Below are 56,663 nucleotides of genomic sequence, written 5' to 3'. Positions count from 1 at the left end.
CTATCTCGAGGCGTGGGGCTTGGCCGCGACTGGAAAATCCCTCGCCTGGCCGGCGCCCGAAGCGCTGTTGCTCAAATTTGTGGCGCATCACCTGTGGGATCCGCAGCGCCGCGAGTCCGATCCCGATCACGGGATGCCGGCCGATCGGGGCGCGAATGCAGGCCCGCTCGCCAAGCGGTCGGGCGCGGCGTCTTGGTGCTTCGGGCGACCAGGAAAAACCCTATAGGTTGCTCGTCAATTTCGTAGCCGGCTGGATCCGGACGATCAAATCACAAGCATCACATAAGGAATAACCATTGCCGCCAAGTCGAAGGTACCGAGCCCAGCCGGACAGGCAAACAGGACGACGTCGCCGAGTGACATGCGCAAGGCGACAGCAGTTTAGCTTTTCGCGCAAAACCAAGGCATGAGGGAGTGCTAATCCTGGCTAATGTCCGGCTGTCATCGGCAATGCCCAATTTGGCCGCGACGATCAAACTTGCCTGCAGCGACTTAATCTCCGGATCCTTCGCCTCCGCCTCTGCGACGAGCGCCAGAAATCGCTCTGCCTCGGACTTCTCCCCGCTCACGCCGCTTCGCGCTTGCGGAAAGACACCATGATCGACTTCGAGGTTGCAAAACTTAGCCGCATTGGCGGGCCACGACGACCTTCGAAGCACGCTTTGTTGCTCTGTTGTATCGCTTCGTGGTCCCATAGGCTCACGTTTTGGTTTCCTAAGGAGGTTTGGCTCTCACCAAATACCCGGGAGAAGCCGCCACCTGACCCGCGCGGCGTAATCCGAATAGCCCGTAAGCTCCGCGCGAACAATTCGGTCCTCCGCGATGGTGCGGTAGAGCAGAAACGGCAGGCTAAAGAGCACTGCGAGCGCAGCCGCAAGCCACGATCCGAGCGCGGGTCCGCTTGCCGCTAAGATCAGAAATCCAAGCGATCGTGGCTACAAAGTGAAGCGGGGATGATCTGTGGAGGACCCGGCGCTGAGGTGCCGCGCCTGCCCTCTCATCCGCGAAAAACCGGCAAAAGCGACCGAAGTTGCGGTGTCCGCAGGAACAGTCCACCCCAAACGAAAAGGCCGAGATAGACGCCGAAGAACTGATGCGAGAAAAGCGGCCGGGCGAACCCGTCGGATCATGTTTGTGCATGCAGGCGCTGCATGGGTAGCGCAGGTCATCAACCAATTGGCGGTCGACGTCAGTCATGAGGCGACCGTTGCGACAATGCTCTACGGGCCTTATGCCTGCCTTTGTTTGTTTAATGTCGCCAATTTACAGCCAACGCCTCTCCCCCGATCATTACGGACCGTCAGGCTATAGAGTGCTCGGCGTCATCATTCCTGATCTCGATGGCGTCCTAAAGATGGAAACCAGCAAACTTCCGACCCCAGAGAGTCCGACCTTGCCACTGCACTTGCGGCCGGCTCTTTTAGCTGGTGTGGCCATCGTCCAGGGCGCCGGGCCGGAGATGCTATACATGCTGGGCGGCCATAGGATGGGCGAGAACAAAGCTCGCTTCGGCAGCGCTATAGACGAGATCGTGGACTGCGCACGTCAGTCGCGTATGTCGTCGCAGTTGCACTTAATTTGAGATTCTTGGCGCATGGAATCTCACATTAACTGCCAACCAAAAAAGACACGCCCGCATTCTCACGTTTAAGTGCCAAACGACAACGCCGGAACCGTATCAGAAACCGGGCAATTCACGGTGGAGGCGCTGCGACCAACCTGTGCCGCTTGGCTGAACGGCGAACGGCAAATGCCACAGGCGCGTCGTCCGCAAGGTGTACCCCAAGAGCGACCACCTGTCAGTCATTTGAAGAAACATGTTATACAGATTTGACAAATATGCGATGATCTGTCTAAGTATGTGCCATACAGGGTGGCGCGGGAAGCCCACCATTTTCGCATACCGGAGGAACAATGATCATCACCGACGTCAAGGTGCGGGTCTTCCGCACGACCACGCGCCGCCATTCTGATAGCGCTGGTCACGCGCATCCAGGCCCGCCGCATCAGGTAGAGCAGGCAATGCTCACCGTGCGCACGGAAGATGGCCATGAGGGCCACTCCTTCACTGCGCCCGAAATTGCTCGCCCGCACTTGATCGACAAGTTCGTGAAGAAGGTTCTCGTCGGTGAGGACCACCGTGATCGCGAGCGTCTGTGGCAGGATCTCGCCCACTGGCAGCGCGGCTCGGCCGCCCAACTCACCGACCGTACGCTTGCGGTTGTCGACTGCGCGCTGTGGGATCTGGCAGGAAGAACACTCGATCAACCTGTATACAAGTTGATCGGGGGCTACCGCGACAAGGTGTTGGCCTATGGCTCCATCATGTGTGGTGATGAGTTGGAAGGCGGGCTGGCAACGCCGGAGGACTACGGCCGTTTCGCTGAGACGCTGGTCAAGCGCGGCTACAAGGGTATCAAGCTGCACACCTGGATGCCGCCGGTCAGTTGGGCGCCCGACGTGAAGATGGATATCAAGGCCTGTGCCGCCGTGCGCGAGGCCGTGGGTCCGGATATCCGCCTGATGATCGACGCCTTCCACTGGTATTCCCGCACCGATGCGCTCGAACTCGGGCGTGGCCTTGAAAAGCTCGGCTTCGACTGGATCGAGGAGCCGATGGACGAGCAATCGCTCTCGTCCTACAAGTGGCTTGCGGACAATCTCGACATTCCCGTGGTCGGTCCGGAAAGCGCTGCCGGCAAGCATTGGCATCGCGCCGAGTGGATCAAGGCCGGCGCCTGCGACATACTGCGCACCGGCGTCAACGACGTCGGTGGTATTACGCCCGCGCTGAAGACCATGCACCTTGCTGAGGCCTTCGGCATGGAATGCGAGGTGCACGGCAACACCGCGATGAACCTGCATGTGGTGGCCGCCACCAAGAACTGCCGCTGGTACGAGCGCGGCCTGTTGCATCCGTTTCTCGAATATGACGACGGCCACGACTATCTGAAGTCGCTTTCCGATCCGATGGATCGGGACGGGTATGTCCACGTGCCGGATCGGCCAGGGCTCGGCGAGGACATCGATTTCGACTTCATCGAGAACAACCGCGTACGGTGACGAGCGAGGTAATTGGGCAATGAAGACCGTTCTCGCCTTCGGCGACAGTCTGACCTGGGGTGCGGATCCGGCGACGGGTCTGCGTCATCCGCCCGAGAGCCGCTGGCCGGACGTTCTCGGCCGGGAACTTGGCGGCTCGGCAAAGATCATATCGGAAGGGCTCGGCGGGCGCACCACCTGCTATGACGACCATGCCGGACCTGCCTGCCGGAATGGCGCCAAGGCGTTGGAGGTGGCGCTTGCCAGCCATATGCCGCTCGATCTCGTGATCGTCATGCTCGGGACCAACGACATCAAGCCGGTGCATGGCGGGCGGGCGGAAGGGGCCGTTTCAGGCATGCGCCGCCTGGCGCAGATCGTAGACACCTTTCCTTACAAACCGAGCGGGGCGAAGCCGAAGTTTTTGATCGTCGCACCGCCACCGTGTTCCCCCGGCCCAGGCGGGCACCCGGCAGCCGGCCGAAGCGTGGCGGAATCCGAACGACTTTCCCCGCTTTATCGTAGGCTCGCCAGCGAGCTCGGCCACGCGTTCTTCAATGCCGGGGCAGTCGCGCGCGGTTCTGAGATCGATGGCGTGCATTTGGAGGCGGCCGCGACAGCGGCCATCGGCCGGGCACTCGCGGCCCCCGTAGGCGCAATTCTAGCCTGATCCGTTTCAACGCTTGCGGAGGAGCAGGCGGGCGGATCGTGAAACTGGTAGGCCGAAATCCGCAGGGATGGCCGCAAAAGGAGGAAACATGAGACACTTTTTTGTAAGAGCCGCGCTTGGCGTGCTTCTCTCCACGGCCGCGCCGATCGGCGTGCTCGCCGAGACACCGGCCGACCAACTGGTCGTCGCCACGACCATGAGCAACATTCTGACGCTCGATCCCGCTGCTATCACCGGCCGCGAGACCGTGCAGGTGCTCAACAATATCTACGATACGCTGGTCGTCCTTTCGCCGCAGGACCGTAGCGTCCAGCCGCGTCTGGCCGAGCGCTGGGAGATCGCCGAGGATCGCAAGTCGATCCGCTTTCACCTGCGTGGCGATGCGAAATTTGCTTCCGGCAATCCCGTCACGGCCGGCGACGTCGCCTGGAGCCTGAAGCGTCTGCTCGCCCGCAATCTGGCGCAGTCGTCCTTCCTCAAGACGCGTGGCTTCAAGCTCGAGGAGGCCGACAAGGCATTTGTCGCCGAAGACGACCACACCTTCGTGATTAACCTGCCGAAGCCCGATGACCCGAACCTGCTGCTGATGATTCTGGCACAGAATGGTCCCGGCTCCATTCTGGACAGCAAGACGGCGCTCGAGAACGAGAAGGACGGCGACCTCGGTGCAGCATGGCTGACGCTGAATTCGGCCGGCTCCGGTCCCTTCACGCTGAAGCAGTGGAAATCGAACGAATACATCATCCTTACCCGCAACGACGACTATTGGGGTGAAAAGGCCGCGATGAAGCGCGTTCTGATGCGCCATCTGCCAGAATCCCAGTCGCAGCGGCTGCTGCTGGAAAAAGGCGACATAGACGTTGCCTATTCCCTCCAGGCGCCGGATCTCAAGTCGCTTGAGGCCGACAAGGCGATTACCATCGCGTCGACGCCTGGCTCGGGCTTCTACTATCTCAGCGTCTCGATGAAAGACGAGCGCTTCGCCAACAAGAAGGTACGCGAGGCGCTGCGCTACCTCATCGACTACGAAGGCCTCGACAAGGCCGTCATGCCCTATTACGGCAAGCTGCATCAGCGGCCGCTGTCGACCGGCGTTATCGGCGCGCTGCCGGATCAGGGCTACAAGCTGGACGTGGAAAAGGCAAAGGCGCTGCTCGCCGAAGCCGGCTATCCCAATGGTTTCAAGACCACGCTCAGGGTCCTTTCCGAAGACCCGTTCATGAAAGCGGCGACTGCCATCCAGAACACGCTCGGCCAAGCCGGTATCCAGGCTGAACTCATCAGCGGTTCGGGTGATCAGATCTACGGCGCAATGCGCGAACGAAACTTCGAATTGCTGCTTGGTCGCGGGGGCGGCGGTCAGCAACCGCATCCGGACAACAACCTGCGCTCCATCGCCTACAATCCGGACAATTCAGACGATGCGAAGCTCACCAACTACCAGAGCTGGCGCACCAGCTTCTACGACGAAAAATTGAACAAGCTGATCGAGGAAGCACTGATCGAACGCGATCCCGCCAAGCAGGCCAAGCTCTATGAAGGCGTGCAGGCCTATATGGACGAGATCGTCATGTCGATCCAGCCGTTCTCGGAAGTGGTCGATACGGCCGCATTTCGAAGCGATGTGAAGGGCATGATCGTCAGCCCCTGGCTTTCCCGCTTCGAGGGTGTCGCCAAGGAGCGCTGATCCTTCCTGGCTTTCTCAGCGAGTTCGGGCAAGGCGCGTGGTAACACGCGCCTTTTTCACGTTCGCGAGGGGATAGCAGCGTCGCCGACCCGAGGGCTGCGTGATCCAGCAGTGCGTCGCCAACCCCTGCCTTGCAGATGGCACAAAGTTGCCGCACACGCGAGCACTTCTGGTCACTTCACGCATCAGCGACAGGTCCGTTGGATCGCCCCCACGTCAGAAGGCGCCCTCGAGCTTCAAGGGCGCCTTGTTGGGATTGCCGGACCTCGAACTGCGTGAGGCCGATCAATGCGCCCTTTCGTATTCAAGCGAGGCGCCGATGAGTTCTCGAGCGTAAGGATGCGTGGCCCCGTTTTTGGGGATCGCTTCGCGTGGCAGCACTTCGGTGATCTCTCCGTGCAGCATGACGGCAAAGCGGTCGCACATGTGGTCGACCACGGCCAGATCGTGCGTGACCATGATATAGGTGAAGCCTCGCTCTTCGCGCAGGCGCTGGAGCAGGTTCAGGATCTCAGCCTGCACCGAGACATCGAGCGCAGACGTGGGCTCGTCCAGGAGCAGCAGCGAGGGCTCGAGGATCAACGCCCGGGCGATAGCGACCCGCTGCCGCTGGCCACCGGAAAGCTGGTGTGGAAAGCGATCGAGGAATGAAACGGGCAGGCCGACATCGGTGATCGCTTTGCGCATGCGCTCCTCGCGGTCGCAGAGCTTATGGATCACCAGGGGTTCGCTGAGCACGGTGCGCACCGACTGGCGCGGATGCAGCGAGCCGTACGGATCCTGGAACACCATCTGCAGCGTGCGGCAGCGCTCGATAAGCGGCATGTCGCGTACCGACTTACCCTCGACGAGAATGTCACCCGTCCAGATGTCGGTCAGCATCGAGATGCAGCGCAGTACGGTGGATTTGCCCGAACCGCTTTCGCCGACAAGCCCGAAGCATTCGCCGGGGCTGACCGAGAAGCTGACACTCGGCAGGACCTTGACCGCGGCAGGGCCGCCGCCGAAGGTGATGGATACGTCGCGCGTTTCGACGGATACGGACATCAGGGATTCTCCTCCAGCCATTCGGGTTGACGGTCGAGCACGGCGAGGGGCGCATGCGCGCCGCCGATCCGCGGTTGGGCCGCCAACAGGCCGCGCGTATAGGGGTGTTCCGCCCTGTCGAGGTCGCGGGCGGCGAGTGTTTCGACCACGCGACCGGCATACATGATGAGAACGCGGTCGCAGAAATTGCGCACGAGGTTCAGGTCGTGACTGATCATGATGAGGCCAATGCCGCGGTCGCGCACGAGGCCGTCGAGGATATTCAGAACTTGAAGCCGGACGGTAACGTCGAGCGCCGAGGTGGGTTCGTCGGCGATGACGAGGTCTGGGTCGGCCAGCAGCATCATGGCGATCATCACCCGCTGGCCCATGCCGCCGGATATCTCATGCGGGTATTGGTTATAGACCCGCTTCGGGTCGCGAATCTTGACCGCCTCCAGCATAGTGAGCGCCTTGTCACGGGCCTCTGCCTTCGAACACCTGAAGTGGCGCAGATAGGTCTCGGCCACCTGCTCGCCGACGCGCCGGATCGGGTTGAGCGAGAACTTGGGGTCCTGGAGGATCATCGACATGCGACGGCCGCGGACTTTCAGCATCTCTTTTTCAGTGAGCGTCAGGAGATCGAGTTCTCCAAAGCGCAGCGTGTCGGCCGTGATCGTCGCGCCGGGCAGAAGACGCAGCAGGGCGCGCCCCACGGTGGACTTGCCGGAACCGGATTCACCGACGATGCCCAGCCGTTCGCGGCCGAGGGTGAAGGAGACCCCGCGGACGGCTTCGGCCGAAGCGCCACCATAGCGGATCCGGAGATTGCCGACCTCGAGAATGGGCTTTTCCATCGGCTTACCTCCGGTTCATCTGCTTGGGATCGAGCGCATCGCGCAATCCATCGCCGAGCAAGTTGAACGCGAGGCTGACGGAGAGGATTGAGATGCCTGGGAAGGTGACGAGCCACCAACTGTCGAGCATGTAGCGGCGGCCGGTCGCGATCATCGCGCCCCATTCGGGCAGCGGCGGCTGGGCGCCGAGGCCGAGGAAGCCAAGGCCGGCGGCCGTGAGGATGACGGTCGCCATGTTGAGGGTCAGACGGATGAGGACCGAAGGCAGGCACATGGGCATGATCGATTTGACGATGATGCGCGCCGGCGAGGCCCCTTGCAGCCTGGCAGCGCATATATAGTCCGCCTTGCGGAAGGTCATGGCCTCGGCGCGGGCCAGTCGCGCGATCGGTGGCCAGGAGGTGAGCGCAATGGCGACAATGGCGTTGTTGAGGCTTGGGCCAAGGGCTGCGACGAAGGCGAGCGAGAGAATGAGGCTCGGAAACGACAGGAAAATGTCGGTGATGCGCATCATAACGGTGTCGACCTTGCCGCCGAGATAGCCGGCGGTCGTGCCGATGATGAGACCGATTGGACCGACGACAATCGACACGAGGAAGATGATCGTCAGCGTGATGCGAGCGCCCCAGACAAGGCGGCTGAAAATGTCGCGGCCAAGCTCATCGGTGCCGAAGAGATGTCCGTTGCCGGGCGGCTGCAGCGTCAGGGCGAGATCCTGTGCATAGGGGTCGTGGGTGGCGATCAGCGGCGCGAAGGCGGCGACCAGGATGAGCAGCGACAGCACGGCAAGACCGAAGGCTGACGTCGGGCCCTTCAAGAGGAACAGCACGATGTTCTTCAGGGCAAGGACCGGAGCCGGGAGACGAGAGGTGGTTTCGGTGCGGGTAGACATCAGCGTGTCCTCGGGTCGAAGAAGCGGTAGAGAACATCGGACAGGAGATTGAGCCCGATGAAGATGACGCCGACGATCAGCACGCAGGTCATGACGGCATTCATGTCGCCGGTGATGAGGTTGTTGGTGAGGTACTGGCCGAAGCCCGGCCAGGCAAAGACGGTCTCGATCAGGACGGCGCCTTCGAGCAGCGAACCGTAGGCAAGCGCGATGATGGTGACGAGCTGGACGCGGATATTGACGAATGCGTGCTGCCAGATCGTCTGGTTGCGCGAAAGCCCCTTCACTCTGGCAGTCGTTACGTACTCCTGGCCGAGTTGATCCAGCATGAAGCTGCGGGTCATGCGGGTGATGTAGGCGGAGGAGGAATAGCCAAGCAGGGCTGCCGGCAGGATGATATGGTTCACCGCCGACCAGAACACATCCATTTCGCCGGCGACCAGGCTGTCGATCAGCAGGAAGCCGGTGTGCTCCTCGACGAGACCGATGTAGAACTGGTCCATCCGCCCGCTCCCGCCGACTAGCCCGAGATGAGCATAGAAGACGATGAGAGCGATCATACCCGTCCAAAAAATCGGCATCGAATGGCCAAAAAGGCTGAAGACACGCACGACATGATCCGGCCAGCGGTCCTTGTTGACGGCGGCGAAGACGCCGAGCGGCACGCCGAGCCCCGCTCCGATGAGAATGGCGAAGGTCGCGAGCTCGATGGTCGCGGGCATAACATGCAGGATATCCCGGATGACCGGCTGGCCGGTCCGGATGGACGTTCCGAAATTGCCTGTAAAGACATCGCCGAGGTAATAGATGAACTGTTCCCAGAGCGGGCGGTCTAGGCCGAGCGAACGGTACACCTGCTCATAGGTCTCACGGGTCGCATCTTCGCCGACGATAGCGCGGACGGGATCGGCGGGCATAAGTCGGCCGATGAAAAAAGTCAGGAGCAGCAGGCCGAGCAGGGTGACCGCGATAGTCCCGACCTGCCCGGCCGCGCCGTAGAAGCGTATGCGACGGTGTGACATGATTCCTCCGTTTGTCATTCGCCGGATGGTGAGGCGGTACAGGCTCCCATCCTGTATGACAACTTAATCAAATCTGTCACAGGTTACTCTTGCTGTCAAGCCAATCCGCTTACAGGAAGTCATCTCTGCGAGGGGTAAAGCAGTCGATAAGCTCGCCGGACTCCAGGCATTGGCAGCCGTGCTCGGTGTCTCCTGGGATGACCAGACTGTCGCCCGCTTTCAGATCATGGGCTTTGCCACCGCGGTAAAAGCGGAACCGGCCATGTGCGACATAGGTGGATTGAACGTGTGGGTGGCGATGCAGCCTACCTTCGGCACCGCTTTCGAAGCGAAAGGATACGACCATCATCTCCGGCGATTCGGAAAGAACCTGCCGGGTAACACCGGTGTCGATCGAGAGTACAGGGAATGTAGGAAGGGTCATGGATGCCTCGTTGACGATGTATGACGCCATTAACATACATGCATTCATATCTGTATGACAAGCTATGACAGATTGATGTCTTCCGGGGGCAGTGTGCGGGAACGCAGCAGAACCTTGTAGCGATCGAGGCTGCCACGAAGATGGGCGCGCATCCGCTCTCGTGCCGCCTCAGCATTGCCTTCGATGATGGCATCGACGATCAGCGCGTGTTCTTCCTGAAGGTGGAGGTTGTAGTCTTTCGGGCGCGAGCCGGGTGCTGAACCCTGCAGCTCGCCGCGCGGGATGATGCCGGATCGGATCAGTTGGAGAAACTCGGGAAAGCGACGGTTCTGCGTTGCCTCTGCGATGGCCAGATGCAGCTCGAAATCGGCGTCGCGGGTGGAGCTCCCTGCCGCCAGGCATTCGCCGACATGGTGATGAGCCTCGAGGATCGCCTCGATCTGCGCGGCCGAACGGCGCGATGCCGCAAGTCCTGCCGACTCCACCTCAAAGACAGTTCTGAGTTCCAAGAGCTCGATGACCGAGGAAATCCGTTCAGTGGTCAGATCCTTGAACGGTTGTTTCTTGTCCTGTGACGTCTGGAGCGCGAAGATGCCGGCGCCCTTGCGCGCTTCGACCAAGCCGTCGGCACGAAGGATGGCGATCGCCTCACGCACCACGGTGCGGCTTACGGAATATTCCCTGGTCAGCGCGCTTTCGCTCGGAAGCCGATCTCCGGGCTGGAAAACGCCCCCGGTCAGGTCGCGGCGCAGGTTGGCGCTGATTTTGGCCGCCAGCGACGTGCCTCTGACGTGATTGTATTCGGCTTCCATGTTTGCTTCACCTGCATTGAACCTGTCTGGCATGTTATCGGTTATCTGTCCGAATGCAAGTGCAGGCTGTTTTCGGCAATGCTCAGCGAGGCGTTCGCAGCATGGAGCGGTAGCGCATCTGGCTGTTTTTCAGGTGAGCGCGCATGGCGGCGCGAGCCGCCGTGTCATCGCCATTCTGAATGGCAACGAGGATCGCTTCGTGTTCCTCCACGAGCCGCTCGATGTCCGTCGGGGGCAGAGCCGTCTCTTCACCGCTCTCGGTAACAGCCCGCCGAGGAATAAGTGTCGGGCCGAGCATCTGCAGGAATTCGCCGAAGCGGGGATTGTTGGTCGCCTGGGCAATTGCGAGATGGAAGGCGAAGTCGGCCTCGGCGCTCGGTCGGCCCTCGGCCGAACTCGTGCGGAAGGCATCGAGGGCTTCGACGATCTTTTCTTCCTGCCCCGGGGAGCGCCGCAGCGCGGCAAGGCCCGCGGCATCGCCTTCCACGGCCGTGCGAAGTTCGAGCATCTCGATCAGCGACGACACGCGCGCGAGGTCGACATTCTGAAACGGACGGCGTTCGGCCAGGGTAGGATCGAGAACAAAGACGCCCGCGCCTTGGCGCGGTTCCACCAACCCATCAGAACGAAGGGCCGCGATCGCCTCGCGCACGACCGTGCGGCTCACTCCGAATTCCTGCGTCAGTTGGGCTTCGGAGGGCAGCCGGTCGCCCGGCCTGTGATGCCCCTTGGAGATGCGCCCCCGAAGCGCATCTGCAACCTTGACCACCAGCGTCGTGGCTTGCAGGGGAGCAGTATCTTGGGCTGTAGCTTTCGTCATACACTTAGCCATTCGGTGCAAGAGGCGGTAATCCGCAGTTGGTTGTGGATACGCCATTGTCGGGCAATGGCGCAATCCGTTGCTAACTCGATTTGAGGTCCTCGCATTGCAGCACCTCCGGAATGTTCTGGTAGGCGACCGGCCTCAGGAACCTTCGGATCGAGAGGGTCTCGACAGATGTGGCGCCGAAGTTGGTGGATGCGGGGTACGGGCCGCCGTGCACCATGGCGTCGCAAACATTCGACCCCGGTCGGGTAGCCATTGGCCAGCACGCGACCTGCCTTGCGGTCAAGGATCGGTAGCAGCCTGCGCGCCAGTGGCGTGTCGGCTTCATCGAGATGCAGCGTGGCAGTGAGTTGACCGACAAAGCTCTTTGCGACGGCAAGCATCTCCTCGATCGTCTCGACCGTAACGATAAGACCGAGCGGGCCGAACACCTCTTTAACAAGCACGTGGTTGGAGAGCCAGTCCTTGGCGCAAACACGGAAAAGGTAGGGCGTGGCGTTGCGAAGATCACAGGCGGTGGCGAGCACCTCGCGCACGCCGGCACCCGCGGCGATGCGCACGCTTCATCGCGATAGGCTTTGGCCATACCGTTTGTCAGCATGACCTGCGGACCGACTTCGCCAAGTGGGGCGCGCCTCGCCTCGGCGAATGCGTCGGCGTGATCGGAAAGGATCACGGCGATGCCGGGATTGGTGCATAACTGGCCGACACCTATCGTCAGCGAGCCCGCCCATCCCCAGGCGATCTGAGCACCACGGGCCTTCGCTGCTTCCGGCAGGACGAAGATCGGGTTCACCGAACCCAGTTCGCCGAAGAAGGGAATGGGCTCGGGACGGGAGACGCAGAGATCGAAGAGCGCACAGCCGCCGGCCGAGAACCGGTAAAGCCGACCGCCTTGATGAGCTGGTGCGTGACCAGCCCAGTGCCGACATCTCGGCGGGCCCCCTGGATCAGCGAGAATACGCCCGGGTGCAGCCCGTGTTTCCTGATGGTGGCATCGGCGGCTTGCGCAGGAACGACGCTGCTGCGCGCTTCGACCTGGCCGCAGCGAAGAGCGGCTGACCCTGGTGAAGCGCCGGCCTCCCAACCTTTGCTCCGCGCCCAAAGGTCCCATGGTCGCTTTACGCCAACCACGGACATTTTCGCATCGCTCCAGCGGACATCTTGACCCCGACGAGCATATCATACAATAACGTTAACATATATGATATGTGGTCTACAATGTGATGGAGAAAATAATGCTGACCGTCGAAACAAGGCAGGCTGTCAATCCGGAATACGCCAAAACGCTCGATACGTCGGAGCTTCGTAAGCATTTCTTGGCGCAGGAGATGTTTAAGACCGGAGAGATCCGGCTGATCTACACCCACTATGACCGTTTCGTCATCGGCGGGGCGGTGCCCGGCGAGAAACCGCTGACACTGAACAAGGTGGAGGAAACAAAGTCCCCGTCATTCCTCGATCGCCGCGAAATGGGCATCGTCAACATCGGCGAGGCCGGATCGGTGACGGCCGGTGGGCAAGTCTACACGTTGAACCGCGGCGATGTGCTCTATCTCGGTGCTGGAACGGGTGAAGTGACCTTTGCGGGTGGCGGCCGCTTCTACATCACGTCCTGCCCCGCCCACCGTAGCCTGCCGGCGCGCCTTCTCACTGCTTCCGAAAGCAAGGAAGTGAAAATGGGCGCGTCGGAAACCTCCAACAAACGCACCATCAATCAGTTCATCCACCCGCTCGTGATGGAGAGTTGCCAGCTGGTTCTTGGCTACACAACGCTCGAGGATGGCTCCGTCTGGAACACCATCCCCTCGCATATCCATGACCGCCGCATGGAGGCCTATCTCTATTTCGGAATGGACGAAAAGTCACGGGTACTGCATCTGATGGGCGAGCCCCAGGAGACCCGTCACCTGTTCATCTCGAACGAGGAGGGTGCGCTTTCTCCGCCCTGGTCCATCCATTCCGGCGCCGGTATCGGCTCCTACACCTTCATCTGGGCCATGGCCGGAGACAACGTAGACTACACCGACATGGACTTCATTCAGCCGGAGGATCTCAAATGATAAATTATTTTTCGCTTCAAGGGCTTAATGCTCTGGTTACCGGCTCCAACACCGGCCTTGGTCAAGCGATTGCGGTTGGGCTCGCGGCTGCAGGAGCGGAGGTTCTCTGCGCTGCCCGTCGTCCGCCCGACGAGACGCTGGATCTGATCGCTAAGGCCGGCGGCAAGGCGAGTGGCCTTTCCCTCGACTTTACCGATCCCATGGCCGCGCGAGACATATTCCAGGATCAGGGCATCGACATCCTGGTCAACAACGCCGGCATCATTCGGCGCGCTGATGCGGTCGATTTTACCGAAGATGACTGGGATGCGGTGATCGATGTAAACCTGAAGGCGCTCTTCTTCACGACGCAGGCCTTCGCAAAGGCATTGCTGACCAAAGGGCGCCGGGGAAAGGTGGTCAACATCGCTTCGCTGCTTTCGCTCCAAGGCGGGATCCGCGTGGCTTCCTATACGGCGTCAAAACACGGCGTTGCTGGGCTCACCAAGCTGCTTGCGAACGAATGGGCGGCCAAGGGCATCAATGTCAACGCCGTTGCGCCAGGCTACATCAAAACCGAAAATACTGAGGCGCTTCGCGCCGACGCCGATCGCAACAGGGCGATCCTCGAGCGCATTCCGGCCAGTCGTTGGGGCCGGCCGGAAGACATCGCCGGTGCAGCAGTCTTCCTGTCTTCGGCGGCGGCCAACTACGTTCACGGCGCCATTCTCAACGTCGATGGCGGCTGGCTGGCGCGCTGAATCGCCAACCGCAATAGCTATCATAACTTGTATGGTGACTTGTTGACATATGTATGACATCTAGATAAGCGTGCGTCTAAAGCACATACAGAGGAATACTGAAATGAACCCTGAACAAATCAAAGCCGCTCTCGGCTCCGGTCTTCTCTCCTTCCCAGTCACGCATTTCGACGCGCAAGGGCGCTTTGCGCCGGAGAGCTACAAGGCCCATGTCGAATGGCTTGCCGGCTACAAGGCTCCGGTGCTTTTCGCAGCCGGCGGGACCGGGGAATTCTTCTCGCTGAAGCCGGATGAAATACCGGGCGTGGTCGCCGCGGCCAAGGAAGCGGCAGGCGAAACCGCCATCGTGTCGGGTTGCGGATACGGAACCGATATCGCCGTGGATATCGCCCGTTCGGTCGAGAAGGTCGGCGCCGACGGCATCCTGCTATTGCCGCACTACCTGATCGATGCGCCTCAGGACGGTCTCTATGCTCATATCAAGAAAGTCTGCCAGTCGGTGGGTATCGGTGTCATGGTCTACAACCGTGACAATTCCGTGCTGCAGGCCGATACGCTTGCCCGGCTTTGCGACGAATGCCCGAACCTGATCGGCTTCAAGGACGGCACGGGCGACATCGGCCTGCTGCGCCAGGTCACCGCAAAGATGGGCGATCGCCTGATGTATCTGGGCGGCATGCCCACGGCCGAGATCTTCGCCGAGGCCTATCTCGGTGCCGGCGTCACCACCTATTCCTCCGCGGTCTTCAACTTCGTGCCGGGTCTTGCCAACGAGTTCTACGTGGCACTTCGCGCCGGCAACCGCACCACCTGCGAGCGCATCCTGATAGATTTCTTCTATCCGTTTATGGCCATCCGCAATCGGGTCAAGGGCTACGCCGTCTCGGCAATCAAGGCGGGTGTGCGGCTGCAGGGCTTCGACGCCGGCCCGGTGCGCGCACCGCTCGTGGATCTGACGGATGAGGAGCTCGTGATGCTCGACAACCTCATCGGTTCGCAGAAACGCAGGGTCTGACACGACGAATTCCGGAGAAACGCATGAAGATAAGGTCCGTTCGCACGCATCTCCTGGAACACCGGCTCGGCACGCCGTTCGAAAGCGCCTCGATGCGCTTTGACCGGCGTTCCCATGTCCTGGTGGAGATCGAATGCGAGGACGGAACGACCGGCTGGGGCGATTGTCTCGGCCCCGCCAAGCCCAATGCGGCGGTGGTCGCAGCCTATTCCAACTGGCTGATTGGTCAGGACCCTCGCCAGACCGAGAAGATCTGGGCGGTGCTCTACAACGCATTGCGCGATCAGGGACAGCGCGGTGATGTCAGGTTAAGTCTGAGAAGCCAAAGCCTGGTGGATGCCGGACTTCAGGCGATAACAGCGGTGACGGACTTCCAGTGAGCAAACGCGCTTATCCAGGTTCAGGTGCAGTGCAAGCGCGCTGCGTTTTGTCCGAGGCGGCACGAAGAGATTGCGGACCGCGGAGAAAGCTGAGAGGAACCGTTGAAGGCTTCCAGTAGATCGAAATGTTTGCATCACCCGCTCCCGTTTTCGCAGCGGCAGATGCGAGTTTTCCGCTCGATTGTTCAACCCTTTGTGAGAACGGTGCTCGAGGGTTGGCATGATCTGGCGCTTTGCGGCGGCGTAAGATGGCAGCTTGTCGGTAATCATCCGCATTGGCGCAACGCCCTGTTTTTTCAGCAGACGAACAAGCAAGCGTTTGGCAGCCTTTGGTATTGCGGCGGTTCTGAACGATTTCGTCGAGCACATAGCCATCCTGATCGACGGCACGCCAGAGCCAGTGTTTCCTGCCGGCGATGGCGATGACGACTTCGTCCAGGTGCCAAATGTCGCTTGAGCTTGGCTGTTTCCTGCGCAGACGACGAGCATAGTCCGGACCAAACTTCTTGGCCCAACACCGGATCGTCTCGTAAGAAACAATGATCCCGCGCTCCAGCAGCATTTCCTCGACCAGACGCAGGCTGAGGGGAAACCGGAAATAGAGCCAAACCGCATGGGCAACGAGGGCCGGTGGAAAGCGGTGACGTCTATAACTGACGGGCGATCGGGTCATGCTCCCCGGATATCAGGCCGATAGCCGCGAACCGATTAGCCGCCGACGTCAATTCGATGCAACGTCCTCCAGCTCTCTGGTGCTCTCGGGAAGCAATGGCTCCATGCTCGCCAAAACGACCATATTTTGCCGCTTTTCATGCCGTGCGATTTCTTTTTTAGAACATAAAGATAGCCGTCTCGCGACGCAATCTTTTTGCCGGTGTTTTCGCCGGTCAGCGATGAGCCTGATTGCAATGAACGATTTACGGAGGGTCTCGGCGGTCCCGACCGTCGAACTTGCTTCCGTGCCGACTGCCTTCGGCATGTTACTCCCCCTGCGCCGAACACACATGCGCCCTGTACGCGCCCTCACCGTGGAAAAGATGATGCTAATCGTTGCAGCCTGATGTCACGGTCCTGTATCGGCGCGGCAATCGCACGTCGCAGCATTGCCAGAGCTGGCCGCCGTCCAATGCTTGCTCCACGATGCTGCGTCGGAATCACAAACCGATGGGCACAAGTGTGCAGCCTCCTCATCGGAAGCTATCATGCCAGCCGGTGCGCGAAAACTATCCGGAATTTCCACCAATACGACTGCCGAAAGTCGCTTCCGAGCCCTCGTCCAGATGCCAGATGTCACCGAGCCTGCGGGCTGATCGCTCCCGAATATCGTGGGCGAAATGCCTGCCGAACTTCTCCGCCCAGAGCCGCACGGTCTGGTGAGAGACGTTGACGCCACGCGCTGCCAGCATATCTTCGACCATGCGCGGATTCAGCCGAAACCGGACATAGAGCCAAACGGCGTGAGTAGTCGCGTCGGCTGGAAATCACTGGTGACGATAAAGAGGAGCGCGGGTAAGTCTGCTCATACCGCCAGATCCGCAGTTGCCATTCCAGATAGCCCTCAGCTTAAAGGTCGTTTAGCCCTGAGAAGATCTCGGCGATATCCCTCTCTTTGACGCTATCTCCGACATACCAGCTCAACGTGTCATAGAAGCCGAGGAAGGAGCCCTTCGTCTTTGCAAGAAGTGCGGCCGCTTCTGCGCCGGAGATCGAAAGCGTGGTGACGAAGAAATCGACGAGAGCGGCCTCCGCTTTCGGGTGGGCAAAGACGAGCGCCGTTGGAGAATTGGGCGAAACTGTCGGCGGCACGCGAGCTCCCGGGCTGCAGGGCAGAGTGACTGACCTGCGGATATCGCGAGAGGATGCCGCAGCTTCGATTACGAATGCTTCAGCATCGAGAACCCATGCCGAACGCAACGTGTCAAAGTACTGGAAGTCGCGCTCCACCAAGGTAAGAGTCACCGTCTTCGCTTCGCCCGGCTCCAGATGCAGCTTGGCGAAGCATTTGAGTTCGCGGATCGGCCGTTTGAGGCCCGGCTTTACTGGACGTACATATAGCTGCACGACTTCCTTGCCAGCGACTGTGCCCGTGTTACGGATGACGACGTTTGCGGTGCACCCGGCACCGGGCGCGATCTCTCGCGTACTGAGCTCGATATCCTCATAGGAGAATGTCGTGTAGCTGAGGCCGTACCCGAACGGAAAGGCCGGGGCGACGGACTTGAGATCGTAGAAGCGATAGCCGACAAAGGCACCCTCGCTATAGAGATGGCGCCCGTGCTCGCCCGGATAGGTGTGCCAGCCAGGAATGTCCTCCATCCGCACAGGCATAGTGGCGGAGAGCTTGCCGCAGGGGTTCTGCTCGCCGAACAGAATGCGGGCGATTGCTTCGCCGCCGCCCTGCCCGGCATAGAAGCTGGCAAGCACGGCATCGACATCCTCGAGCCACGGCATCTCAACTGTATCCGGCATCGAGAGCACAACGATGACCTTGCGACCGGATGCAGCCAGCGCATGAATGAGGGCATCGTGGCTGGCGGCCAGCTTCAGTGTGTCGCGGTCGTTGCCCTCACCGTGCCGGCTCTTCTCGTTTTCGGCAAATACCAGCGTGGCATCGGCCTTTGATGCCGCTTCGACAATCGCCTCGATGGACGCCTGCATATCGGCCTCTGCGGCAGAGGAGAATGGCAGATGCTGCACCTTGAAATCGGCGCCCGCCCGCGCGGCAATGTGAACGAAGGGGCAGTCGACGCGATAAGGATTGGTCGTGGCCGAACCTGAACCCTGGATCACGGGGATGACAGCGCCATCACCAACAACGAGGAGCCGGCCAAGGCTGCCTGGATCGAGCGGCAGCGTCCGGCCTTCGTTGCGGAGCAACACAATCGATTCCGCTGCGATCTCCCGCGACAGGGCGTGGTGCTCGTCGAGATCCGCCGCCATGTCGCGTCGCTCATGCATCTTGCATTTGCGCACCAGCGCCAGAACCTTCGCGCAGGCGGCATCGACCACCTCGGGTGCCACATCACCGGCCTCGACCGCAGCCCGCAGGCGCGCCTTGCGCGGCTGGCTTTCCGGCATGTCGAGATCGGTCCCGGCAGTGAGCGCCGCACTACGGTCCTTGATCGCGTGCCAGTCAGACACGACAAGCCCGTCATAGCCCCATTCTTGGCGCAACACGCTGCTGAGCAACCAGTGATTTTCGGCAGCCTGAATGCCGTTCAGTGGGTTGTAGGCACTCATGACGGTCCAGGGCGCGCTCTTTTCGATCGCTCGCTCAAATCCCGCCAAATAGATCTCGCGCAAAGTTCGCTCATCGACATCGGAACTGGTCGTTGTGCGCTCGATCTCGGAGTTGTTGCAGGCAAAATGCTTCAACGAAGCGCCGACGCCATTATCTTGCAAGCCCGAGATGACAGCCGCGGCAATATCCCCGCTGATGACGGGGTCCTCGGAGTAATATTCGTAGGCGCGGCCGGCCAACGGGGTGCGACGGATATTGATGCCCGGTCCGAGCAGGACATGGACGCCGAAATTCTGGCATTCCGCCGCCAGCGCTGCCCCCATCCGATAGGCCAGATCGACGTCCCAGGAACAGCCAAGTAGGTTTCCATTCGGAAAGCAGGTTGCAGGGCGGGTCGTTCCAAACATACCCCCTGACGCATCGGCCTGTTGATCGACAAGCTCAAGAAACGCCTGCAGGCTGTCTTCATCGCTGTCGCCAGCGTCGATCTGGGTCGTCGAGTAGCGGACACCATAGGCGCCATCCGTCATGACAACAGATGGAATACCCAGCCTTTCGATCGGTGCCGTCTTCCACAACCCTCGACCGCTGAGGAGATCGACTTTTTCGCCAACCGTCATCTGGCCGACAAGCGACTGGATTTCGTCTTCGCTGGGCTGAAACATTGATAAACTCTCAATTCTTGGCAGCAGGCGTGTTTTGTTCAGCAGATCTTCTGCAGGAGCTCCATCAACATCATCCGCTCGGCAAGGGTCAACGTGCTCAGCGTTTCCTGCGAGATCTCGAGCGCGATCGACAGATTGCGCGCGACCGTCGCCTCACCCTCGGCGGTCAGCGTCAGAACAAGACGCCGCGCATCGGCTGCATCCGGCGCAGTGTGAACCAGCCCGCGCTTGACGAGCCGGTCAACGACGCCCTTGATGGTCGCCATGTCCATGGCCGTCTCCCGTCCAAGATTGCCCTGAGAACAGGGCTGCAGATCCTTGAGCCTTACGAGCGCTGCCCACTGGGTGGTGGTCAGCTTCTCGGCCATCAGGCTTCCAAAGATCGCCACGTGGCGCTGGTTGGCCTGGCGCAGATAAAACCCGATCTGTTCGCCAAGCGTATACTCGGCCTGCTGGCCGTATGCGTCGGTCGCAGGTGAAGACGTTGCCTTTTGCAAACCGGCTTTCTCTTTGAACGGAACGTCCATGGGATCTCTCAAATCTATCTGTCCGTCTTCAAAACCGGCAACAGTGTTGCCGGATTCATGCTTGCCAAAGCTTCAGGATGGCTTCCGTCGACAGAATTTCAATCTGCTCGGAAAGCCTTGGCGCCAAATTCTCGACAACGGCTGCATGCGCCTTCATGTCGCCGCTTGCCAGCGCGTCTTCTGCCAGAATGACACGGTAACCGGCATCGACGGCGTCGAGAACACTGGCGTAGACGCAGACATCGGTTTCGACGCCCGAGACGATCAGCGTATCGATGCCTGTTGCCTGCAACCGTTCCGCAAAGCCAGGCGAGCCGAAGACCGAGTAGGTCTCTTTGTCGACGACGGAGCCCGGTCCGGCAATCGCGGCAAGTGGAGCAACAAGATCGAGCATGGCCGCGTCGAGTTCATCCAGTGTCACCGATGACCAGCGGCGGTAGTAATTCTTCCAGCGGCCCTCCGCGCTTTCGGCGCTCTGTGGAACGACGAACCGGGCAAAGACGGTTTCGGACGGCCGCGCCCGGCAGAGTGCCAAGACGTTTGGAAGGATTTGGGCAATCGCCGGCGTATGCCACGCCGTCTCTTCGGCGAACAGACGTTGCATGTCGATGACGACATGCAACGTGTTTTTTGACAACGGCGCGGCTGTCACGGTCAGTCTGCCACCGGAACGCTGTGTTCCGGGGACCAGCTCAAGGTGATGGTGTCGCCGTCGTTCAGGACCTTGCCGTCGCGGTTCTGCGCGAACAGCTTCAGCGGCAGTCCGTCGGCTGTCTCCAGCAGGTAGGATAGGACAGGGCCGGCATAGATGACCGTTGTGATGCGCGCAGTCAGGCTGTTGCCATCCACCGGGGCCGATACGATCGACATCTTTTCCGGACGAACCGCCAGTGTCACCTTGGAACCATTGGCGGGCAGCGTCCCGGTGGTCTTGATTGCGGTGCCATCACTCAGGCGAACGGCGCCATTGTCGACGGCACCGGTCAGGAAGTTGGAATCGCCTAGGAATTCGGCAGCAAAGCGGGTCAGTGGCCGCTCATAGACTGTCTCGGGCTCACCGATTTGGACGATGCGGCCCTTGTCCAGGATGGCAACCTTGTCGGAAAGCGTCAGCGCTTCTTCCTGGTCATGCGTCACGAAGATCGTCGTCAGACCGCTTTCGCGCTGAATGCGCAGCAGTTCGACCTGCATCTCCTGGCGAAGACGCCGATCAAGCGCCGACAGCGGCTCGTCGAGTAGCAGCACGCTCGGCTTGATGACGATGGCGCGCGCCAACGCGACGCGCTGTTGCTGGCCACCGGAAAGCTGCTTGGGCGTACGATCGCCAAACCCGGGAAGTCGCACCATGTCAAGCGCGCGATCGACTTCCTTGCGAGCGGCAGCACCCTTGATGCCACGGCGTTCCAGGCCAAAGGCAACGTTCTGGGCGATCGTCATGTGCGGAAACAGCGCATAAGACTGGAACATCATGCCGATGTTGCGACCCCAGACCGGGATGTCGGTCACGTCCTTGTTGCCGATGGTGACGGCGCCCTGATCCGGCTTGATGAAGCCTGCGATGATGCGCAGAAGCGTGGTCTTGCCCGAGCCGGAGGGTCCGAGAAGGCTTGTGAAGGAGCCTTCTGGAAATTCGGTGGTGATGTCGGCGAGGACGGGCGTGGTGCCATAGGTCTTGGCGACGGAATTGACTTTAACGTTTGTCACTGGTGTCTCCGGGCTTGGCGAAGCGCGCAAAAATCAGGATGATCGTCATCGAGCCGAGCAGAAGCACGGTCGAGATCGCATTGATTTCAGGGGTGAAGCCCTTGCGGATCGAGGAGTAGATCTGCACCGGCAACGTGGTGTAGCCGGGCGTTGCGAGAAAGTAGGAAATGACGAACTGGTCGAGCGATACGGCGAAGGCGAACAACGCAGCGCCAAGGATACTCGGATAAAGTAGCGGCAGCGTCACCGAGAAGAACGCATGGACCGGTGTGGAACCAAGGCTCATCGCGGCTTCTTCAAGATCGGCGCGAATGGTCCGGAATCCGGTACCGACCACCAGAACCACATAAGGGATGGCCAGGGCCACGTGCCCGATCAGCAGGGCATGCATGCCGCGCCCGATGCCACTCCAGTAGAAGAAGATCAGCATTGCCGTGCCGGTGATCAGCCACGGAATGGCGATCGGCGGCAGAAGCATCAGTTGCAGCAGGCTCTTGCCCCGGAATGTCCGGCGCGACAGCGCCACCGACGCCATGGTGCCCAGTGCCGTCGCCAGCACCGCCGTGATCGTGGCGATGATGATGCTGTTCAGGCCCGCCGTCAGAAGCACGGTGTTGCTCCACAGCGCCTGATACCATTGCAGCGAGAAGCTGAACGGCAGTTCGTAGAGCGGCGATGCGTTGAAGCCCATCGCCATCATGACCAGAATGGGCGTGTAGAGGAAGATCAGGATCGCGATGAGATAGATACGTCCAAGCGGCTTCATGATCTTCTCCTCAAGCTGTCGTGCCACGGCGCAGAACGCCGGAGAAGGTTGCAAAGATGGCGAGCACGACGGCCAGCAGCGTAAAGGACAATGATGCGCCAAGCGGCCAGTTGAAGGCCTGCGTGAACTGGTCCTCGATCACCGTCCCCATGGTGACGCCGACGCGGCCCCCGAGGATGCGCGGCTCCATGAACGAACCGATAACGGGGATGAAGATCAGGACGGAGCCGGAGATCAGGCCAGGAGCCGCAAGCGGCACCAAAATCTTGAACAGAATGGTCCACCAGCGTGCACCGAGACTTGCCGCAGCCTCGATGATCGCATCGTCGATGGCCACCAGCGCGATGTAACAGGTCAGGATCATGTAGGGCAGATAGCCGTGCACAAGACCGACCACGATTGCATAGCGCGTGTAGAGAAAGCCGATCGATCCGGCCTCGGGCGCGATCATGTGCAGGAGATTGTCGAGGAAACCGTTTTCCCGAAGCACCATCGTCCACGAGAAGACGCGCACCAGACCATTGGTCCAGAAAGGCAGAAGGATCAGGATCAGCAGCATTTCGCGCGACTTGCCGAAGGTCGATCGAACAAGCGCGACGGCGGCCAGGAAGCCGAGTACGGCGCAAAAGAGCGTTGTCCACAATCCGATCAGCAGCGACGTTATTCCAATACCGACGAGATAAGGCTGATCGATGAAGGCGCGGTACTGCTTCAGCGTAAAGACGACCGGGGCCTTGCCCATCGGTGTCGCCGACATGAAGCTGAACACGAACATGGTCAAAAGCGGCAGGAAGACTGCAAGCGTCAACCAAGCATAAGTTGGCAGCAGTAAAGCTGTCGTCGAAACCCATGACGGGAGCGCGCGCCGACTGCGCGGACCCGAAGGTCCGCGCTCTGACGCTAATGTCAGTTGATCATTCTGCATAGAAGGCTTTCACTTCCTGCCATACGTTGTTGAAGGCTTCGCGGCGATCGTCCGGCAGAGCCGACATGATGCCCATCGTCTTCAGGTATTCAGGCTTGTGGACCAACCGGCTCAGATCGTCGGCCGGCAGCGCTGACAGTGCGGCCGAGTTCGACGAAGCCGGTGCGCCGACCTTCGTCGCCCACTCGACGTAGAAAGCCGGATCGATCATCCAGTTGGCGAAAGCGAGTGCGCCTTCGGCATTCGGAGCAGACGCCGGGATACCGAGGCCGTCGACCCAGCCAATTCCACCTTCCTTGGGAACGACGAACTGAACCGGGAGCTTCGAGTTGCGCTTGGAGCGTACCGAGCCGCCAGACCAGAAGAGCGACAGATCGAATTCCTTGGCAGCAAACGACTTGTTCCACTGATCTTCCGTGGACCAGAGCAGCTTGACGTTCGGCTTGATCGACTTCAGAGCGGCCGTAACAGCGGCCAGATCCTTCGGGTCGTTGATGTCCTGTCCGCTCATCAACGCGCCGACGCCGACGTTGATGATGGCATCATCGTCCATGGCAACGCGACCCTTGTAGGCAGGATCGGCCAGAACGGCATAGCTGTCTGGAACCGGCATGCCTTCGCGGATGGCGAGCGAGGTCATGCCCCAGACCCACGGAACTGCGAAGCCCTTGCCGTCCTTACTGAAATTAGGGTTGGAGCGCAGGTTCTCGTCGACCGTCGCGGCATTCGGAACCTTGCTGAAATCGATCGGTTGCAGCAGGTCTTCGGCAACAGCCTGGGCGCAACGTGCGGCGTTGAGAACGACGAGATCGTATGCGCCCGGATTGGTGCGCAGCTTGGTCAGCATTTCTGATTCCGAGCTATAGTAGTCGTGAACGACTGCAATGCCGGTCTTCTCGGTGAAAGCCTTGACGGACCAGGCCTCATCCGTGCCGTAGCCCTGCCAGTTCAGAACCGTAATGGTGCCTGCCGAAAAGGCCTTGCGCGGGAGGCTGGAGAAGCTGACGCCTGCAACAAGCGCTGCGGACATCAACTTCATCGTGTTGCGTCTGGTGAGTTCAGTCATTGTGGCACCCTCTTGAACATACACAGTTATGGACGATCGTGACCGCAGTCAGCGACCTCAACGGATCGGCTAGGCCGAAAACAGAAGACGTGCTTGGCGCACATCAAATCGTTTGTATGCAAACTATAATCAGAGGAAAGCGCATAATCGGAGCCCCATTTTTCGAGCACGCGAAAGCATGCGCCGCACAACAGCGGAACACAATAGCGCGACAGGAAACGGCGTCAGCTTCGGTAATAGGCTACCCTAGATCATAAGATCGTCGGCAAGCCTTCAGTTCAAACCCTCTGATTTTAGCATCAGTCTTTTATTTTTTATTTGTACACAAACTATCGATGAGGAATTGACTTGTGTCAAGCGCTACCTTGCCTCAGCAAGGCTTCGCAGGGGAAAAATAGACGTCGAGCGCTCGGTGCTGCGCGCTTTCGGCAATCACAAGGCGTATGCCGTCCGCGCTTGCAACATATCCGACCTCCTGTCCGTCCAGACGGGCGGCGAAGACACTGCCAACACTCACGCCCGGCAACTCTATGTGCCCAGTTTCGGCAACCGGCGCGACAGTACAGGAGAGCCGCCCTTCGGCGATAACGATGTGCGACAGCGTGGTTTGCAAGTCCGTGTTCAGCACAGGACGGCCGTTGAGCGTCATGATAAGAGCTCCAGCCTCCACCGACAGATGCAAGGTCCCCGATGGGGACACCATGGGCCCGAGCGCCACGTCCTGGCCGGTGTTGCGGACCGTCCAACCCGTCCAGGGATCGAACTCGACGATTTCGCCGGCTGCCATCAGAGGCAGCATGGCGGCCCAGATATAGAACGGGTCGGTGTCGCCCTGATCCATCGCCTCTCCGGTGACGGCATTGTAGTTTTCAGAGGCGATGCGATCCTCGCGCCAGTTTTTCATGAACAGAGCATAGCTCTGGCTGGCGAGCTTGCTCGCTTCAGCAACAAAGCCGTAACGACGCAGGCCGAGCCAGACCATGTAGTTGACGTTTGGCCAGATGCGTCCGCGCCAGTAGACGTTGTCGGCAAATGCCGGATCGTCACGCGTCGCATTCGGCAGGACAAACTCACCGCCGAAGGTGCTTTCGTCGCTGAGGTGTTCAAGCAGGCGTGCGGCCTGCACCGGTGTCGCCGCACCGCACAGCAGCGGATAAAAGCTGGTCGGCGACAAGGACCGCACGAAACCGCCACGACGCTGACGATTGGCGAAGATACCACGGCTTTCGTCCCACAGTGTTTGCGAGATCAGCGTGCGGCTGCGCTCGGCGAGCGCTGCGAATTCGCGCGCGTCATCATGCTTGCCGAGCACTGCGGCCATTTTCGACAGCATTTCGGCGTCAAGGGCCGCGGCGCAGTTTAGACCCAGGTCGAAGGTTGAAAGGGTACGGGTTACGGGATCGTAGATCGCCTCGTCATGGGTTGCGGAATTGTCCATGCCGGTCTCGTTGCGCGCACCAAAGGCCGTGCCCTTGTAGAGGCCTTCGCCAACATCCGATGTGCCGCAGGAGAGCAGACCAGAGCCGTCAGGATCGCGATGTTCCTGCCACCAGCGCCGATTGCGTACCAGCGCATCATAGCTCGCCTGGATCATAGATCGTTCGCCGGTTCGCTGGTAGAGCTGCCATACAACGAGCGCGCCGAACGGCAGCTGGGTGCGATCGACCCATGCATCGTTGGATGTAACGATGCAAGCGATGTTGCCCTGCGGCGTAGCGCCCGCCATTGCTGTAGCCATGTTTTCGCGCGCCAGATCCGCGTCGAATACGCCCGCAAGAAGGGCGGCGAAAATCTGGTCGTTGAACCAGACGGCGAATTTCCCGAGATTCCAGATCCGTGTCACCGCCGTATAGGAGCGCGCGTTGGTTTCGTCCCAGATGGTGTTCCAGGCGACCACGTCACGCATCGCATCGAGCGCGCCTTCGAAAACACCGGTCTGCGCGTCAGCCATATCCGCAGGCACTCCAGCGGCAAGGCAGGCCTTGGCCTTGGCAATCGCAAGCTCTGCGCTATCTGCGACGCCTGCGGCATAGGCGCCCTTGCGCATCATCTCGAGATTGAAGCGCAACGCGACAACGGGTGCCTCGTTCATCCGGGTGGCGGTGTAGAAGTAGCCGTTTTCCTCGAAGTCCTTCCGTAGCGCATCGATCGTCGCATGGCCCGTCACATGCACCGGCGCCTCGGCGGTCGCGACCGCCACGAACCGGGTGCCTATCTTCAAAAGCGTGATGTTCTGCCCGACATCGTGGACCGCGACCTCCCCGCCGTCAGAAGAGATTGCCAACGTCAGCCAGAAGCGCAGTCCCCATTCGCTGCACACCTTGCCGTTCCAGCTGCCGCGAATGGCGAAGGGATCCGTCTTCGTCGTCGAGAAAGCGACGGTCGTGCCACTGTGATCGGTTTCCAGTTCGATCAGCGATCCGTCGATCGCATGGCGTCCCAGGCGAACCGTGTCGCGCCGGGGTTCAATGGCGGAGGTCGTCTTGCTGCGGGTCGAGTACAGGATCGGCGTGATCCGCACGCCGAGGGGGAGGAAAACCATTTCGGCCGGCCGGTTGGACCAGCTGTTCCAGGCACGCATCAGGGGTATTGTCGAATGTTGTAGCATGGCTAGGTGCTTCCGGTCAGTGTGTCAGCGGGATGAGTTTCGGTGCTGCGGACAGTCCGCTCTTGTCTGAGGTGTCACCCAGATAGGGCGTGTTGGCGTAATAGCGATTTGCCGCCGTGTTGGCGACGCGCAGTTCCAGCGAATGGATGCCAGGAAGCAACCGCCCCAACGCAAAGCGATAAGGCCGCCAGCCGCGGCGATCGATGTGCCGGCCATCGATCCAGGTGGCGACCACTGTATTGACGTCAGGCAGCTCGAGGACCCACTCGGCCTCGTCGCCGATTTCGAGCGTCAGCCGGTAGATGCCAGTGCCGGAGAAACTTGCAAAGCCCTGCTTTTCCCACCCGACCTCGACCGAGATCGGCAGGAATTGCGCATCAGTCCCCGGCGCAAAACTCCATCCATCGACAAGCGATATGGCGTAAGCTGCGTCCAGCAGCGGCTGATCTTCAAGGCAACCCTCGCTGATGGCCTGCTGCGCCGTCTCGCGCAGTCGAATGCAGCGCACCTCCTGCGCTGCGAGCGTGACCGTCAAGCGGGTGAACGCGGATGCTTCCTGCACCGTGCCTGCCGCAGCGGACCAGACCTCGCAGTCGAAACCGGCGCCGAAAGAAATCTCGCTGGTGATTGATGCTGCGCCATCGTTGAACAGAACAATCCGCCACCAGCCGCCGGCTTCGTATCCGACCCATTGCCAAGCCCGATCCGGCGATTGGCAGGCAATCTGCGGACCGGATGACCGCAGCGACGACAAGAGTGCGGTGATATCTCGGCTCTCGGGCATGCGATCGATATGCATCGAGTCCACCGCGCTCACCACATCTTCGCCATCGCAAACGATGGACAGGCGATCTCCGGACGACCAGACAACCCCGCCAGCGGCCTTGAAGGCGTCGAGTGTGCGCAACGTCCTTGCCGTCTCCAACACGGTGACTGAAGGCAGGAGCACTGCATCGAAGCAGAGCCCGCATATCAGCAGTCGGCTGTTCTCTACCCTTGCGCCGGCGAGATCGGCTTCGCTGACGAACATGAAGTCGCAGCCTTCAGCCAGAAGCCCTTCGCACCACGCGCCGATGTGGGCGGCATGGCTGTGGCGCGGACCTTCCGCAAAGGCGGTATGAAGCGGATAGAGGATCGCAACCGGCGTGCGCGGGGTGGCCGGTTCGATAAAGGCGGTTATGCGCGCACTCTCCTTTGCAAACAGATCGTGGTAGCTCCACCACGGTTCGAAATTGATGCCCGGCCCAAAATCGAATCGCGGATTGGCAAAGGGCGTCGGATCGTCGTCGTGACCGTCGGTCTGGTAGACGCCGTGCCAGAGAAACTGCCGGGCGCCGAGGCAGTAAAGCCGGATCGCCTGCGCCCGCATTGTCTCCAGCGTCAGCTCCCATTGCCCGGCAGCGCGCACCGGCGTCCGCTCCGCACTGGCATAGGTTTCGACGATGCAGCGGCTGCGGCCATTCGAGCGGGCAACGGAATCGCCGAGCTTCGGCGCGAGCTGGGCAACGAAATTGTTGGAATCGACTGCCGTTCCATGCCTGAAAGCGTCGATGCCGAAGAAGTCCACGGCGAGCGCAACTCTGGGATCGATGCTGGTAAAGCCCCCGTTCAAGGACCACGAGCTGATATGCGGCAAGATCTCGTGTCCGGTCAGTGCAATGCCCTTGCCCTCGGCCCATCTGCGCAACGTGCCCGAGAAGGCTTCGTTCATCAACGCCGAATAGCCGGCATAGAATTGGGCGCGCAGCCGCAATGTCCCAGGGCCGACATCGCACAATAATGCCAATAGCGCCTTGGCGAAGGGTTGACCCGTGCTGCCCAAAACGGCGTCCGGCAGGGTCGTCGCAAACAGCAGACTATTGCCGAGGTCGCCCGAGATCTGGTCCCACTTGTAAAAACCTGCCGCCGGCTGGTCATAGAACACGAAACCCACGGGATCAGGCACGAGATCGCCGAGCGCCCGGACAAGCGGATCAAGTCCGACCTCGACGAACCGTTGTGTCGCTTCCGGCAGGAGATAGTTGATCAGCCGGGACGTGGTGGAACGCGCGCTGACAAACACCGTCAACGCCTGGCCATCGTCTGGCTCGCCATCGAATGCGTAGGCGCAGGACACGCCGTTGCTCGTAACGACCGATGTCCGTGCCGTCACATCGACGACCTGATCGAGATCGTCGATGCCGTTGGACGCATGCAAGAGCGCGGCCTCGACTGTCCATTCGCACCACTCGACCGCGCTTTCTTCATACTGCCACTCGACGATGTCGGCGCCCATCGTCTGCGTGAACGGCGGGTGGATGCCGCTGATCCCACCCCGCGCTTGCTGCGACGATGACCAGAACAGGTGGCGTTCGCGTAACGCATCGCAGCCGGCAACCGTGCGTCCTCCGGCGTGACCGCTGATCCAGTTGTAATCGTCGTAGATCCCAAGCTTTAGCCCGAGCTTGAAAGCACGCTCGGCCGCAACGCGATAGGCTTCAAGATAGGCGGGCGACAGATACTCATCCCGGGACATCGCAAGACGGGACTGGATCAGGATCGTGCCAATTCCCTTCAGCTTGAAATCGGCGAGCTGGGCGTGGCAGACCTCTATGGTCGGGATGGAATGCCAGAACCAGTAGGCCGATGGCCGAAACCCGGCTGTCGGGTTTTCGAACAGACCGCGGTGGTCGATATCCTGTCCGGCTGGGATCTGGTCCAACTCGTCTGCTCCCCTCAGTGGCTTGATCGCGTCACACGCTGCATGGCATTTGTCATTTCCGTCCAGGCCGACTTGTCAGGAGCAAAGCGAGCCCTGAGATAGGCCGCCAGATCCTTGATCTGACCGTCGTTCAGCGTCTCGCGAAAGGCCGGCATCGACATCACCTCGGGGGCTTCCCGGCCAGTGGTTTGCGCAAGGATTGCCGGCGCCTCGACACCGTTCAGGATCGCCTGGATGAGATTGTCGGGTGTCTGCGCATGCAGGTTGCTGTTGAGCGCCAGCGACGACAGGATCGTATTTCCGGTATGGCAGGTTGCACAAGCGCCGTTGAACAGACGCTCGCCTCTCGGCGAAACCCGTGCGGCTGAGGCCTTTGCCGCTTCGCTCGCCGCAACGGCTGCTTCACGCTGCGCAGTGCCATCGGACGGTGTATCGTTCAGGCTGGCGAGATAGGCCGCCATGGCGCGAATATCGGTGTCCGGCAGCGGCTGCATCACATCGACAACATGCGCCATCGGGCCTGCAGCGCTGCCATGATCGCGCGAATGCCCGGTGCGCAGATAATCGTAGAACGCATCGGCGGTCCAGCTGACCGGACCCTTGGCGAAGGCATTGAGAGCCGGCGCTTCCCAGCCATCGGCAAAGCCGCCGGAGAGACGGGCGCTACCGGTCCTTTCGGCGCCAAGCACGTTTCGGTCGGTGTGGCAGGCCGAACAGTGACCGAGCGTCTCCACGAGATAGGCGCCTCTGTTCCACTGCGCATCGCGGGTCTGAACGTATTTGAACGGCTCCGCTTTCAGGAAGAGCGCGTTCCAGCCTGCCATCATCGCGCGGATGCTGTAGGGGAACTTGAGTTTCGTCTTCGGCGCCTTTTCGGCAACGGGCATCTGCGTCATCATGTAGGCGTAGAGCGCTTGAAGATCGGCCTCCTCGGCGCCCGCAAAAGAGGTGTAGGGATGGGCGGGATACAGGTGATGGCCGTCGCGGCTCACGCCCTCACGCATGGCGCGTTCGAAAGCCGGGTAGGACCAGGCGCCGATGCCGTTTGCCGCGTCCGGCGTGATGTTGGTGGCATAGACCGCACCGAAAGGCGTGTCGAACCGCCGGCCGCCGGCAAAGGACGTGCCGTCAGCTCCGACATGGCAGACTATGCAGGCGCCGGCAGCCGCTGCCAGGCGCCCACGCTCGATGGTGGCGGCGCTGTAGACATTGGCATCCGGTCGCTGAATTGTGCCGATCGCCGAACGCCATGGCGAGGCCATGGTGACAATGCCGGACGCCGCGGCGACAGCCCCGACCGCGGACAGACCGATGTTCCACCACTTGCGCTTCCTCGCGGGCGGGGGAGAAGGGATTTCGTCCGCCTTGCCGTTCAACGCCGCCAGCACCAGTTCCGGCGTCAATGGCAATTCACGGAAGCGGATGCCGGTTGCGTCGTAGACTGCGTTGGCAATGGCCGAGGCACTTGGCACGGAGGCCGATTCCCCGACGCCGAGCGGCGGCTCGTCCTGCCGCGGCACCATCAGCACGTCGATATCGGGCACCTCGGGGAAGGTGATCAGCGGATAACCGCCCCACTCCTTTGACTGGACAGCGGTAGAGGAGAACTCGACCTTTTCCTTCAGCACCCGGCTGGTGGATTGAATGATATTTCCGTGGATCTGGTGACGCACGCCGTCGGGATTGATCATCATCCCGGAATCCTGCGCACAGGTCACTTTCGTCACCGCGATCTCGCCGGTCTTTTTATTGACCGCGACATCGGCGACCCAGGCGGCCCAGGCGGCAGCCTTGCCCGGAAACGGTCCGTGGACATAGACCGCATAGGCAAATCCGCGTCCGTAGAGCAGGTCGCCCTCACCGCCAAGCGTGCCCCACGTCGTATGTGGCACCCACTTTGCCCGCTCGGCCAGCGCATGCACGAGATCGACGGCCCGCGGATCTTGGAGATAGCGAAGCCGATACTCGATCGGATCGACGCCGGCGGCAGCGGCCAGTTCATCAACGTAGCACTCGTGGGCAAAGGTGTTCGGCATCGCCGAGACGCCACGGAACCACGATGCGCGCGCAATCGGCGGCATGTCATGCACGGTGACGCGCAGATTGCCGTAGGCATAGGGCGGAATCGCGGTGCGATCACCCATCTGCGCGACGTCGGAGACCGGCGGCAGCTTGCCAGTGAGAATCAGGGAGAGCGTCGGGGCGAGATTGGAAGGATACCGTGTTTCGAAATCATAGGCCGACGGACCACCCTCCAGATCGAGACCGCCGCGAACATCCATGATCTGGGCAGCGCCCTTTGGCTCCCAGGCATGTTCCTGCTCGCGGGTCAGCTGTACCCGCACGGGTGCCTTGACGGCGCGCGACAGCAGTGCGGCGTCAGCCGTGACGTCGTCGGCGCAGTTACGGCCATAGCAGCCCGCAGCTTCCAGCCGCTCGACCAGGATCATATCTTCCGGCATGTCGAGAAGCAGCGCCAGATCGCGGCGCATCGGGAACGGGTTTTGCGTACCAGACCAGACCGTCAGCCCGTCATCGCTGTAATCGGCAACTGCGCAGGAGGGCCCGATGGAGCCGTGCATCTGGTAGGGCCAGACGTAGGTCCGGTTCATCGGCTGGGCGCTACCGGCCAACGCCATATCGACATTGCCGAGATCGGCAAGCTTGCGCGGCGTCGCCGGGTTGGCGCGCAGCGCTTTTTCCGGCGCGTTGAGGTCCGGCCATTCCGGCGGTGCACGCCAGACGATCTTCAGGCTCCTGGCCGCTTCGATGGCGATCTCCTCGCGGGTCGCGACGACACCGACGAAATCGCCGATGGCGACGACGCCGACCAGCCCGTGAATGTGCGCGACCGATGCTTCATCGATGGAGATCAGGCTGTTGCCGACATGGTCCCCGTGATCGAAACCGGCATAGGGCGGGCGCACGACGCGACCGTGCAGCATCCCGGGCACGCGCACATCATGCACATAGGTCCAACGCCCGGTGGCCTTTTCCGGAATATCGATGCGCGGGCGCGACGAACCGACGAGCCGATAATCGGACGCCGGCTTCAGCGACGCCGCCTTGTCGATCGACAGCCTGACATGGGCGCCGGCAACGATGTCACCAAAACTCAGCTGCCAGTTCTCGCCACCATCGCCACGGATGATGCCATCGTCGAGTATCAGCCGTTCAATCGCCACGCCGGCTTTCTCGGCCGCCTTGGCGAGCAGATAATGGCGGGCGGTGGCAGCAGCCTGACGCAGGGGAACGGCCGTGATCTGGATCGTTTCGCTGGCGATTGTCGCGCCCTGATTGGGTGCCACCGAGGTCGCGCCGAGCACCATATCAACCTGCTCGAACGGCACGCTGAGCTCTTCGGCGACAATCTGCGCCAGCGAGGTGCGGATGCCGGTTCCAAGGTCGACGTGCCCGTTGAACGCGGTCACACAACCATCGGCACCGACGGCGATGTACATCTCCGCGGCATCGCCGAGTGACGCGTCATTGACGACAAGCAGCACGTCGGCGGCAGACATATAGCCGGATTTGGGCGTTTCGCGGTGGTCGGTCATGGCAAAACCTCCTTCACGGCGTCCGGCGTCACGACATCGGACCCCACAGCATCCGGCATGGGTCGGCGCAGCTTGGCGTAGGCGACGGCCCGTCTGGCTGCAGCGAGTATTTCCATATGCGTTCCACAACGGCAGAGATGATGGCGCAGCGCTTCGCGAATGTCGTCCTCGTCGGGATCGGATTTGCGATTTAGCAGCGAAGCGGTGGCAATGATCATGCCATTCAGGCAATATCCGCACTGAGCGGCGGCCTCGTCGATAAAGGCGGCCTGGACCGGATGCAGATGCTCGGGAGTGCCCAGGCCTTCAAGCGTGGTCACGCGACGCGCGCCGACCGCACCGAGCGGCACCGTGCAGGACCGGACGGCACGACCATCCACGAGAACGGCGCATGCGCCGCATTCCCCAAGCCCGCAACCGTATTTCGGGCCATTGAGACAGAGATCGTTTCTAAGGATGTAGAGAAGTGGTGTTTCCGGGCTTGCTTCGACGCGCTCAACAGCGCCGTTCACGTTCAAGCTGAAGAAAACTGGCAGCGTCAAAGCATGCCCTCCGCACCGGAGACCGCAACACAGACGACGCCTTCTTCCATCGGCCGAACCGCTACGTAGCAGACATCGCGCGGACGCCCACAAGCCATAACGATGCGACAGTCATCGAACCTTCGCATCCATTGCCCCTTTTATTTTATTAAGAAGTGTATACGCTTTACATGAACAAATAACAAGCCGGATTCAGTGATTGCGAATTCGCTAGTATATTCAATTACCGTGGTAATTTCTGCGCCAATTTGATGAAAATCAAGGCGGCACACCCTTGCAATTTAAAGCGTATACGCTAAACTTTTCGCCAAGCTTCCAATCGTGGGAACAATGTGTCGAGAGACAGCTAGGAAGGGTCGTCATGTCTAACGGAAGAGAAAAAATCGCCATAATCGGTGCCGGCCTCGGTGGCGCTGTCGCAGGCGCTCTGCTTCAGCACGCAGGATTTGACGTCAACGTTTATGAGCAGGCGCCGAGCTTCTCGCGCCTGGGCGCCGGTATCCACATGGGGCCGAACGTCCTGAAGATTTTCGAACGCATCGGCGTCGACAAGAAGGTTATCGATATCAGCAGCACGCCGAGCCACTGGTTCAGCCGTGACGGCATTACCGGCGAATACACCGCGCGCGTTTCGCTCGAAGGCTATGGCCAGACCTATTGCACGGTTCACCGCGGTGACCTGCAGGCCATTCAGTGCGATGCGCTACAGCCCGGCACTCTGCACTTCGGCAAGAAGCTGGCACGCCTTGACGACAACGGCACCGATGTGCTGATCGAGTTCGAGGACGGCACATCGGTTCGCGCAGACATCGTGGTCGGCGCAGACGGCATCAATTCGCGCGTTCGCGAAACACTCCTGGGCGAAGAGAAGCCAAACTACAGCGGCTGGGTCGGCCATCGCGCCCTCATCTCGTCCGACAAGCTCAACAAGTACGACCTGACATTCGAAGAATGCGTCAAATGGTGGGGTCCGGACCGCCACATGATGGTGTATTACACGACGCGTCGTCACGACGAATACTACTACGTCACCGGCGTCCCGCACCCGGCCTGGGAGTTCGATTCGGCTTTTGTCGACAGCAGCCGCGAGGAAATGGCGGAAGCATTCGAAGGCTATCACCCGATCATCGCGGCGCTGATCGAAAGCACTGACGAAGTGACGAAGTGGCCGTTGTTCAATCGCAACCCTCTGCCGCTGTGGAGCAAGGGCCGCCTTGTCCTGCTGGGCGACGCCTGCCACCCGATGAAGCCACACATGGCGCAAGGTGCTGCCATGGCGATCGAAGATGCCGCCATGCTGACGCGCTGCCTCCAGGAAACCGGAGTGAACGATTTCCGCACGGCCTTCGGACTATATGAAACCAATCGCCGTGATCGTGCGACGCGCGTTCAGACCGTGTCGAATGCCAATACCTTCCTGCTCAAGCAGGAAGATCCGTCGTGGGTCTACGGCTACGATATCTATGCCGAGCCGCTGAAGAGCGAGACCGCGGCATGAGCGGCGCATTATACGGAGGCAATGTCTTCGCCAATGGCATCCGCCAACACTATCTCCGCTACGGCGGAAAAGGTCCTGCTCTCGTTCTGATCCCGGGCATAACCAGCCCGGCGATCACCTGGGGCTTCGTGGCCGAGCGGCTCGCCGAACGCCACGATGTCTACGTGCTCGACGTGCGCGGCCGGGGCCTGTCTTCTACCGGCCCTGATCTGGACTACGGCCTTGATGCGATGGCGGCCGACGTCGTCGGCTTCGCGTCGGCGCTTGGACTTGTCGCTCCGGCACTGCTTGGCCACTCGATGGGTGCACGCATTGCGATCCGCGCTGCTGTTGCGGCGCCGGCCGCATTTTCCCGCCTGGCGCTGATCGACCCACCGGTGTCGGGCCCCGGACGGCGTGCCTACCCGAGCAAACTGCCATGGTATGTGGATAGCATCCGGCTGTGCCTCAAGGGCACCGACGCGGAAGGAATGAAAGCGTTTTGCCCGACATGGACCGACGAGCAGCTGACGTTGCGCGCCGAATGGCTGCACACCTGCTACGAGCCTGCCATCGTCACCGCCTTCGAGGGTTTCCACAAGGACGATATTTTCCCTGACCTGCCGAAGCTCAAGCAGCCCGCCATGCTGATGGTTGCCGGCCGCGGCGGCGTGATCGAGCCGGAGGACGCGACCGAAATCCAGTCACTTTTTCCAGCGATGGAAATCGTGCGTGTGCCCAATGCCGGACACATGATCCCCTGGGATGATTTCGATGGCTTCTTTGCCGCGCTTGGAGATTTTCTCTCCCGTTGATTGAAGCGGCGGCGGGTCCACGATCCACCGCCGTTTGTTTGTCACCCGCTCTTGCAAAGCAGAGGATTTCATCCGTGCAGAAATATTACCGTATCGGCCAGATCGTTCCGAGCTCCAACACGACGATGGAGACCGAAATCCCCGCCATGCTGATGGCGCGCCAGTCCATCCGGCCCGAGCGCTTCACCTTCCACTCCAGCCGCATGCGCATGAAGAAGGTGGTAAAGGAGGAACTGGCAGCAATGGACGCAGAGTCAGACCGTTGCGCGGTCGAACTCTCCGACGCTCGCGTCGATGTTCTGGGCTACGCCTGCCTCGTTGCCATCATGGCGATGGGCCTCGGCTATCACCGCCAGTCCGAAAAGCGCCTGACCGGCCGCACGCAGGAAAATGGCACGAATATTCCCGTCGTCACCAGCGCTGGCGCCCTTATCGAAGGGTTAAAGGTGATGAAGGCGAAAAAGATCGCCGTCGTCGCGCCTTACATGAAGCCGCTCACCGAACTGGTTGTCGACTACATCCGCGAGGAAGGCTTCGAGGTCATGGACTGGCGGGCGCTCGAAATCCCGGACAATCTGGACGTCGCCCGTCATGACCCGGAAAACCTGCCGGCGATCGTGCAGACGCTCGATCTCACCGACGTCGATGTCATCGTATTGTCGGCCTGCGTGCAGATGCCGTCGCTGCCCGTGATCGCCAAGGTCGAGGCCATGACCGGCAAGCCGGTCCTCACTGCCGCGGTCGCCACCACATACTGCATGTTGAAGAAACTTGGCCTCGAAGCGGTCGTGCCAGGCGCTGGCGCGCTTCTGTCCGGCGCATACTGAAGAGGCCCGGTCATGCAGAGCGCAGAAAGCAATTATCAGGGCGTCTGGGGCAACCGTATCGGCTTCGGCCAGCGCCCTGCCCTGCTCGTCATCGATTTCCTGAAGGGATACACCACCGAAGGCGCACCTCTTTTCGCTCCGGGCGTGGTTGAGGCCGTCGCGCAGACGCCGGCACTCATACAGGCCGCCCGTGACGCCGGCATTCCTGTCATCCATACGCGCATTCTCTATCTCGCGGAAAACTGCGCCGACGGCGGCATGTGGGTTAAGAAATCGCCGGTTATGAAGGGCATGGTCGAAGGCAACCTGCTGGCCGAGTTCTGCGAGGGCGTCGAGCCTGCCAATGGCGAACTCGTCATCGTCAAGCAGTATGCGAGCGCCTTCTTCGGCACGAGCCTTGCCTCGCAGTTGCACGCGCAGGGCATCGACACCGTGATCATGGCCGGTTGCTCCACCAGCGGCTGCATCCGCGCCACCGCCGTCGATGCCGTCCAGCATGGCTTTCGTGGCATCGTCGTGCGCGACTGTGTCGGCGACCGGCATCCGGACCCGCACAATGCCAATCTGTTCGACATCGACAGCAAGTATGGCGATGTCGTTTCGAGAGAAGAGGCGATCGCAGAAATCGCCAAGGTCAAGTCCGGCTGTCCGTAACTGTACGAAACTCCTGAGCCTTCAACCAATATAAGGGAACGAACATGGATCAATTCAGCTTCACGGAAATCTGCTTGCATCAGTTGAAGATGTCGGGCGTCCACGAGGGCGAAAAACTCATCGTCCTTACTCAGGGCAACGAGCGCCTCGATTACGCCGACGCCTTCATGGCGGCCGGCATGCGACTTGGCGCCAAGATGTATCACATGCGTCTGCCGCCGGTGCCGCCGGCGGGTGCATGGGCGGTTGGCCAGACCGGCCTCGCAGCCATGCCGGAAGCGGTCGAGGCCCTGAAGGCCGCCGACATGCTGATCGATTGCATTTTCCTGCTCTTCAGCCCGGAACAGATGGCGATCCAGGCGGCCGGCACGCGTATCCTGACCGCCGTCGAACCGCCGGAGATTCTCGCCCGCATGTTGCCGACAAAGGAACTGCGCGAACGCGTCGAATTTGCCGGCGACCTGCTGTCCAAGGCAAAGGTGATGCGGATCACCTCTCCACATGGCACCGATGTCACCTACAAGCTCAACACCTATCCCGCCGTCACGGAATATGCATGCACGGACGAGCCTGGCCGTTGGGATCACTGGCCGTCCGGCTTCGTGTTCACCGGTGGTGACGACGACGGCGTCGATGGTACAATCGTCGTTGCTCCGGGCGATATCCTGCTGCCGCAAAACATCTACGTGCGCGAACCGATCATCTATACGATCGAAAACGGTTGGATCACCGACATTCGCGGCGGCCTCGACGCCGAACTGGTCAAATCCTACATGGCAGGTTTCAACGACCCACGCGGCATGGGCATGAGCCATGTCGGCTGGGGCCTCAATCAGAACGCCAAGTGGCATCGCATGGTGCCCGGCGAATTCCCGGGCGGCATGGGCATGGAGGCCCGCTCGTTCTACGGCAACGTGATGTTCTCGACCGGCCCGAACAACGAGCTGGGCGGCCCGAACGACACCGCCTGCCATCTCGACATTCCGATGCGCGGTTGCTCGCTGTTCCTCGATGACGAGCCAATGGTTCTTGATGGGGACATCGCCGTCAAGGAAATGAAGTACAGCTTCAAATAACGACGAGAGCCGACCCGCTTCGCGTGAAAACAAGCGGAGCGGGTAGCACTCGGCACGCCTTGACCGGCGCAACTTGCTGTGGTGTTTCCTGCAGTCCGCACCGCATTGCCGCTGACGACACCGCAACCAATGGATCCCGCCGACGATGACTGCCAAAGACACTGAGCTACTGCCCGAAGCGCCGGCGCCTGAAAGTGGCTACCATGTCACAGAGCAGGTCGGACATCTGCTGCGCAAAGCCTACCAGCGCCATCTTTCTATCTTCCAGACCAACGCCAGCGACCCCGACCTTACATCGGTACAGTTCGTAACACTATGTGCCCTGCATGATCTCGGACCAAGTTCGCAAGTTGAACTGGTGAAGGCGACCTCAGTCGATCAGGCGACCATTCGTGGCATAGTAGAACGGCTAAAAGCGCGTGGACTGATCGATTTGTCCAAGGACACAGTCGACGGCCGCAAGGTTGTGATTTCTCTGCTGCCAAAGGGAGAGGCCCTGCTCGAGGAAATGTATCCCCGAGCATATCTTATCAGCGAAAAGACCGTGTCACGCCTTAATCCGGCAGAACGCGTCGCGTTGTTGTTTCTCCTGCGCAAAATCGCTGACGATGAGTATGAAGAACAGTAGGTAGCCTTGGGGACGTAGCCACGTTCCGGATTGAATGGCGAGGTACGCGACACTGCCATCTCGGGCAGGTGTCGATTGCAGTTTTTGTAGATGAATTCGCACTCGATAGTGATGACGGTCTTAACGCCGGCATGTTCTAACAGTCTGGCCGGATCGTGGGAGATAGATGCCCTGCCATTGATCCGCAATCGAGGCGACTGGCCATCGGTCGGTACAAACAGAGCCCGATTTTCGGGTTCTCGCTTATATTCCCGAGACTGCGATACACGGAGTTGCCGTCATAGTCCGGCCACTCCAGGGTTGCGGGCCCGGTCACCTTCACGAAACCTGCCGCTCCCTCTTTGAAGGAGCAATCAACAGCATCGTCGGTCGCGGTCGCGAGAATGAAGAACTGAGCCGCCTCGATCTGAGCCACTTCGTCCTCCCAGAATTGATGGTGAACCCGGACCTCCTCAAGCCTGTCCGCCAACCGCGTCCCCGTCATGAAGCTGCTGATGGTCATGGTGGCCCTCACGATAGAACGTCAACTGTCTGTCCCCTTGATCGGAACAAGATCATGGATCAGGGCGTCGACTTCTGAAGGAGCAACTGCGTGAGCTGACGGGCAGGAAGCTCACGGCACATCGCGAACCCCTCCCCAGCCCAGAGAGCCGTGAACTCAGAAAGGCCATGTGCCTCAGCGCTCTGTTTTAGTGGCAGTATAGCGCCACCGGCAAGGGGAAAACGGGGAGCATCATGAGTGGTCGGCCCGACCTCGCGCATCAGTCGATTGACGATACCTCGAGCTGGTCGCCCCGTAAAAATGTTGGTCAACGCGGTCGAATGATCCTCCGGCCGTCTCAAGACATCGCGACGGATGAGAGATGTCTTCGCCTCGGGACACAGCATGTACGCTGTCCCCAGCTGTACTGCAGACGCCCCGAGGGCAAACGCCGCAACGATACCTCTGGCATCGGAAATCCCACCTGCCGCAATCACCGGCACGCTGACGGCATCGACCACCTGCGACAAGAGCGACATCGTTCCCATTTGCGTTGAAATTCATCGGTCAGAAACATACCGCGGTGGCCACCGGCTTCTACGCCTTGCGAGATAATCGCGGCGCAACCATGTCTCTCGAGCCAGGTCGCTTCCGCGACAGTCGTCGCGCTTGATATGATCTTTGCACCGGCAGCCCTGACGCGCTCCAGCAGATCTGGCGCTGGCAAGCCAAAATGGAAGATTCGGGCAGTCAGTTCATTGCAAACCAAACAACCTTTTGTCCCAATAGACAGGTTGATGGAGGCTTACCGATATACCCGCGAACTCGGGATGCGCTGGGTTGATCAAAATGTTGTTGTCTGGTCTCGCCACAACGCTCGGCACGATCAGAACGGAGCTGCGCTTTTGCATGAACCATTCCTCACCAAATCGCTTGCTGACCACGGCAGGCATGGTGTCCCAACCCGGTAGCACCGCCGCCGACAATACCTCGTAGGTCAGTCCTCGGGGGATTGTAATCTGGACATAGTGCTGGTTCGGCGGTAACCGCCCGCTGCCATGAACAAGTTTTTCCAGAACCGCGGTCGAATAGTGCTCGCTACTGTAGATAACCGGGCTACCCGGTGTGTTCCAACGACCCGTAGCAATGGTAGAACCGGTGGCGTCGAAGATAGGGTAGGCTCCGTTAGGATCGCCAATTCGGAAAGACGACAGCGTACGATCAAGAATCTGAGCCGTCACGCAGCGCTTCCGTACTTCAAGCTCGCCAGGATCTCCAACACCAGTTCGGACCCGATCTCATTTTGAATGACCACATCGATCGGAGCTCTGTCCTCAAGCATGGGGTGACTTCTGAATAGGAAATCTCGGGCGGCTTCCGGGCTCTTCCAGACCTCGACTGCGAGGTTCCATACGCGGGCGACACGCGCCACTCTCATTCCTTCGTCGGGCGAAAGACGAAGGCTGACCTTACGGCGTTCCAACGTCGCTTTGGGGACGAACCGGTACTTGAAATGCCCGTCATTCGGAGCGAGCAGATGAGAGATCCGCTCCAGCACGGCGATTGGCAGTCCTCCTTCAATTCGGGAGATGAGGCCGAGTGGCGACCGCGCCGCAATTTCCCTGGCGGGAAGGCCAAGTACGTCTGCTACTCTTTCAAATGCCAACATCATCCGATCCTCAATTCAACTGAGGCTGAAAATAGCCCCACTCGGTCCGAAATACAATCGCTCACGCAAATGATAAGCCGGGACACCCTAAATTCCGCGAGTGATCCGCCCGATCGCAATGAAACCTCTTTACCTAGATCAGGCGCTTTCGCGTTTTAGTGCCGAACCCGCCCGCATCAGCGCCTTTTTGGCACTGGCATCCGAGGGTCGCCCGACGATCAGTCACCAGACCTCAAACCACGATGTTGCCGATTAAGCGCCGCGATGAGCTTGCCGAACTGCTGACCGATCAGGATGTCGAAATGCCGCGGCATCCGGTCAACGCCGGCATTGGGGAGAACCCTCTGCGGGCCCTTACGGTGAGGCCTTCAGTGAGGTGACCGGCAGGTATCCCTGCCGGCATTCTACTGGTGCGCTCTTACATAAGCTTTGAGGACATCCTGCATACGCGTCAGATGCCCCTTCCCTTTTTGTTTGAAAAAATCAAACACCTCTGGGTCGAGTTTCAGGTGGACCGAACGGGGCGTGGATGGCGCAACCGCCATCGCGTCCGCCCAGAAATCCGGACCCAGATCCTCACCCGCAGGGGGTGAGGAAGGGTTGGCGAGTTTCCCCGCTTCATTCATTTTTCGTATGTCATCGAGTGATGCCCGCTTGATATTGGTCTTTTTCAAGCTGACCTCCTTTCCATCCAGTGATTAGGCGTGTCGCCGTCCCTCGCGGCGTGTGGATGACCACAAAGCAGTCATCCTCCACCATCCCGAGGGAAATAAAGCGCTTTTCTCCGTAATCAGCTCTGTTGTCCCGTTTTGTGAGGACCGGGCCTTCGAAGATCGGCGCGGCGTAGACCATATCTACGCCTCTTGTTTTCAGCACATTTGTGCGTTTGTTCTCATCCCATTCGATATCCAATTATTTATCCTAGAATTATGCATCTTCATGATTTTCGCTTTTTAAAATCGGCTACGAAAATATGCGGCCACTACCACACAGGCTGAAATCTACCCTACACCCATAGTGTATGAAAAAAGTGTACACTTTGTCAAGAGTGATACCGCTTGGAGCGGGCGGCAATCCGGCACCAGGATCCCTCACGTCCGAAACCTCCCTCCCTCTTGTCTCCCTGAACCCGAGTTCGCCGACGATCCGCACCGCCGCCTGCGGCGTCACATCGACCGCCTTGACGATCATGCCGGGCGACACCAGCTCGATCAGCTGCGGCAGTTTTGACGATGCGCGGCGGCCGATGAGACTGCGTTCCATCGACTGCGTTTTGTCCGGGCAACGCTGATGCTCCTAAAGTGTCGACAGACACGTAGACAGATTAAACATCCTTGCTATAGTGCTGAAGAATTCGTTGGGGAATAACGCATGAACGTGTTTGATGTTGTCGTCATCGGAACGGGATCAGCGGCCTGCTCGGCAGCACTTAGAGCGGCCAAGGGTGGCCTGACCGTACTGGCACTCGAAAAGAGTGAGTACCTCGGCGGAACCTCCGCCATGTCCGGGTCGGGTGTCTGGATTCCTGCCAACCACATTGCCGAAGCAGCGGGCGTGGCCGATAGCAAACAGGACGCCCTTGACTATCTTCGCGCCGTTCAGCCAGCCGACTGGGTCGAAACGGAGGGATTGCGCCACCGCGCCTTCGTCGAGAACGCGCCGGCAATGCTCAAGTTCGTGTCCAGCAACACTCCAATCGATTTCAGGCTGATCGACGAACCTGACCCCTACGTCGAAGCGCCGGGAGGCAAGAAATACGGGCGAATGGTTTCGCCCATGCCGCTGAGCCGCAGGCTGGTCGGAAAATATGCCGGACGGATGCGCCGCTCGACACTGCCACATGTCTTCACCTACCAGGAGAACGTCAACCTCGATCTCTATCATCGTCCAATCCGGGCAGGCCTCAAGATGTGGCCGAAGTTGTTGTGGCGGTGGTTGACCAACTCCGGTGCCCAGGGCACGGCATTGATGACAGGGCTCATCAAGGGTTGCCTTGACGCAGGTGTCACCTTCCGTCTGTCAACGCGCGCCGTCGCTCTTGTGCAGGATGGCGCAGGGCGCGTGGTTGCCGTCGAGGTCGAGAGCGAAGGTCGGCGGGAGACGATGGAAGCGCGACGCGGCGTCGTGATTGCGTCGGGTGGCTTCGAATGGAACAGGGAGATGCGGGAAAAGCATTTCCCCGGACCGCTTGATCGGATCGGGACCCCGTCGAGCAATGAAGGCGACGGACAAAGGCTTGCAGCCTCGGTCGGCGCGCATCTCGACCGGATGGATCAGGCCAATGTCTATGTGTGCCTGCCGACACGATATGAGGGCAAGCGCTACGGCCTGCCCATCAACTTTCTCTACGAACCGCATTCGATTGTCGTCAACCGCTTCGGCAAACGCTTCGTCAGCGAAGCCAACTTCAACATCGGCGAAGCCCTTGATGCCCGCAACGACGATGGCTCGCCTACGCACCTGCCGTGCTACCTCGTCGGAGACCATCGCTTTCTCCAGTCGTCGGTGGTGTTTCGCTGGTATGCCTCTTACGAGCGCGAATGGGTGAAAAAGGCCGACACGATCGAAGAATTGGCGGCAAAGCTCGGCCTCCCACCGCAGGGCCTGAAAGAGTCCATCGAGCGATGGAACGCCCTTTGCGCCAAGGGACACGACGAGGATTTCCACCGCGGTGAACCGGCATGGGAGCGGAAGAAGGACGGCGGCCAGGGACGGCTGCATCCGATCAGCAAGCCACCCTATGTAGGTTTGTCCGTCAATCGCTCGATTATCGGCACAAAGGGTGGCGCACGAACGAACGAATTCGGCCAGGTCCTGCGCGAAGACGGGTCGATCGTGTCGGGCCTCTATGCCGCTGGGCTGGCGATGGCAAACCCGATCGGGACACGGGCAGTCGGCGCCGGAACAACTCTAGGCCCGAACCTCACCTGGGGTTACATTTCGGCCGAAACCATTTTGCGGCAGAACCAGTAAGACGTTCTGACGGGGTAGTGGCCGCCCCCGATCCTGCGGTCTTGTTGAGGCTTGAGGAAGCACGATGAAGGATGACACCAGTCAAGCGTTGCCACACGGGGTTCACCTCTCCGGTCCGGACGCCCGCGAGAGCTATTGGCAGCCAGTGCCTGCCAACGGCCATGTCGACGTGGCGCTTGCCCCGCACATTGTTGCCATGGAAAATCCCTTCGGTCTCGGCACCCAGTCGGTCGCACCGGGCGGGTACGTGCGCGAGCACACACACGATCGCAACGAAGAGGCCGTCTACGTCATCGAAGGTCACGGACGCGCAGTCATCGATGGCAAGGAGTTCCCGATTGGTCCCGACAGCGCGATCTTCCTTCCGAGGAACACACGGCACATGTTCATCAACGACGGTGAAACCCGCCTGCGCTGGGTATGGCTGATCGTCCCAAATGGCCTTGAGGACTTCTTCCGGCAGATCGGCAAACCGCGCAAGCCCGGCGACCGCGTTCCCTCGAACTTTCCACGGCCGGAAAACGTCCTGGAAATCGAGCGGCAGACAGTGTTCGGCACCGATCTCAGTGACAAGTTCGACCCGGTCAAGCAAGGCAGTTGAACGATGACAAACAACAGACCGGCCGTTGTCGGGCTGATCGGCTTTGGCACGCTCGCGCGCCAAACGGTCGACGCTCTCAAAGACCAGCCTGTTACATGGGTCGTGCTGCTTCGCGAGGGATCAAAGGCCGCCGTTCCCGCCGGAATGGTGGTCGTCAGAAATATTGAAGACCTTGCCGACAACCATCCGCGCATCGTCGTCGAAGCGGCGGGTCAGGCGAGCGTGTCGTCCTATGTGCCTTCGCTATTGCGCTCAGGCATTCCCGTTGTTGTCGCATCTGTTGGAGCGCTCGCCGACGAGCAGACAGCCCGGGAGATAAGCCAATCAAGGACGGCATCGGGCGCTCGCCTTGTTATTCCCTCCGGCGCCATCGGCGGCCTCGACTACTTGGCGGCGGTTGCGCGACTACCGGACACCCGCGTGCGCTATGTTCTGAGAAAGCCGGTCGCGGCCTGGCAGACCGAGCTTTCGGCTCTTGGTCTGTCGCAAACCAAGCGACCGGTAACACTGTTTGAGGGCACACCGGAGGAAGCGGCGCGCCATTACCCGAGGAACCTCAATGCAGCCTACACGGCCGCACTCACAGTCAGTCCCACCCCTGTCACAGTCACCGTCATTGCCGACCCGGGGATAGAATTGAATATTCACGAGCTCGAGGTGGAAAGTGCTGCGGGAACCGCAACATTTCGCTTTGCCAACACGCCCTCGGCCACCAATCCCAGAACCTCCGCCGTTACCGCGCTCAGTCTTGCCGCTGCGGTTCGCTGCTTTTTCGACGAGGGAGCGCAAGTCTGATGGCATATTTTACGGCAGACGACGGATGCCGCATCTACTATCAACTGTTCGGCAATCGCGGGCCCCGCGTCGTGCTTATCCCGGGCCTTGGGGGAGACGGGCGCTTCTGGAGCGGGGTCGTCAGCGAACTTCGCGACGACTTCTCGCTCATTGTGGTGGATCATCGCGGCGCGGGTCGCAGCGACCGGCCACAAGGCGTCTATTCGATCGGGCGCATTGCAGCCGATATTGCCGGCGTTTGCACCTTCGAAGGTGGCGATGCCCATTTTGTCGGTCATTCGACGGGTGGTGCTATCGCTCAGACGCTGGCGCTTGATCACCCGCACGGGTTGAGCTACACGATCAGCAGTTCCTGGGCGCGGGCGGACGAGCGCTTCCGCAGTCTCTTTGCGGCACGGCTCGAACTTCTGGAAAGCGGCTTGACGGAGGCCTATCAACGGCTGACGCATGTCTTTGGGCACGAAGCCAGCTATCTCGAGGCGCATGCAGAACGCCTCGCTGGCGCCGTTTCCGCGGCCGCCGAAGTGCTGGCTCCTTTGCCAGTTGCGGCCGCGCGCGTGCGCATGCTTCTCGATCACGACCGGTTGAGCGACCTGACACGCCTTGTCGCACCCGTTCATGTTATCGCTGCCGACAGCGATATTCTGACACCGCCGGAGATGTCCGACGCCATAGCCAGCGCCGTCTCCGGCGCAAGATTGACCAGGCTTGCTGGCGCCCACTTCCATCCGCTGACACGGCCAGAGCAGTTTGCTTTAGCGTTCAGACGTTTTCTCGGGGATATTTTGCCATGACCGTTGAAGCGATGCCGGCCCTGACCGATCCACGCCTTGCGCCTGGAACAGAACTCCTGAACGCCGGCCGTGTCATGAAGCGCGACTGGCGCCTCGGTCCTTGCCTTTTCCTCTCAGAGAAGGGTGTATCGTCGGAAGCGGAGTGGAAACGCAAATGCGCCGGTCAAGGCCGTGTGATGCAGCACGCCCACATCGGGTTTCGCGATGTGAACAGGACGATCGAGGCGATCCGGACAGTCCATGCGACCTGCGCGCAATCCGGCGTGACGGTGGATCGCTTTGGCATCACGCTTGATTGGTCCATGGGATATCCGGAAGCCATGCGTGCCAAGGCCTCACGGGGAACAGGGATCGTCCTTAGCGGGCCGGAGGATTTTGCCCGTATCACCAATGCAGCGCCGGCAGCCGCACATTTCGGCGATTTCATGCTGGGTCTGCCGGGTGCGGTTGAAAACACCCGCGCGGCGTTGGCTGCCGGAGCAACAGCGGTCGGCAATCTTGGCCAGTATTTCACCTTCCGCCTTCCCTATTGGGATGATGATGTCAAAACGACCGAAGCAACCGTGACAGCCCTCGGCCTGATTGCTGCGCAGGACGAGACAATCCTTGTCCATTCGAACCTGGACGACGGCTTTGCCGGACTGTTCATCGACATGGCTTGTGCACTTGGGATGGTTCTGATCGAGAAGCATATCGTCGAGGACCTGATCGGCGCGCGCGTCTCCCATTGCTATGGTCACCATTTCAGTGATCCCTTGTCTCGGGCTGCCTTCCATGCGGCGCTGGTTCGCGTGAGCGACACACCGGGCACGATGATCTTCGGCAACACCGTTGCCTACCAGTCGATGCCCGCGGCCAACTACGCGAGCCTTGCAAGCTATCTGCTCGCGGACATTCTCTCACTCGGGCGCTGGCCCGCCGGCCATGCCATCAATCCGGTTCCGGTCACGGAAAACCAGCGCATCCCCGATGTGGATGAAATCATCGACGCGCAAAATTTCGCGCATCGACTGGCTTTTCATGCGCCATTCTACGAGCCGGTAATGGACTGGCCGAAGATCGAGGCCATGGCCGACGTCCTTGTCGAAGGTGGCAAGCGTTTTGCGGGGTCGGTGCTGGCCGGGCTGCGGGATCGCGGCGTCGACACGCAAGACTGCGCTGCGACCATGCTCGCAATCCGCCGACTGGGACCGAAGAGGATGGAAACGCTCTTCGGGCCGGGTGCCGAAGATACACGTGGGCGAAAGCCTCTCATTCATGCGGAATGGGCCCGGGAACTCAATCACAAGGCCGCGGACTGGGTTGAGCGACAAACGCCGTTCCGATCGCCCCAAAAACCCATCGTCTGCATCGGTACGACAGATGTGCACGAGCACGGCAAATATCTTGTCGAGCAGGCCCTCGAAGGGCTTGGCGCCGACATCGTCGACGCCGGCGTGGCGATCGATCCCGAAACACTGGTAAGGAGTGCACGGAGCGCCGGTGCCAACGTGATTGCCGTCAGCACCTATAATGGCGTGGCGCTCTCCTACGCGAAGGCGGTCAAGGCTGTCATGAGCGCCGAGGGCGTCGACCTGCCAGTGCTGATCGGCGGACGGTTGAACGAGATTCCGGCAGATTCCAACTCCGGTCTTCCGGTCGATGTCCGCACTGACATCGCCGCTATCGGCTGCCTGCCCTGTGCGGATCTCGACGAGATGCTGGCGGCCTTGCGCGCCAGCATTTGCATCTGACAGACCTGTCCTTCACCACGCTGTCATGCCGCCGTCGATAGTCGAATGGAGCCGGCCGCATAGGAGGGTCCTGCGCTCGCCAGCCATAAGATCGCTGCTGCGGTCTCGTCTGGCAGCCTACTCTGTTCATCTGAGCCCTGGCATTCAGGGCCGAAAGGAAGCCGTCCGGGTCAGCATGGCTGGCGATGATCTTGTCGACGGAACCCGACCCTGTCGTCCCCGGTGCCACGGCGTTGACGCGTATGTCTGCGACGCGTGGTCAAGCGCCATGGCTCGCGTCAGTGCCGCCACGGCCCGCTTCGAGGCTACGTAGGCTGCTTTGATCTTCATCAAGTAAGGCGTCGGCCGGGTGCACATCGTCGGGCTGACGAGGGGACTCGGCTCTGCTGGCGCAAGCGCTGCGGACTGCCGTGCGACTCACCCATGGCGATAGGAGCCGGATATCTTTCTTGGCAATCGGCGGTGCTCTGCTTCAGGAGGCCAGTGACGCGGAGGTGTGATCCTCAACGCTCTTCGTGCCTTCTAGTTAGTGGGCGAGAAGCACTGCTAGCTCGGCCTTGGAAAGTAGTTCCCGAGTGACGCCACCGAGGATGAACTCACGAAGTCGGGAATGGCCAAAACCACCGAGCCGAAGACGTGGTCGAGCGCGTGGTCATGACTGGCGCCGATCACAACGAGATCTGCGTCCACTTACCTGCCAAGGGAGACGATAACCTGGGGCGGATTATCCGGAACATGTATCGTAGCAGCCGTGTCGATGACCGTAATGCTTCCCTCAGTCAGTTTTCGGCGTCGGCCATCATGCCGACCGCCCAGTCGTCCGGCGACGACGGAGTGGCAAGCGACGAGGGGAAACCCCGCCGGTGTGCTGGCACAAAAATGCGATCCCAACGTTTAGTCGCTGCCGGCCGCCCCGGAACTCGGTGGCGATAACGCTCGACGCTCTCTGCGCGCGGCGAGCGTGGCGGCCGCTGTACGGACAGCCTTCAGCCGATCCAATTCCACGAGAGCGTCAGGCAGCGCGCGATGCGTCGGCGACACTGGGGTCTTGCCGATGACCTCGTCGACCAGCTTGACGATGTCGGCCTCGGGAATTTCGGTCCCTAGCAGCAACCGCGCAGTTGTGGCAAACGCGTCATCGGTCTTCCCAAGGCGCAAAGCGTGGCGCGCAAGTCCTGCGGCCCGGAGGAGAACGCTCAGCCACTTGCCGTCCCAGGAGGGTGCACTCGCGTACAGCTCGTGACCGGATAAGGAATTTATCATCTCGTCTGCGATCTGGTCCACGGGAATGCCCTCGGAGCTGAGGGTTTGTCTGGATATGCCGTGGAGGGCTTCGGCCTCGACCGACCAATCTGACCAGCCGGGAGCAGGCCGTATCAGGGACGAGCGGCTTAGGCCATCTTCGAAAACCCATGCCACCTCGATCGGAAAACTCTTCTTACCTAAGGAGGAGGCCTCGAAATCGAGAAACACAATCATCGACGTCCTCAAGGCAGTGTCGCAGGCGGAGGGTAATCTGCGACGCATTCCTCTGCGGCATCAATCAACCTAGCGGCCCGCGCCAGAACCTCGATCCCGGTGGAACCGGCCGCAATCTCTTCTGCCATGGTGTGCAGATTGAACGCAACATTCTGCAGCAGCGATATCATGTCAGATCGACCGGTGGTCGCAATGGTCCTCGCAAGCAGTCGCAGGCGTTTCGAATACTGGCGTGCAAGGGCCAATCTCCCATTGGAATTCAAATCTCCGTACTCTCGCCGCTCGTCGCTCGTTAATGGCGTTCTCGACATGAAGATGTCTCCTTCTCCGCGTTGCAGCAATTGGCTCGAACACTGTTCTACTTTTGACTTTGTGTCGACGAAGTCCGACAGATAGGCCTCTATTTCGCTGCCGGAAAGTTTCACCAGATCTTGGCCAACTCTGCAGCGATAAGACGGTTTCCGTCCTATGCGACATCCAATTGCAAAGAACACCAAGCCCATTGGGAGGTGCTGCGACACCTAGCCGCGATCAAATTCTCGAAGCAGTGCACGGAAGCGCACCGCGGCGAAAAACGCCAGCTCTCCAGTTAACGCCGGCGTTCTGGTACTGGGCGAGCCAGACATGACAGAAGCATGGCTAAGGTGACGTCAAGCCGCATTTTGGCGCCGGCGTCCGCTCCGGTGAGGCTGGCGCAATGAACCCTAAGGATAAACGGGGATGTCGACTTTGACTTGGCGCAAAGTGTCGATCTTCGGCGCGACCTGGTCGATTTCGTTGCCGGTTTGATCGAGCGCAACGTGGAACGCGCAAAACGAGACGCATTCCGGAGAAGGCCAATTTGATGACGACGACAGGCTTGAGTTCGCGCCAGCAAGACATCACCACGGACAGGTAGGCCGAGATGCCAGACGATGGCACAGTCCCATCAACTCCGACGCAGGATCTCGAAGTCATCGCCCGCGTCTTCGATGACACGAACGTCATCATGCACGGCGTGGATGGCGTCATCATGCATTGGACTTCGGGCTGCGAGCGCCTTTACGGATGGAAGTGCAACGACGCTGTCGGGCGGGTCGTGCACAAGCTTCGTACAAAGTACCCCCGCCCGATCCCCATCGAAAAACAAGGCGCGTGGCGGGCGAGATGTCTCATCAAATCTTTCGAGTGGCCGCCACAGCGTCGTCCACGCTGTAGTTTGACCGTCGAAGAAGGTCCTCCCCACCACCGAGTATGAGCATGTCCTTGACGGCATCGTGCATACGGGCATAACGAAGGGCCACGCCCCGCTTTTGCATGTTGGCGTCGAATTCGAGCAGAGCGTCGAGCGCGGTCGTGTCGACCTCGAAGGTCTCCTCCAGGCTTACGATGACGGTACACCCGACCGGACTGGCCAGGATGTGACGATTGATTGCCGCGAAAATCGGCTCGGCGTTTCCGAAAAAAAGCGGCTGGGCGGGTCGCAAGATCAAAATGCCCGGAAGTTCGAGCGCATCAGGATGCCTCTTGGCGTCTACGAAGTCGTGACTGTTACCAAGTCTACCGAGCCGCATGATGCTTGGCATGGACAGGCGCTGCAGAAAGACAGCGAACGAAAGCGCAATTGCGACCAGCACCCCGTTGAGGACCCCCAGAAACAGCACGCCCGCGGTCGCCGCAAGCGCGAGGGTAACGTCGCGCTTTAGCTTCCATAGCCGGTAAAGAGGAGCCGGATCCAGTGCGTGTAAAAGCGCAACGATGACGATGGCCGCAAGGGCAGGCCGGGGAATATAGGCGAACCAGCCGGAGGCCGCGATAGTGAACACGGCAAGCCCGAAAGCAGCGATCGCTGTCGCCAGCCTGGTTTGCGGGTTGGCCGCTTCATTTGCGGCTCCAGCTGAAAATCCAGCGCCGACCGGCATCCCCTGCAAGGCAGCGCTTGCCAGGTTGGCCAATCCAAGCGTCCTGAGCTCCCTGTTGGCGTCGACAGGTTCTCCATGACGAATCGATAGCCCGCGCACGGTCCCCCACGACTCGGCAAAAAGAATGAGCACCAGAGGCGGCGCAAATCGGACAACACGAGACAAGTCGTCAAACGAAACGGCCGTAACGCTTGCCCAGATGCTTGACAAATCAATCACCCCGACGATGGCGACGCCTTGTTGTTGCAGATCGAGCGTGATGGACGCAAAAATGGCGGCGATGATGACTATCAGGCTTCCCGGCAGCAGTGGTGTGCGGCGCATGATGATCAGCAGTGCCAGTGCAACGACGCCGACCGACAGGCTGAAAGCGTTCCAATGGGCTGGCTGAGTGACGATGAGCCAAACGGCCTCAAACGGTCCGGTCGATGGTTCGGGGATGCCAAACAGCACCGGAAACTGCTTCACCGTTATCAGGATTGCCAATCCGAATGCGAACCCTCGCAGCACCGGCCTTGAGATGATGGTCGCCAGCGCACCAAGTTTCAGCAAGCCGGCAGCGAGGAACAGAATACCGACAAGAAACACAACCATGGCGACGAGCAGCATCTTCTGTCCAAACCCGGGTGCCAGTGCCACGAGCATGGAGGCGAGGATGGCGGCGGATGAGGAGGTCGGCGAGATGATCGCGAAGCGGCTTTGCCCGAAAAGCGCATAGACCGTGCAGCCGGCTATTGCGGCAAAAAGGGCGTGCTGGGGCGGAACCCCGGCAATCCCCGCATAGGCAATTGCTTCCGGCAGCATGAGGCCAGCCACGGAAATGCCGGCGACCAGATCTCGCCCGCTAAAGATCTTCGGCATCAGATTGACCAGTTCACCCCTACCTTGTTTAATTCACGAGCGAATTCCCCTGCTTCCGATCAGACCCAGATCCAGGCGGCACCCGTATTTTGGAGAACCCCATCGTTGCCGGAGAAACTTTGATCAGGCTTCGCCACGAGTTCTGGACCGATGTTCCGCCACCAGATGCATCAGCTCGCGAAGGGAGGTGTTTAGGACGCCACGACCGGACAGCCAGCACGCAACCAATCCTTATATCGCAAGCATTGTGAATCAATATGCGATCCGTATGGCTTTGTCCCATTTGATCGTCGTATCGCCGGGTTGTTTGGTGGTGGATTGTCCGCATGCGAGTCGTTCGTGTTCCTGCAGTATCCGTTGCAATGATTTTGCAGTCAAAACGCGGAAGGCAGTGGTTTGTTACGCGGTCTCAAGGCGACTAAGATTTCGAAGTGCTCGTTTGCAGCCCAACTTGTGGCTGGCTGCCGGCCTTTTTCATGCTTCGCACCAGGCTTTCCGAAAGTTCCGGCAATAAAACGTGTCCCTGAGACGTCGACTTCGCACGATGTGGCTCCGATTGCGGTCGCCACCTCGGCCGCTGCCTGACCGTCGCGATCGACGACAAATACACGTTCGCCCTCTTTGGCGAACATCCATGCCGTTGCCTCAATACCGGCACCTGCTCGGTGACGAGCGCTGTCTTGTGGCCAAACGCATTCCAGCTCTCCTTCGTGTCTCAGCCATTCAAATCTATTTTGCAGAAGCTCTTGCAAAGTGTCGACACTTTTGTATTAAATTTGGAAACGCATTTGGAGGCTCCTGTGAAGAACACACCCTCAGTTGATGAGCATCTGGAAATCTACCGAAAGATGCTCATGGTCCGACATCTGGAAGAAGGCCTTGGCGCCCTTCACAAGGAAGGACGGACACGCGGTCCAATTCATCGCTGCGACGGACAGGAAGCAATCGGCATTGCTGCGACTGCTGTCCTCGAGGCCGGTGACAAGGTAGCGACGACGCATCGCGGTCACGCCGTTTATATCGGCAAGGGCATGGAGATGCGGCCGGTGATCGCTGAGATTTTTGGACGGGCGACCGGCGCCTGCGCTGGCCGGGCCGGCCACATGCTGGTGGCTGACGCCGAAAAGGGCGTCATCGGTGGCAACGCCATTGTCGGCGCCGGAATCCCGGCAGCAACAGGCATGGCGCTTTCCATGCAGATCATGGGCCAGAGCAATGTGGCTATGTGCATCTTCGGGGATGGCGCCGCACAGACCGGCATCTGTCATGAAGCGATGAACATGGCCGCTCTCTGGAAGCTGCCTGTCGTCTTCGTCCTTGAGCACAACCAGTTCGGACTGACGGTGCCGTCTGACGTTCAGTCCTCCGTTCCCGATCTGTCTGTGCGCGCCGCAGGCTACGGGATGCCGTCGGAGATCGTCGACGGCAACGACGCTGTTGCGATTTATCAGACGGTCTCGGCCATGGTGGAACGCGCACGACGCGGCGAGGGCCCGGCCATGATCGAATGCAAGACTTACCGCCTGGAAGGCTTTTCCACGTCTGATATGGGCGGCTACCAGAAGGCAGAGGATATCGCGGCCTGGAAGGCGCGCGATCCACTGACACTCTCGCGTGCAGCACTCCTCGATACCCTTGGCGAAACACGACTTTGCGAGGTCGAAGCCCAGGCAAAATCCGAGGTCGAAGCCGCGTTTACGGCGGCGCTTTCCGATCCCATGCCAGAATTTGTGATTGACGACGCATGCAACCCCTACAGCGAGGCGCACTGATATGGCCATGATGCGATATGCCGAAGCCCTCAATGCGGCGCTGCGTGAAGAAATGGCGGCCGATCCGTCGGTATTCCTGTTCGGTGAGGACATCGGACGCTACGGCGGCGTCTTCAAGGTAACGAAGGGCCTGATGGCCGAATTCGGCGAAAGCCGCGTTCGCGACACTCCGATCTCGGAACAGGCAATGACGGCTATGGCGGTAACGGCTGCCATGACGGGCACCCGGCCGGTTCTCGAAATCATGTATGCCGACTTCATTCCGCTGTCGCTGGACGCGCTGGTCAACCAGGCCTCGATCTACAACTACATCTGGGACGGCCAGGTGAAGATGCCCTTCGTGCTGCGCACCCAGGGTGGTGGCGGTGCTGGAGCAGGCGCCCAGCATTCGAAGGCACTCGATTCAATGCTCGCCCATATCCCGGGCATCAAGGTGGTGGCGCCGTCCACGCCCGCCGACGCAAAGGGCATGTTGAAGGCGGCAATCCGCGACGATCAACCTGTCGTCTTCCTGGAGCACAAGCTTCTCTACAACACCCGCGGCGAAGTGCCCGACGGCGACGTGCTTGTTCCGTTGGGCAAAGCTGCAACGATGCGCCCGGGCAGCGACGTGTCGATTTTCGCAACGTCGAAAATGGTCGTCGAAGCCCTCAAGGCGGCGGAACTCCTTGCATCCGATGGAGTGTCCGCCGAGGTGGTCGATCTTCGATCGCTGCGCCCGCTTGATGTCCATGCCATCGTCGCCTCGATCGCCAAGACGCACCATGCCGTCGTCGTCAACGAGGGCTGGCGCTTTTGTGGATACGCGGCAGAACTGTCCGCCACCATCATGGACTATGCGTTCGACGAGCTCGATGCGCCGGTTGCCCGCGTCACGCTACCGGACATGCCGATCCCCTATTCCGAGCCCCTGGAAACGGCAATGCTGCCCAATGCGGAAAAGATCCGTAGCGCAGCACTTGCCACGTTGAAGTGAGGGATCCCGCCATGGCGAACCATCCCATCACCATCGAAAGTGCCGGCGGCGAGTACATGGAATCCGTTCTCGTCATCACGTGGTCAGCAAAGCCAGGTGAGCGCGTGAAGTCTGGCGACCTGCTGGTGACCGTGGAAACAGCAAAGGCCGCATCGGAAATCGAGGCCGATCGTGACGGCTGGCTCGCCGAGATCCATTTCTCCGAGGGCCAGGAAGCACCGGTCGGGGCTGTCCTTGGCACGATCTCCGATATCGAGCCGCAGCCGGCAGGGCTGCCGGAAGGTCCCTTGCAGGCGCCCACAGCCGTGGCCGCAGGCCTGCCCACCGCGTTCGCTTCAAGCGGACTTGCCGAAGCGGCCACTGCCCCCATTCGGCAGGTTGGTGCACGCGTCATTGCGAGCCCCCTTGCGCGGCGCCTTGCCCGGCAAAAAGGTCTTGACCTTGAGACAGTCACGGGCACCGGTCCGCACGGAAGAATCAAGCAGCGTGACATAGAAAAGGCAATCGCCAACGGGGCGGTGCCGGGACATGCCGTTTCAACAGGAATGCCAGCGCCTGCTCTGAAGCCAGTGTCAGGAGCGCATTCAGTCCCGATCGTTTTCCTTCATGGCTTCGGCGCCGATCGCTTCGTCTGGCGCCAGGTCCTGCCACTCCTCGGTACGCAATTTCAATCGATCACCCCTGACCTGCCTGCACATGGATCGAGCGCTTCTGTGCCTGCCGGAAGCGTCGAGGATCTTGCTCACTTTGTCTCCGACCAGCTGGAGGCCGAAGGGATCGAACGCGCGCATTTCGTCGGCCACTCGCTCGGTGGCGCGACCGCGCTTTGCCTTTCGGCAGTCGGAAGAATCGCAGTGCAGTCGATGACACTGCTGGCGCCAGGAGGGCTTGGGCCCGACATCAACGGCGGCTTCATATCAGGATTGACCGGGTCGATGACAGCGACGGCGCTCGAGCGCTGGCTGGCATTGATGCTGGGAGACGGAGCGAGCCTGCCGCAGGGCTATGCTGCTGCCGTCTTGCGGCAGATGGATCGGGCAGGAAACCGGACGGCACTAAAAGCGCTCGCCGATCGCCTGTTTGCGGACGACACGCAACTCTTCGATAGTCGTCCTGCGCTGGAAAAGCTCACAGTTCCGACCCGGATCGTCTGGGGACGGGCCGACCGCGTCATTTCGGCAGCCCACGCTGAGAGGGCACCTGATCATGCCGCGGTTCACCTGCTCACCGGCGTCGGCCATGTGCCGCAGATGGAGGCCCCGGCCCTGACTGCCCGGCTGATCCTGGAAACCGTCAGAAGTGCTGCATGAGACTGAATGACTGACCTTGGGAAAACAAAGGACCGGACAATGATCTTCGACCATCGTACCTACACCGCCAGGCCTAACATGCT

General features: G+C 60.4%; 49 protein-coding genes and 10 pseudogenes (2 of these 59 running past the window's edge). 25 read left to right on the top strand and 34 right to left on the bottom strand.

Annotation, left to right across the window (positions count from 1 at the left end):
• A pseudogene (locus AC1D2R_RS19190) lies at nt 1-145 on the top strand (integrase) (its annotated part extends 191 nt beyond the left edge of the window); the annotation flags it as partial.
• Nucleotides 146-997: 852 nt separating this feature from the next.
• Here the strand turns inward: AC1D2R_RS19190 and AC1D2R_RS19185 are convergent.
• A pseudogene (locus AC1D2R_RS19185) lies at nt 998-1,108 on the bottom strand (DoxX family protein); the annotation flags it as partial.
• Nucleotides 1,109-1,312: 204 nt separating this feature from the next.
• Here AC1D2R_RS19185 and AC1D2R_RS19180 point away from each other — a divergent pair.
• From AC1D2R_RS19180 to AC1D2R_RS19165, 4 genes are all read left to right on the top strand, one after another.
• Nucleotides 1,313-1,582 (top strand): hypothetical protein, encoded by a 270-nt coding sequence (locus AC1D2R_RS19180; protein WP_477969400.1) that lies wholly within the window; start codon nt 1,313-1,315, stop codon nt 1,580-1,582.
• Between the two features lie 332 nt (nt 1,583-1,914).
• Nucleotides 1,915-3,063 carry a mandelate racemase family protein gene (locus AC1D2R_RS19175; protein ID WP_477969398.1) on the top strand — a complete coding sequence of 383 codons (1,149 nt, stop codon included), beginning with the start codon at nt 1,915-1,917 and terminating at the stop codon, nt 3,061-3,063.
• 19 nt (nt 3,064-3,082) lie between these two features.
• Entirely contained in the window at nt 3,083-3,712 is a 630-nt protein-coding gene (locus AC1D2R_RS19170) for an SGNH/GDSL hydrolase family protein (protein ID WP_477969396.1), read from the top strand.
• An 88-nt stretch (nt 3,713-3,800) separates the two neighbouring features.
• On the top strand, nt 3,801-5,399 hold the full coding sequence (locus AC1D2R_RS19165) for an ABC transporter substrate-binding protein (RefSeq protein ID WP_477969394.1): 1,599 nt from the start codon (nt 3,801-3,803) through the stop codon (nt 5,397-5,399).
• Between the two features lie 285 nt (nt 5,400-5,684).
• On the opposite strand, the gene AC1D2R_RS19160 is transcribed toward AC1D2R_RS19165, so the two are convergent.
• From AC1D2R_RS19160 to AC1D2R_RS19125, 8 genes and pseudogenes are all read right to left on the bottom strand, one after another.
• The gene (locus AC1D2R_RS19160) at nt 5,685-6,446 is read right to left on the bottom strand and encodes an ABC transporter ATP-binding protein (RefSeq protein WP_477969392.1); all 762 of its coding nucleotides are present in this window, start codon (nt 6,444-6,446) and stop codon (nt 5,685-5,687) included.
• A complete protein-coding gene (locus tag AC1D2R_RS19155; RefSeq protein WP_477969390.1) occupies nt 6,446-7,282 on the bottom strand; it encodes an ABC transporter ATP-binding protein in 837 nt (278 codons plus the stop codon). Before AC1D2R_RS19155 ends, AC1D2R_RS19160 begins: the two co-directional genes overlap by 1 nt.
• Nucleotides 7,283-7,286: 4 nt before the next feature.
• Complete coding sequence (locus tag AC1D2R_RS19150) at nt 7,287-8,174, bottom strand: ABC transporter permease (protein ID WP_477969388.1); 888 nt, start codon at nt 8,172-8,174, stop codon at nt 7,287-7,289.
• Nucleotides 8,174-9,196 carry an ABC transporter permease gene (locus AC1D2R_RS19145; protein ID WP_477969386.1) on the bottom strand — a complete coding sequence of 341 codons (1,023 nt, stop codon included), beginning with the start codon at nt 9,194-9,196 and terminating at the stop codon, nt 8,174-8,176. The genes AC1D2R_RS19150 and AC1D2R_RS19145 overlap by 1 nt, the downstream gene beginning before the upstream one ends.
• A 109-nt stretch (nt 9,197-9,305) precedes the next feature.
• Entirely contained in the window at nt 9,306-9,620 is a 315-nt protein-coding gene (locus AC1D2R_RS19140) for a cupin domain-containing protein (protein WP_477969384.1), read from the bottom strand.
• A gap of 62 nt (nt 9,621-9,682) precedes the next feature.
• Entirely contained in the window at nt 9,683-10,432 is a 750-nt protein-coding gene (locus AC1D2R_RS19135; protein ID WP_477969417.1) for a FadR/GntR family transcriptional regulator, read from the bottom strand.
• Between the two features lie 82 nt (nt 10,433-10,514).
• Complete coding sequence (locus tag AC1D2R_RS19130; protein ID WP_477969382.1) at nt 10,515-11,252, bottom strand: FadR/GntR family transcriptional regulator; 738 nt, start codon at nt 11,250-11,252, stop codon at nt 10,515-10,517.
• A gap of 82 nt (nt 11,253-11,334) precedes the next feature.
• Nucleotides 11,335-12,275 (bottom strand): annotated as a pseudogene (locus AC1D2R_RS19125) (aldehyde dehydrogenase family protein); the annotation flags it as partial.
• Nucleotides 12,276-12,496: 221 nt separating this feature from the next.
• On the opposite strand from AC1D2R_RS19125, the gene kduI reads away from it, so the two are divergent.
• The 4 genes and pseudogenes from kduI to AC1D2R_RS19105 form a co-directional block, all read left to right on the top strand.
• Nucleotides 12,497-13,321 carry a 5-dehydro-4-deoxy-D-glucuronate isomerase gene (gene kduI / locus AC1D2R_RS19120; RefSeq protein ID WP_477969380.1) on the top strand — a complete coding sequence of 275 codons (825 nt, stop codon included), beginning with the start codon at nt 12,497-12,499 and terminating at the stop codon, nt 13,319-13,321.
• Nucleotides 13,318-14,061 carry a 2-dehydro-3-deoxy-D-gluconate 5-dehydrogenase KduD gene (gene kduD, locus AC1D2R_RS19115; protein WP_477969378.1) on the top strand — a complete coding sequence of 248 codons (744 nt, stop codon included), beginning with the start codon at nt 13,318-13,320 and terminating at the stop codon, nt 14,059-14,061. Before kduI ends, kduD begins: the two co-directional genes overlap by 4 nt.
• Nucleotides 14,062-14,164: 103 nt before the next feature.
• Entirely contained in the window at nt 14,165-15,076 is a 912-nt protein-coding gene (gene kdgD / locus AC1D2R_RS19110) for a 5-dehydro-4-deoxyglucarate dehydratase (RefSeq protein WP_477969376.1), read from the top strand.
• Between the two features lie 23 nt (nt 15,077-15,099).
• A pseudogene (locus tag AC1D2R_RS19105) lies at nt 15,100-15,423 on the top strand (mandelate racemase/muconate lactonizing enzyme family protein); the annotation flags it as partial.
• Here the strand turns inward: AC1D2R_RS19105 and AC1D2R_RS19100 are convergent.
• The 14 genes and pseudogenes from AC1D2R_RS19100 to AC1D2R_RS19035 form a co-directional block, all read right to left on the bottom strand.
• A pseudogene (locus tag AC1D2R_RS19100) lies at nt 15,423-16,129 on the bottom strand (IS6 family transposase). The pseudogenes AC1D2R_RS19105 and AC1D2R_RS19100 sit on opposite strands and share 1 nt — an antisense overlap.
• 48 nt (nt 16,130-16,177) lie before the next feature.
• Nucleotides 16,178-16,435, bottom strand: a complete 258-nt coding sequence (locus AC1D2R_RS19095; RefSeq protein WP_477969374.1) for a hypothetical protein — start codon at nt 16,433-16,435, stop codon at nt 16,178-16,180.
• A gap of 292 nt (nt 16,436-16,727) precedes the next feature.
• Nucleotides 16,728-16,979 (bottom strand): annotated as a pseudogene (locus tag AC1D2R_RS19090) (IS6 family transposase); the annotation flags it as partial.
• 40 nt (nt 16,980-17,019) lie between these two features.
• A complete protein-coding gene (locus AC1D2R_RS19085) occupies nt 17,020-19,362 on the bottom strand; it encodes a beta-glucosidase (RefSeq protein WP_477969372.1) in 2,343 nt (780 codons plus the stop codon).
• 38 nt (nt 19,363-19,400) lie between these two features.
• Entirely contained in the window at nt 19,401-19,889 is a 489-nt protein-coding gene (locus AC1D2R_RS19080; protein WP_477969370.1) for a MarR family winged helix-turn-helix transcriptional regulator, read from the bottom strand.
• Between the two features lie 55 nt (nt 19,890-19,944).
• Complete coding sequence (locus AC1D2R_RS19075) at nt 19,945-20,541, bottom strand: cysteine hydrolase family protein (RefSeq protein WP_477969368.1); 597 nt, start codon at nt 20,539-20,541, stop codon at nt 19,945-19,947.
• Between the two features lie 2 nt (nt 20,542-20,543).
• The gene (locus AC1D2R_RS19070) at nt 20,544-21,593 is read right to left on the bottom strand and encodes an ABC transporter ATP-binding protein (RefSeq protein WP_477969366.1); all 1,050 of its coding nucleotides are present in this window, start codon (nt 21,591-21,593) and stop codon (nt 20,544-20,546) included.
• Nucleotides 21,580-22,359 (bottom strand): ABC transporter permease, encoded by a 780-nt coding sequence (locus AC1D2R_RS19065; RefSeq protein ID WP_477969364.1) that lies wholly within the window; start codon nt 22,357-22,359, stop codon nt 21,580-21,582. The genes AC1D2R_RS19070 and AC1D2R_RS19065 overlap by 14 nt, the downstream gene beginning before the upstream one ends.
• 10 nt (nt 22,360-22,369) lie before the next feature.
• The gene (locus AC1D2R_RS19060; protein ID WP_477969362.1) at nt 22,370-23,284 is read right to left on the bottom strand and encodes an ABC transporter permease; all 915 of its coding nucleotides are present in this window, start codon (nt 23,282-23,284) and stop codon (nt 22,370-22,372) included.
• On the bottom strand, nt 23,274-24,350 hold the full coding sequence (locus AC1D2R_RS19055; protein ID WP_477969360.1) for an ABC transporter substrate-binding protein: 1,077 nt from the start codon (nt 24,348-24,350) through the stop codon (nt 23,274-23,276). The genes AC1D2R_RS19060 and AC1D2R_RS19055 overlap by 11 nt, the downstream gene beginning before the upstream one ends.
• Before the next feature lie 370 nt (nt 24,351-24,720).
• On the bottom strand, nt 24,721-26,958 hold the full coding sequence (locus tag AC1D2R_RS19050; protein ID WP_477969358.1) for an MGH1-like glycoside hydrolase domain-containing protein: 2,238 nt from the start codon (nt 26,956-26,958) through the stop codon (nt 24,721-24,723).
• 16 nt (nt 26,959-26,974) lie between these two features.
• Nucleotides 26,975-29,659, bottom strand: a complete 2,685-nt coding sequence (locus AC1D2R_RS19045) for a carbohydrate-binding protein (protein ID WP_477969356.1) — start codon at nt 29,657-29,659, stop codon at nt 26,975-26,977.
• Nucleotides 29,660-29,673: 14 nt separating this feature from the next.
• The gene (locus AC1D2R_RS19040) at nt 29,674-33,216 is read right to left on the bottom strand and encodes a molybdopterin cofactor-binding domain-containing protein (RefSeq protein WP_477969354.1); all 3,543 of its coding nucleotides are present in this window, start codon (nt 33,214-33,216) and stop codon (nt 29,674-29,676) included.
• Nucleotides 33,213-33,758, bottom strand: a complete 546-nt coding sequence (locus AC1D2R_RS19035) for a (2Fe-2S)-binding protein (protein ID WP_477969352.1) — start codon at nt 33,756-33,758, stop codon at nt 33,213-33,215. The genes AC1D2R_RS19040 and AC1D2R_RS19035 overlap by 4 nt, the downstream gene beginning before the upstream one ends.
• 361 nt (nt 33,759-34,119) lie before the next feature.
• Between AC1D2R_RS19035 and AC1D2R_RS19030 the strand changes: the two genes are divergently transcribed.
• From AC1D2R_RS19030 to AC1D2R_RS19005, 6 genes are all read left to right on the top strand, one after another.
• Nucleotides 34,120-35,256 carry an FAD-dependent monooxygenase gene (locus AC1D2R_RS19030; protein ID WP_477969350.1) on the top strand — a complete coding sequence of 379 codons (1,137 nt, stop codon included), beginning with the start codon at nt 34,120-34,122 and terminating at the stop codon, nt 35,254-35,256.
• Nucleotides 35,253-36,050 (top strand): alpha/beta fold hydrolase, encoded by a 798-nt coding sequence (locus AC1D2R_RS19025; RefSeq protein ID WP_477969348.1) that lies wholly within the window; start codon nt 35,253-35,255, stop codon nt 36,048-36,050. The genes AC1D2R_RS19030 and AC1D2R_RS19025 overlap by 4 nt, the downstream gene beginning before the upstream one ends.
• Before the next feature lie 74 nt (nt 36,051-36,124).
• Complete coding sequence (locus AC1D2R_RS19020) at nt 36,125-36,877, top strand: maleate cis-trans isomerase family protein (protein WP_477969346.1); 753 nt, start codon at nt 36,125-36,127, stop codon at nt 36,875-36,877.
• A 12-nt stretch (nt 36,878-36,889) separates the two neighbouring features.
• Entirely contained in the window at nt 36,890-37,531 is a 642-nt protein-coding gene (locus tag AC1D2R_RS19015; RefSeq protein ID WP_477969344.1) for an N-carbamoylsarcosine amidohydrolase, read from the top strand.
• A gap of 44 nt (nt 37,532-37,575) precedes the next feature.
• Nucleotides 37,576-38,607 (top strand): 2,5-dihydroxypyridine 5,6-dioxygenase NicX family protein, encoded by a 1,032-nt coding sequence (locus tag AC1D2R_RS19010; protein WP_477969342.1) that lies wholly within the window; start codon nt 37,576-37,578, stop codon nt 38,605-38,607.
• Between the two features lie 145 nt (nt 38,608-38,752).
• Nucleotides 38,753-39,235, top strand: a complete 483-nt coding sequence (locus tag AC1D2R_RS19005; protein ID WP_477969340.1) for a MarR family winged helix-turn-helix transcriptional regulator — start codon at nt 38,753-38,755, stop codon at nt 39,233-39,235.
• A gap of 136 nt (nt 39,236-39,371) precedes the next feature.
• Here the strand turns inward: AC1D2R_RS19005 and AC1D2R_RS19000 are convergent, their stop codons facing one another.
• The 4 genes and pseudogenes from AC1D2R_RS19000 to AC1D2R_RS18985 form a co-directional block, all read right to left on the bottom strand.
• Entirely contained in the window at nt 39,372-39,737 is a 366-nt protein-coding gene (locus AC1D2R_RS19000) for a hypothetical protein (RefSeq protein WP_477969338.1), read from the bottom strand.
• 59 nt (nt 39,738-39,796) lie between these two features.
• A pseudogene (locus AC1D2R_RS18995) lies at nt 39,797-40,488 on the bottom strand (NAD(P)H-dependent flavin oxidoreductase); the annotation flags it as partial.
• Nucleotides 40,472-40,957 carry an RES family NAD+ phosphorylase gene (locus AC1D2R_RS18990; RefSeq protein ID WP_477969336.1) on the bottom strand — a complete coding sequence of 162 codons (486 nt, stop codon included), beginning with the start codon at nt 40,955-40,957 and terminating at the stop codon, nt 40,472-40,474. The pseudogene AC1D2R_RS18995 and the gene AC1D2R_RS18990, both read right to left, overlap by 17 nt.
• Nucleotides 40,954-41,385: an antitoxin Xre-like helix-turn-helix domain-containing protein gene (locus tag AC1D2R_RS18985; protein WP_477969334.1), complete on the bottom strand. Its 432-nt coding sequence runs from the start codon at nt 41,383-41,385 to the stop codon at nt 40,954-40,956. Before AC1D2R_RS18985 ends, AC1D2R_RS18990 begins: the two co-directional genes overlap by 4 nt.
• 242 nt (nt 41,386-41,627) lie before the next feature.
• On the opposite strand from AC1D2R_RS18985, the pseudogene AC1D2R_RS18980 reads away from it, so the two are divergent.
• Nucleotides 41,628-41,744 (top strand): annotated as a pseudogene (locus AC1D2R_RS18980) (integrase); the annotation flags it as partial.
• A gap of 45 nt (nt 41,745-41,789) precedes the next feature.
• Here AC1D2R_RS18980 and AC1D2R_RS18975 read toward each other — a convergent pair.
• The 3 genes and pseudogenes from AC1D2R_RS18975 to AC1D2R_RS18965 all read right to left on the bottom strand — a co-directional run.
• The gene (locus AC1D2R_RS18975; RefSeq protein WP_477969332.1) at nt 41,790-42,059 is read right to left on the bottom strand and encodes a BrnA antitoxin family protein; all 270 of its coding nucleotides are present in this window, start codon (nt 42,057-42,059) and stop codon (nt 41,790-41,792) included.
• Complete coding sequence (locus AC1D2R_RS18970; protein ID WP_477969330.1) at nt 42,022-42,297, bottom strand: BrnT family toxin; 276 nt, start codon at nt 42,295-42,297, stop codon at nt 42,022-42,024. Before AC1D2R_RS18970 ends, AC1D2R_RS18975 begins: the two co-directional genes overlap by 38 nt.
• A 195-nt stretch (nt 42,298-42,492) precedes the next feature.
• Nucleotides 42,493-42,681, bottom strand: a pseudogene (locus AC1D2R_RS18965) (helix-turn-helix domain-containing protein); the annotation flags it as partial.
• A 75-nt stretch (nt 42,682-42,756) separates the two neighbouring features.
• Here AC1D2R_RS18965 and AC1D2R_RS18960 point away from each other — a divergent pair.
• The 5 genes from AC1D2R_RS18960 to AC1D2R_RS18940 all read left to right on the top strand — a co-directional run bounded on the left by AC1D2R_RS18960 (nt 42,757) and on the right by AC1D2R_RS18940 (nt 48,281).
• Entirely contained in the window at nt 42,757-44,358 is a 1,602-nt protein-coding gene (locus AC1D2R_RS18960; RefSeq protein WP_477969328.1) for an FAD-dependent oxidoreductase, read from the top strand.
• A gap of 64 nt (nt 44,359-44,422) precedes the next feature.
• Nucleotides 44,423-44,959, top strand: coding sequence for a cupin domain-containing protein (locus AC1D2R_RS18955; protein WP_477969326.1), 537 nt, complete (start codon nt 44,423-44,425; stop codon nt 44,957-44,959).
• Nucleotides 44,960-44,962: 3 nt separating this feature from the next.
• Entirely contained in the window at nt 44,963-45,754 is a 792-nt protein-coding gene (locus AC1D2R_RS18950) for an aspartate dehydrogenase domain-containing protein (protein WP_477969324.1), read from the top strand.
• Complete coding sequence (locus AC1D2R_RS18945; protein ID WP_477969322.1) at nt 45,754-46,548, top strand: alpha/beta fold hydrolase; 795 nt, start codon at nt 45,754-45,756, stop codon at nt 46,546-46,548. Before AC1D2R_RS18950 ends, AC1D2R_RS18945 begins: the two co-directional genes overlap by 1 nt.
• Nucleotides 46,545-48,281, top strand: coding sequence for a cobalamin-dependent protein (locus AC1D2R_RS18940; protein ID WP_477969320.1), 1,737 nt, complete (start codon nt 46,545-46,547; stop codon nt 48,279-48,281). The genes AC1D2R_RS18945 and AC1D2R_RS18940 overlap by 4 nt, the downstream gene beginning before the upstream one ends.
• A 526-nt stretch (nt 48,282-48,807) precedes the next feature.
• Here the strand turns inward: AC1D2R_RS18940 and AC1D2R_RS18935 are convergent.
• The 4 genes and pseudogenes from AC1D2R_RS18935 to AC1D2R_RS18920 all read right to left on the bottom strand — a co-directional run.
• A pseudogene (locus tag AC1D2R_RS18935) lies at nt 48,808-48,906 on the bottom strand (universal stress protein); the annotation flags it as partial.
• A 269-nt stretch (nt 48,907-49,175) separates the two neighbouring features.
• On the bottom strand, nt 49,176-49,760 hold the full coding sequence (locus AC1D2R_RS18930) for a 3'-5' exonuclease (RefSeq protein WP_477969318.1): 585 nt from the start codon (nt 49,758-49,760) through the stop codon (nt 49,176-49,178).
• A gap of 8 nt (nt 49,761-49,768) precedes the next feature.
• Entirely contained in the window at nt 49,769-50,071 is a 303-nt protein-coding gene (locus AC1D2R_RS18925; protein WP_477969316.1) for a hypothetical protein, read from the bottom strand.
• An 843-nt stretch (nt 50,072-50,914) separates the two neighbouring features.
• Nucleotides 50,915-52,522, bottom strand: coding sequence for a SulP family inorganic anion transporter (locus AC1D2R_RS18920; protein WP_477969314.1), 1,608 nt, complete (start codon nt 52,520-52,522; stop codon nt 50,915-50,917).
• A gap of 800 nt (nt 52,523-53,322) precedes the next feature.
• On the opposite strand from AC1D2R_RS18920, the gene AC1D2R_RS18915 reads away from it, so the two are divergent.
• The 4 genes in view from AC1D2R_RS18915 to AC1D2R_RS18900 are tightly spaced (at most 39 nt apart) and all read left to right on the top strand, a layout consistent with a single transcriptional unit that may run on beyond the window.
• Nucleotides 53,323-54,294, top strand: coding sequence for a thiamine pyrophosphate-dependent dehydrogenase E1 component subunit alpha (locus AC1D2R_RS18915; protein WP_477969312.1), 972 nt, complete (start codon nt 53,323-53,325; stop codon nt 54,292-54,294).
• Between the two features lies 1 nt (nt 54,295).
• Nucleotides 54,296-55,270, top strand: coding sequence for an alpha-ketoacid dehydrogenase subunit beta (locus AC1D2R_RS18910; protein WP_477969310.1), 975 nt, complete (start codon nt 54,296-54,298; stop codon nt 55,268-55,270).
• An 11-nt stretch (nt 55,271-55,281) separates the two neighbouring features.
• Nucleotides 55,282-56,580, top strand: a complete 1,299-nt coding sequence (locus AC1D2R_RS18905; protein WP_477969308.1) for an acetoin dehydrogenase dihydrolipoyllysine-residue acetyltransferase subunit — start codon at nt 55,282-55,284, stop codon at nt 56,578-56,580.
• A 39-nt stretch (nt 56,581-56,619) separates the two neighbouring features.
• Nucleotides 56,620-56,663 carry the start of an NIPSNAP family protein gene (locus AC1D2R_RS18900; RefSeq protein ID WP_477969306.1) on the top strand. Its footprint extends 280 nt past the window's final position, so the window shows 44 of its 324 coding nt (coding positions 1-44); the start codon lies at nt 56,620-56,622; its stop codon lies off the right edge, out of view.

The organism is Rhizobium sp. P1_C7, assembly GCF_056406295.1.
This window is presented reverse-complemented; position numbering and strand designations above follow the sequence as displayed.

Excerpts from the sequence above, each read along its gene's own strand:
- AC1D2R_RS19025 (WP_477969348.1), top strand. The coding sequence starts at position 35,253 with ATGAGCGGCGCATTATACGGAGGCAATGTCTTCGCCAATGGCATCCGC.
- AC1D2R_RS19135 (WP_477969417.1), bottom strand. The coding sequence starts at position 10,432 with ATGGAAGCCGAATACAATCACGTCAGAGGCACGTCGCTGGCGGCCAAA.
- AC1D2R_RS19095 (WP_477969374.1), bottom strand. The coding sequence starts at position 16,435 with ATGCCGAAGGCAGTCGGCACGGAAGCAAGTTCGACGGTCGGGACCGCC.
- AC1D2R_RS18960 (WP_477969328.1), top strand. The coding sequence starts at position 42,757 with ATGAACGTGTTTGATGTTGTCGTCATCGGAACGGGATCAGCGGCCTGC.
- AC1D2R_RS19155 (WP_477969390.1), bottom strand. The coding sequence starts at position 7,282 with ATGGAAAAGCCCATTCTCGAGGTCGGCAATCTCCGGATCCGCTATGGT.
- AC1D2R_RS19055 (WP_477969360.1), bottom strand. The coding sequence starts at position 24,350 with ATGACTGAACTCACCAGACGCAACACGATGAAGTTGATGTCCGCAGCG.
- AC1D2R_RS19080 (WP_477969370.1), bottom strand. The coding sequence starts at position 19,889 with ATGGACGTTCCGTTCAAAGAGAAAGCCGGTTTGCAAAAGGCAACGTCT.
- AC1D2R_RS18905 (WP_477969308.1), top strand. The coding sequence starts at position 55,282 with ATGGCGAACCATCCCATCACCATCGAAAGTGCCGGCGGCGAGTACATG.
- AC1D2R_RS19010 (WP_477969342.1), top strand. The coding sequence starts at position 37,576 with ATGGATCAATTCAGCTTCACGGAAATCTGCTTGCATCAGTTGAAGATG.
- AC1D2R_RS19145 (WP_477969386.1), bottom strand. The coding sequence starts at position 9,196 with ATGTCACACCGTCGCATACGCTTCTACGGCGCGGCCGGGCAGGTCGGG.
- AC1D2R_RS19015 (WP_477969344.1), top strand. The coding sequence starts at position 36,890 with ATGCAGAGCGCAGAAAGCAATTATCAGGGCGTCTGGGGCAACCGTATC.
- AC1D2R_RS19160 (WP_477969392.1), bottom strand. The coding sequence starts at position 6,446 with ATGTCCGTATCCGTCGAAACGCGCGACGTATCCATCACCTTCGGCGGC.
- AC1D2R_RS18930 (WP_477969318.1), bottom strand. The coding sequence starts at position 49,760 with ATGATTGTGTTTCTCGATTTCGAGGCCTCCTCCTTAGGTAAGAAGAGT.
- kduI (WP_477969380.1), top strand. The coding sequence starts at position 12,497 with ATGCTGACCGTCGAAACAAGGCAGGCTGTCAATCCGGAATACGCCAAA.
- AC1D2R_RS19140 (WP_477969384.1), bottom strand. The coding sequence starts at position 9,620 with ATGACCCTTCCTACATTCCCTGTACTCTCGATCGACACCGGTGTTACC.
- AC1D2R_RS19170 (WP_477969396.1), top strand. The coding sequence starts at position 3,083 with ATGAAGACCGTTCTCGCCTTCGGCGACAGTCTGACCTGGGGTGCGGAT.
- AC1D2R_RS19065 (WP_477969364.1), bottom strand. The coding sequence starts at position 22,359 with ATGAAGCCGCTTGGACGTATCTATCTCATCGCGATCCTGATCTTCCTC.
- AC1D2R_RS19005 (WP_477969340.1), top strand. The coding sequence starts at position 38,753 with ATGACTGCCAAAGACACTGAGCTACTGCCCGAAGCGCCGGCGCCTGAA.
- AC1D2R_RS18955 (WP_477969326.1), top strand. The coding sequence starts at position 44,423 with ATGAAGGATGACACCAGTCAAGCGTTGCCACACGGGGTTCACCTCTCC.
- AC1D2R_RS19130 (WP_477969382.1), bottom strand. The coding sequence starts at position 11,252 with ATGACGAAAGCTACAGCCCAAGATACTGCTCCCCTGCAAGCCACGACG.
- AC1D2R_RS18910 (WP_477969310.1), top strand. The coding sequence starts at position 54,296 with ATGGCCATGATGCGATATGCCGAAGCCCTCAATGCGGCGCTGCGTGAA.
- AC1D2R_RS19030 (WP_477969350.1), top strand. The coding sequence starts at position 34,120 with ATGTCTAACGGAAGAGAAAAAATCGCCATAATCGGTGCCGGCCTCGGT.
- AC1D2R_RS19085 (WP_477969372.1), bottom strand. The coding sequence starts at position 19,362 with ATGTTTCAGCCCAGCGAAGACGAAATCCAGTCGCTTGTCGGCCAGATG.
- AC1D2R_RS19150 (WP_477969388.1), bottom strand. The coding sequence starts at position 8,174 with ATGTCTACCCGCACCGAAACCACCTCTCGTCTCCCGGCTCCGGTCCTT.
- kduD (WP_477969378.1), top strand. The coding sequence starts at position 13,318 with ATGATAAATTATTTTTCGCTTCAAGGGCTTAATGCTCTGGTTACCGGC.
- AC1D2R_RS19175 (WP_477969398.1), top strand. The coding sequence starts at position 1,915 with ATGATCATCACCGACGTCAAGGTGCGGGTCTTCCGCACGACCACGCGC.
- AC1D2R_RS18945 (WP_477969322.1), top strand. The coding sequence starts at position 45,754 with ATGGCATATTTTACGGCAGACGACGGATGCCGCATCTACTATCAACTG.
- AC1D2R_RS19050 (WP_477969358.1), bottom strand. The coding sequence starts at position 26,958 with ATGCTACAACATTCGACAATACCCCTGATGCGTGCCTGGAACAGCTGG.
- kdgD (WP_477969376.1), top strand. The coding sequence starts at position 14,165 with ATGAACCCTGAACAAATCAAAGCCGCTCTCGGCTCCGGTCTTCTCTCC.
- AC1D2R_RS19040 (WP_477969354.1), bottom strand. The coding sequence starts at position 33,216 with ATGACCGACCACCGCGAAACGCCCAAATCCGGCTATATGTCTGCCGCC.
- AC1D2R_RS18950 (WP_477969324.1), top strand. The coding sequence starts at position 44,963 with ATGACAAACAACAGACCGGCCGTTGTCGGGCTGATCGGCTTTGGCACG.
- AC1D2R_RS18940 (WP_477969320.1), top strand. The coding sequence starts at position 46,545 with ATGACCGTTGAAGCGATGCCGGCCCTGACCGATCCACGCCTTGCGCCT.
- AC1D2R_RS19060 (WP_477969362.1), bottom strand. The coding sequence starts at position 23,284 with ATGCAGAATGATCAACTGACATTAGCGTCAGAGCGCGGACCTTCGGGT.
- AC1D2R_RS18920 (WP_477969314.1), bottom strand. The coding sequence starts at position 52,522 with ATGCCGAAGATCTTTAGCGGGCGAGATCTGGTCGCCGGCATTTCCGTG.
- AC1D2R_RS19165 (WP_477969394.1), top strand. The coding sequence starts at position 3,801 with ATGAGACACTTTTTTGTAAGAGCCGCGCTTGGCGTGCTTCTCTCCACG.
- AC1D2R_RS18985 (WP_477969334.1), bottom strand. The coding sequence starts at position 41,385 with ATGTTGGCATTTGAAAGAGTAGCAGACGTACTTGGCCTTCCCGCCAGG.
- AC1D2R_RS19000 (WP_477969338.1), bottom strand. The coding sequence starts at position 39,737 with ATGACCATCAGCAGCTTCATGACGGGGACGCGGTTGGCGGACAGGCTT.
- AC1D2R_RS18925 (WP_477969316.1), bottom strand. The coding sequence starts at position 50,071 with ATGTCGAGAACGCCATTAACGAGCGACGAGCGGCGAGAGTACGGAGAT.